66 protein-coding genes (2 of these 66 cut by a window edge) are annotated in these 57,551 nt (G+C 29.8%); 51 read left to right on the top strand and 15 right to left on the bottom strand.

Features of this window, described 5'->3' with window-relative positions; genetic code table 11:
• A protein-coding gene (locus FMM58_RS06480) for a trimeric intracellular cation channel family protein (RefSeq protein WP_150141202.1) crosses the window boundary here: on the top strand, positions 1-165 show its 3' portion. Its footprint begins 447 nt before the window's first position; only the last 165 of its 612 coding nucleotides appear in the window; the start codon falls outside the window, past its left edge; it ends in the stop codon at positions 163-165.
• 12 nt (positions 166-177) lie between these two features.
• Positions 178-414, top strand: a complete 237-nt coding sequence (locus tag FMM58_RS06475) for an EexN family lipoprotein (protein ID WP_150141199.1) — start codon at positions 178-180, stop codon at positions 412-414.
• 29 nt (positions 415-443) lie between these two features.
• Here the strand turns inward: FMM58_RS06475 and FMM58_RS06470 are convergent, their stop codons facing one another.
• A complete protein-coding gene (locus FMM58_RS06470) occupies positions 444-698 on the bottom strand; it encodes a hypothetical protein (protein WP_150141197.1) in 255 nt (84 codons plus the stop codon).
• On the bottom strand, positions 685-867 hold the full coding sequence (locus tag FMM58_RS06465; RefSeq protein ID WP_150141195.1) for a hypothetical protein: 183 nt from the start codon (positions 865-867) through the stop codon (positions 685-687). Before FMM58_RS06465 ends, FMM58_RS06470 begins: the two co-directional genes overlap by 14 nt.
• Before the next feature lie 162 nt (positions 868-1,029).
• Here FMM58_RS06465 and FMM58_RS06460 point away from each other — a divergent pair, with 162 nt between their 5' ends.
• The 14 genes from FMM58_RS06460 to argS all read left to right on the top strand — a co-directional run bounded on the left by FMM58_RS06460 (position 1,030) and on the right by argS (position 12,844).
• Entirely contained in the window at positions 1,030-2,733 is a 1,704-nt protein-coding gene (locus tag FMM58_RS06460; RefSeq protein WP_150141193.1) for an acetolactate synthase large subunit, read from the top strand.
• Complete coding sequence (gene ilvN / locus FMM58_RS06455) at positions 2,730-3,194, top strand: acetolactate synthase small subunit (protein WP_150141191.1); 465 nt, start codon at positions 2,730-2,732, stop codon at positions 3,192-3,194. The genes FMM58_RS06460 and ilvN overlap by 4 nt, the downstream gene beginning before the upstream one ends.
• Complete coding sequence (gene lpxD, locus FMM58_RS06450) at positions 3,191-4,144, top strand: UDP-3-O-(3-hydroxymyristoyl)glucosamine N-acyltransferase (RefSeq protein WP_150141190.1); 954 nt, start codon at positions 3,191-3,193, stop codon at positions 4,142-4,144. The genes ilvN and lpxD overlap by 4 nt, the downstream gene beginning before the upstream one ends.
• A gap of 212 nt (positions 4,145-4,356) precedes the next feature.
• Entirely contained in the window at positions 4,357-4,623 is a 267-nt protein-coding gene (locus FMM58_RS06445; RefSeq protein ID WP_150141188.1) for a hypothetical protein, read from the top strand.
• An 89-nt stretch (positions 4,624-4,712) separates the two neighbouring features.
• Positions 4,713-4,916: a hypothetical protein gene (locus FMM58_RS06440; RefSeq protein WP_150141186.1), complete on the top strand. Its 204-nt coding sequence runs from the start codon at positions 4,713-4,715 to the stop codon at positions 4,914-4,916.
• A 190-nt stretch (positions 4,917-5,106) separates the two neighbouring features.
• Entirely contained in the window at positions 5,107-5,307 is a 201-nt protein-coding gene (locus tag FMM58_RS06435) for a hypothetical protein (RefSeq protein ID WP_150141184.1), read from the top strand.
• A 254-nt stretch (positions 5,308-5,561) separates the two neighbouring features.
• A complete protein-coding gene (rpsB, locus tag FMM58_RS06430) occupies positions 5,562-6,353 on the top strand; it encodes a 30S ribosomal protein S2 (RefSeq protein ID WP_150141182.1) in 792 nt (263 codons plus the stop codon).
• The gene (gene tsf, locus FMM58_RS06425) at positions 6,353-7,429 is read left to right on the top strand and encodes a translation elongation factor Ts (protein WP_150141180.1); all 1,077 of its coding nucleotides are present in this window, start codon (positions 6,353-6,355) and stop codon (positions 7,427-7,429) included. Before rpsB ends, tsf begins: the two co-directional genes overlap by 1 nt.
• A gap of 1 nt (position 7,430) precedes the next feature.
• Entirely contained in the window at positions 7,431-8,066 is a 636-nt protein-coding gene (locus FMM58_RS06420) for an ABC transporter ATP-binding protein (RefSeq protein ID WP_150141178.1), read from the top strand.
• Entirely contained in the window at positions 8,053-8,820 is a 768-nt protein-coding gene (fliR, locus tag FMM58_RS06415) for a flagellar biosynthetic protein FliR (protein ID WP_150141176.1), read from the top strand. The genes FMM58_RS06420 and fliR overlap by 14 nt, the downstream gene beginning before the upstream one ends.
• Positions 8,821-8,873: 53 nt before the next feature.
• On the top strand, positions 8,874-10,400 hold the full coding sequence (locus tag FMM58_RS06410) for a hypothetical protein (RefSeq protein WP_150141174.1): 1,527 nt from the start codon (positions 8,874-8,876) through the stop codon (positions 10,398-10,400).
• On the top strand, positions 10,397-11,014 hold the full coding sequence (gene gmk, locus FMM58_RS06405) for a guanylate kinase (protein ID WP_150141172.1): 618 nt from the start codon (positions 10,397-10,399) through the stop codon (positions 11,012-11,014). The genes FMM58_RS06410 and gmk overlap by 4 nt, the downstream gene beginning before the upstream one ends.
• 15 nt (positions 11,015-11,029) lie before the next feature.
• Positions 11,030-11,245 carry a twin-arginine translocase TatA/TatE family subunit gene (gene tatA, locus FMM58_RS06400; protein WP_411675305.1) on the top strand — a complete coding sequence of 72 codons (216 nt, stop codon included), beginning with the start codon at positions 11,030-11,032 and terminating at the stop codon, positions 11,243-11,245.
• A 3-nt stretch (positions 11,246-11,248) separates the two neighbouring features.
• Positions 11,249-12,844: an arginine--tRNA ligase gene (gene argS / locus FMM58_RS06395; RefSeq protein ID WP_150141168.1), complete on the top strand. Its 1,596-nt coding sequence runs from the start codon at positions 11,249-11,251 to the stop codon at positions 12,842-12,844.
• Here argS and hemW read toward each other — a convergent pair.
• Positions 12,841-13,896 (bottom strand): radical SAM family heme chaperone HemW, encoded by a 1,056-nt coding sequence (hemW, locus tag FMM58_RS06390; protein WP_150151487.1) that lies wholly within the window; start codon positions 13,894-13,896, stop codon positions 12,841-12,843. The two genes, argS and hemW, sit on opposite strands and share 4 nt — an antisense overlap.
• A gap of 91 nt (positions 13,897-13,987) precedes the next feature.
• On the opposite strand from hemW, the gene FMM58_RS06385 reads away from it, so the two are divergent.
• Genes FMM58_RS06385 through cmoA form a run of 10 tightly spaced genes read left to right on the top strand, consistent with a single transcriptional unit; the run spans position 13,988 to position 23,167 of the window.
• The gene (locus tag FMM58_RS06385) at positions 13,988-14,458 is read left to right on the top strand and encodes an RNA pyrophosphohydrolase (protein WP_150141164.1); all 471 of its coding nucleotides are present in this window, start codon (positions 13,988-13,990) and stop codon (positions 14,456-14,458) included.
• Positions 14,458-15,657, top strand: coding sequence for an aspartate kinase (locus FMM58_RS06380; protein ID WP_150141162.1), 1,200 nt, complete (start codon positions 14,458-14,460; stop codon positions 15,655-15,657). The genes FMM58_RS06385 and FMM58_RS06380 overlap by 1 nt, the downstream gene beginning before the upstream one ends.
• Before the next feature lies 1 nt (position 15,658).
• Entirely contained in the window at positions 15,659-16,192 is a 534-nt protein-coding gene (locus FMM58_RS06375; protein WP_150141160.1) for a HobA family DNA replication regulator, read from the top strand.
• A 9-nt stretch (positions 16,193-16,201) separates the two neighbouring features.
• Positions 16,202-16,813: a DNA polymerase III subunit delta' gene (locus FMM58_RS06370; protein WP_150141158.1), complete on the top strand. Its 612-nt coding sequence runs from the start codon at positions 16,202-16,204 to the stop codon at positions 16,811-16,813.
• Positions 16,810-17,964 carry a dihydropteroate synthase gene (gene folP, locus FMM58_RS06365; RefSeq protein ID WP_150141156.1) on the top strand — a complete coding sequence of 385 codons (1,155 nt, stop codon included), beginning with the start codon at positions 16,810-16,812 and terminating at the stop codon, positions 17,962-17,964. Before FMM58_RS06370 ends, folP begins: the two co-directional genes overlap by 4 nt.
• On the top strand, positions 17,961-19,907 hold the full coding sequence (gene ligA / locus FMM58_RS06360; protein WP_150141154.1) for an NAD-dependent DNA ligase LigA: 1,947 nt from the start codon (positions 17,961-17,963) through the stop codon (positions 19,905-19,907). The genes folP and ligA overlap by 4 nt, the downstream gene beginning before the upstream one ends.
• Positions 19,900-20,889 carry a hypothetical protein gene (locus FMM58_RS06355; protein ID WP_150141152.1) on the top strand — a complete coding sequence of 330 codons (990 nt, stop codon included), beginning with the start codon at positions 19,900-19,902 and terminating at the stop codon, positions 20,887-20,889. The genes ligA and FMM58_RS06355 overlap by 8 nt, the downstream gene beginning before the upstream one ends.
• Entirely contained in the window at positions 20,879-21,637 is a 759-nt protein-coding gene (locus FMM58_RS06350; RefSeq protein ID WP_150141150.1) for a TlyA family RNA methyltransferase, read from the top strand. The genes FMM58_RS06355 and FMM58_RS06350 overlap by 11 nt, the downstream gene beginning before the upstream one ends.
• On the top strand, positions 21,606-22,466 hold the full coding sequence (locus tag FMM58_RS06345; protein ID WP_150141148.1) for a bifunctional riboflavin kinase/FAD synthetase: 861 nt from the start codon (positions 21,606-21,608) through the stop codon (positions 22,464-22,466). Before FMM58_RS06350 ends, FMM58_RS06345 begins: the two co-directional genes overlap by 32 nt.
• Entirely contained in the window at positions 22,463-23,167 is a 705-nt protein-coding gene (gene cmoA / locus FMM58_RS06340; protein ID WP_150141146.1) for a carboxy-S-adenosyl-L-methionine synthase CmoA, read from the top strand. The genes FMM58_RS06345 and cmoA overlap by 4 nt, the downstream gene beginning before the upstream one ends.
• A gap of 86 nt (positions 23,168-23,253) precedes the next feature.
• On the opposite strand, the gene tpx is transcribed toward cmoA, so the two are convergent.
• Positions 23,254-23,769 (bottom strand): thiol peroxidase, encoded by a 516-nt coding sequence (gene tpx / locus FMM58_RS06335; RefSeq protein ID WP_150141144.1) that lies wholly within the window; start codon positions 23,767-23,769, stop codon positions 23,254-23,256.
• Between the two features lie 74 nt (positions 23,770-23,843).
• Positions 23,844-25,868 carry an ATP-dependent helicase gene (locus FMM58_RS06330; RefSeq protein ID WP_150141142.1) on the bottom strand — a complete coding sequence of 675 codons (2,025 nt, stop codon included), beginning with the start codon at positions 25,866-25,868 and terminating at the stop codon, positions 23,844-23,846.
• A gap of 106 nt (positions 25,869-25,974) precedes the next feature.
• Here FMM58_RS06330 and FMM58_RS06325 point away from each other — a divergent pair, with 106 nt between their 5' ends.
• The 19 genes from FMM58_RS06325 to FMM58_RS06235 all read left to right on the top strand — a co-directional run bounded on the left by FMM58_RS06325 (position 25,975) and on the right by FMM58_RS06235 (position 45,546).
• Entirely contained in the window at positions 25,975-26,859 is an 885-nt protein-coding gene (locus FMM58_RS06325; RefSeq protein ID WP_150141140.1) for a hypothetical protein, read from the top strand.
• Between the two features lie 21 nt (positions 26,860-26,880).
• Entirely contained in the window at positions 26,881-29,493 is a 2,613-nt protein-coding gene (locus FMM58_RS06320) for a valine--tRNA ligase (RefSeq protein ID WP_150141138.1), read from the top strand.
• On the top strand, positions 29,490-30,503 hold the full coding sequence (locus FMM58_RS06315; protein WP_150141136.1) for a methionine ABC transporter ATP-binding protein: 1,014 nt from the start codon (positions 29,490-29,492) through the stop codon (positions 30,501-30,503). Before FMM58_RS06320 ends, FMM58_RS06315 begins: the two co-directional genes overlap by 4 nt.
• Positions 30,493-31,410, top strand: a complete 918-nt coding sequence (locus FMM58_RS06310; protein WP_150141134.1) for a methionine ABC transporter permease — start codon at positions 30,493-30,495, stop codon at positions 31,408-31,410. Before FMM58_RS06315 ends, FMM58_RS06310 begins: the two co-directional genes overlap by 11 nt.
• A 62-nt stretch (positions 31,411-31,472) precedes the next feature.
• A complete protein-coding gene (locus FMM58_RS06305; RefSeq protein ID WP_150141132.1) occupies positions 31,473-32,243 on the top strand; it encodes a MetQ/NlpA family ABC transporter substrate-binding protein in 771 nt (256 codons plus the stop codon).
• Between the two features lie 6 nt (positions 32,244-32,249).
• The gene (locus FMM58_RS06300) at positions 32,250-33,017 is read left to right on the top strand and encodes a MetQ/NlpA family ABC transporter substrate-binding protein (protein ID WP_411675300.1); all 768 of its coding nucleotides are present in this window, start codon (positions 32,250-32,252) and stop codon (positions 33,015-33,017) included.
• 3 nt (positions 33,018-33,020) lie between these two features.
• Positions 33,021-33,680, top strand: a complete 660-nt coding sequence (gene flgA, locus FMM58_RS06295) for a flagellar basal body P-ring formation chaperone FlgA (protein ID WP_150180513.1) — start codon at positions 33,021-33,023, stop codon at positions 33,678-33,680.
• The gene (locus tag FMM58_RS06290) at positions 33,677-34,240 is read left to right on the top strand and encodes a UbiX family flavin prenyltransferase (protein WP_150180512.1); all 564 of its coding nucleotides are present in this window, start codon (positions 33,677-33,679) and stop codon (positions 34,238-34,240) included. Before flgA ends, FMM58_RS06290 begins: the two co-directional genes overlap by 4 nt.
• Positions 34,241-34,294: 54 nt before the next feature.
• The gene (gene coaD, locus FMM58_RS06285; protein ID WP_150141124.1) at positions 34,295-34,771 is read left to right on the top strand and encodes a pantetheine-phosphate adenylyltransferase; all 477 of its coding nucleotides are present in this window, start codon (positions 34,295-34,297) and stop codon (positions 34,769-34,771) included.
• Positions 34,762-35,337 (top strand): dTMP kinase, encoded by a 576-nt coding sequence (gene tmk / locus FMM58_RS06280; RefSeq protein WP_150141122.1) that lies wholly within the window; start codon positions 34,762-34,764, stop codon positions 35,335-35,337. The genes coaD and tmk overlap by 10 nt, the downstream gene beginning before the upstream one ends.
• The gene (gene hisS, locus FMM58_RS06275; RefSeq protein ID WP_150180511.1) at positions 35,330-36,553 is read left to right on the top strand and encodes a histidine--tRNA ligase; all 1,224 of its coding nucleotides are present in this window, start codon (positions 35,330-35,332) and stop codon (positions 36,551-36,553) included. The genes tmk and hisS overlap by 8 nt, the downstream gene beginning before the upstream one ends.
• Positions 36,550-38,379 (top strand): biosynthetic arginine decarboxylase, encoded by a 1,830-nt coding sequence (gene speA / locus FMM58_RS06270; RefSeq protein WP_150180510.1) that lies wholly within the window; start codon positions 36,550-36,552, stop codon positions 38,377-38,379. The genes hisS and speA overlap by 4 nt, the downstream gene beginning before the upstream one ends.
• Positions 38,376-39,011 (top strand): serine O-acetyltransferase, encoded by a 636-nt coding sequence (gene cysE, locus FMM58_RS06265; protein ID WP_150141115.1) that lies wholly within the window; start codon positions 38,376-38,378, stop codon positions 39,009-39,011. Before speA ends, cysE begins: the two co-directional genes overlap by 4 nt.
• Before the next feature lie 331 nt (positions 39,012-39,342).
• Entirely contained in the window at positions 39,343-41,418 is a 2,076-nt protein-coding gene (locus tag FMM58_RS06260; protein ID WP_150151866.1) for a TonB-dependent receptor plug domain-containing protein, read from the top strand.
• A gap of 33 nt (positions 41,419-41,451) precedes the next feature.
• Positions 41,452-42,396, top strand: a complete 945-nt coding sequence (locus tag FMM58_RS06255) for an ABC transporter substrate-binding protein (RefSeq protein WP_150141111.1) — start codon at positions 41,452-41,454, stop codon at positions 42,394-42,396.
• A complete protein-coding gene (locus FMM58_RS06250) occupies positions 42,393-43,136 on the top strand; it encodes a class I SAM-dependent methyltransferase (RefSeq protein ID WP_150151869.1) in 744 nt (247 codons plus the stop codon). Before FMM58_RS06255 ends, FMM58_RS06250 begins: the two co-directional genes overlap by 4 nt.
• A 4-nt stretch (positions 43,137-43,140) precedes the next feature.
• A complete protein-coding gene (locus tag FMM58_RS06245) occupies positions 43,141-44,133 on the top strand; it encodes a FecCD family ABC transporter permease (RefSeq protein WP_150141107.1) in 993 nt (330 codons plus the stop codon).
• The gene (locus tag FMM58_RS06240; RefSeq protein ID WP_150141105.1) at positions 44,127-44,876 is read left to right on the top strand and encodes an ABC transporter ATP-binding protein; all 750 of its coding nucleotides are present in this window, start codon (positions 44,127-44,129) and stop codon (positions 44,874-44,876) included. The genes FMM58_RS06245 and FMM58_RS06240 overlap by 7 nt, the downstream gene beginning before the upstream one ends.
• Positions 44,869-45,546, top strand: a complete 678-nt coding sequence (locus FMM58_RS06235; RefSeq protein WP_150151873.1) for an energy transducer TonB — start codon at positions 44,869-44,871, stop codon at positions 45,544-45,546. Before FMM58_RS06240 ends, FMM58_RS06235 begins: the two co-directional genes overlap by 8 nt.
• 1 nt (position 45,547) lies before the next feature.
• On the opposite strand, the gene FMM58_RS06230 is transcribed toward FMM58_RS06235, so the two are convergent.
• On the bottom strand, positions 45,548-45,964 hold the full coding sequence (locus FMM58_RS06230; protein WP_150141101.1) for a PepSY-like domain-containing protein: 417 nt from the start codon (positions 45,962-45,964) through the stop codon (positions 45,548-45,550).
• Positions 45,965-46,064: 100 nt separating this feature from the next.
• Here FMM58_RS06230 and FMM58_RS06225 point away from each other — a divergent pair, with 100 nt between their 5' ends.
• A complete protein-coding gene (locus tag FMM58_RS06225) occupies positions 46,065-46,601 on the top strand; it encodes a rhomboid family intramembrane serine protease (RefSeq protein ID WP_150151876.1) in 537 nt (178 codons plus the stop codon).
• On the top strand, positions 46,598-47,092 hold the full coding sequence (locus FMM58_RS06220; protein WP_150151879.1) for a SixA phosphatase family protein: 495 nt from the start codon (positions 46,598-46,600) through the stop codon (positions 47,090-47,092). Before FMM58_RS06225 ends, FMM58_RS06220 begins: the two co-directional genes overlap by 4 nt.
• Here the strand turns inward: FMM58_RS06220 and FMM58_RS06215 are convergent.
• From FMM58_RS06215 to FMM58_RS06195, 5 genes are read right to left on the bottom strand one after another with little or no spacing between them, the layout of a single operon-like run.
• Positions 47,082-48,002: a glycosyltransferase family 9 protein gene (locus tag FMM58_RS06215; RefSeq protein ID WP_150151882.1), complete on the bottom strand. Its 921-nt coding sequence runs from the start codon at positions 48,000-48,002 to the stop codon at positions 47,082-47,084. The two genes, FMM58_RS06220 and FMM58_RS06215, sit on opposite strands and share 11 nt — an antisense overlap.
• A gap of 42 nt (positions 48,003-48,044) precedes the next feature.
• The gene (locus tag FMM58_RS06210; RefSeq protein ID WP_150151885.1) at positions 48,045-48,800 is read right to left on the bottom strand and encodes a flagellin; all 756 of its coding nucleotides are present in this window, start codon (positions 48,798-48,800) and stop codon (positions 48,045-48,047) included.
• Between the two features lie 34 nt (positions 48,801-48,834).
• Positions 48,835-49,305: a DUF4149 domain-containing protein gene (locus tag FMM58_RS06205; protein WP_150141091.1), complete on the bottom strand. Its 471-nt coding sequence runs from the start codon at positions 49,303-49,305 to the stop codon at positions 48,835-48,837.
• Positions 49,306-49,356: 51 nt separating this feature from the next.
• Positions 49,357-50,154, bottom strand: coding sequence for a HemK/PrmC family methyltransferase (locus FMM58_RS06200; RefSeq protein WP_150141089.1), 798 nt, complete (start codon positions 50,152-50,154; stop codon positions 49,357-49,359).
• Positions 50,151-51,338, bottom strand: coding sequence for a M48 family metallopeptidase (locus FMM58_RS06195; protein WP_150141087.1), 1,188 nt, complete (start codon positions 51,336-51,338; stop codon positions 50,151-50,153). Before FMM58_RS06195 ends, FMM58_RS06200 begins: the two co-directional genes overlap by 4 nt.
• Before the next feature lie 75 nt (positions 51,339-51,413).
• On the opposite strand from FMM58_RS06195, the gene FMM58_RS06190 reads away from it, so the two are divergent.
• The 3 genes from FMM58_RS06190 to FMM58_RS06180 all read left to right on the top strand — a co-directional run bounded on the left by FMM58_RS06190 (position 51,414) and on the right by FMM58_RS06180 (position 53,292).
• Positions 51,414-51,596, top strand: a complete 183-nt coding sequence (locus FMM58_RS06190) for a molybdenum cofactor biosynthesis protein (RefSeq protein ID WP_150141085.1) — start codon at positions 51,414-51,416, stop codon at positions 51,594-51,596.
• Positions 51,597-51,664: 68 nt separating this feature from the next.
• On the top strand, positions 51,665-52,636 hold the full coding sequence (locus FMM58_RS06185; RefSeq protein ID WP_150141083.1) for a hypothetical protein: 972 nt from the start codon (positions 51,665-51,667) through the stop codon (positions 52,634-52,636).
• Complete coding sequence (locus FMM58_RS06180) at positions 52,636-53,292, top strand: DNA/RNA non-specific endonuclease (protein WP_150141081.1); 657 nt, start codon at positions 52,636-52,638, stop codon at positions 53,290-53,292. Before FMM58_RS06185 ends, FMM58_RS06180 begins: the two co-directional genes overlap by 1 nt.
• Here FMM58_RS06180 and FMM58_RS06175 read toward each other — a convergent pair.
• From FMM58_RS06175 to FMM58_RS06160, 4 genes are read right to left on the bottom strand one after another with little or no spacing between them, the layout of a single operon-like run.
• Positions 53,281-53,889, bottom strand: a complete 609-nt coding sequence (locus FMM58_RS06175; RefSeq protein WP_150151897.1) for a DedA family protein — start codon at positions 53,887-53,889, stop codon at positions 53,281-53,283. The genes FMM58_RS06180 and FMM58_RS06175 overlap by 12 nt on opposite strands.
• A gap of 15 nt (positions 53,890-53,904) precedes the next feature.
• Positions 53,905-54,414 (bottom strand): peptidylprolyl isomerase, encoded by a 510-nt coding sequence (locus FMM58_RS06170; protein ID WP_150151900.1) that lies wholly within the window; start codon positions 54,412-54,414, stop codon positions 53,905-53,907.
• Positions 54,415-54,424: 10 nt separating this feature from the next.
• Positions 54,425-55,129, bottom strand: a complete 705-nt coding sequence (locus FMM58_RS06165; protein WP_150141075.1) for a YebC/PmpR family DNA-binding transcriptional regulator — start codon at positions 55,127-55,129, stop codon at positions 54,425-54,427.
• Positions 55,130-55,180: 51 nt separating this feature from the next.
• Positions 55,181-55,630: a methylated-DNA--[protein]-cysteine S-methyltransferase gene (locus FMM58_RS06160; RefSeq protein WP_150141073.1), complete on the bottom strand. Its 450-nt coding sequence runs from the start codon at positions 55,628-55,630 to the stop codon at positions 55,181-55,183.
• A 55-nt stretch (positions 55,631-55,685) separates the two neighbouring features.
• On the opposite strand from FMM58_RS06160, the gene FMM58_RS06155 reads away from it, so the two are divergent.
• On the top strand, positions 55,686-57,551 hold the 5' portion of the coding sequence (locus tag FMM58_RS06155; RefSeq protein ID WP_150141070.1) for a bifunctional aconitate hydratase 2/2-methylisocitrate dehydratase. The gene runs 681 nt beyond the window's last position; 1,866 of the gene's 2,547 nt are visible here — the first part of the coding sequence; it begins with the start codon at positions 55,686-55,688; its stop codon lies beyond the right edge, outside the window.

Raw genomic sequence — 57,551 nt, 5'->3', positions numbered from 1 at the left:
GCAGGTGTTGCTATAATCGCAGGTGGAATTTACTATGGTCTTTTAATGTGGGCTAGTTTAAATGCTTTAATTTGCACGCTTATAACCTTATTTTTAGGAGTTTTAATGAGACTTTTAGCTATAAAATATAAGTGGTCCTTGCCTGTATTTAGCTATAATTCTTAAAAAAGGATTAGTATGAAAATTTTATTTTTTATCTTTTTATCTTTGTTTTTGGTATCTTGCCAAGAAACTAAAAGTGTGGAATTTTATAAGGCAAATCCCGAACTTGCTAAGGAAAAAACCTTAAAATGTAAAAAATATAATCTCATTAGTCAAGATTGCATAAATGCCTATAAAATAGCCATTGAAAAAGAAGAATGGAAAAGTAAGTTAGAACAAAATATTAGCAAAGAAACAAATTCAACTTTTTAAAATGCGAAATGTAAATTGCGCATTTATCATTAAAATTCTACTTTAGTGCCTGAACTATTTTGTCCTTTTGTAAATACATATTGTATAAGTTTGTCATTTTTATCAAACCATAAATATATAAAAGTGTTTTCGCTTTCATTGCTTCCTATTAAACCACCAACAACTGGTACATAACTTGCCGGATTTGCCCCACCTTCTATATAGCTATAATTAATAGAATTAAATGCGACTATATTTTTTCCACCAACATCTATTGTTTCACCAGCAGCATTATATACTTTCATCATTTGGCTTTCTAAATTTAGCAATTATTTCTTGTTTTGTAATTTTATTGAGAGGTAATTCTTTTTGAATACTTGATTTATCGTGCATTTCTAAAAATTCACTACCACCTTTATAGCCACAACCACTCAAAACTAAAAGCACCACTAAACTTGCACAAATTTTTTTCATATATTCTCCTTGAAAATTTTTAAAAATGATATTTTTTTAATATTTGGTTAAATTTACTGATTGAAACATTTTTTTATACTAATGCTAAATTTAAAGCTTGTATTTTGTTTTATATGTTACAATTGTTCGCAAAATTTTTTATATGAACTTTAAGGATACAAAATGAGTAAAATAAGTGGTTCAGCGATGATATGTGAAGCCTTAAAAGAAGAAAATGTTGAAGTAGTTTTTGGGTATCCAGGAGGGGCTGCTTTAAACATTTATGAAGAAATTTATAAACAAAATTATTTTAAACACATACTAGTTAGACACGAACAAGCCGCAGTTCACGCAGCCGATGGTTATGCTAGGGTTAGTGGCAAGGTTGGCGTTGCCATTGTTACAAGTGGACCCGGTTTTACCAATGCCATTACAGGACTTGCTACTGCGTATAGTGATTCAATCCCTCTTGTTTTAATATCAGGGCAAGTTTCTACTTCTTTAATAGGTACTGATGCCTTTCAAGAAATTGATGCAGTTGGCATTTCAAGGCCTTGCGTTAAGCATAATTATCTTGTAACTCATATTGATGAATTGCCACGCGTTTTAAAAGAGGCCTTTTATATAGCAAAAAGTGGACGTCCAGGACCTGTTCATGTTGATATACCAAAGGATGTTAGTGCTTATCTTGGGACTTGGGAGTATCCTAGTGAAATTTCAATGAAAACTTATAAGCCAACTTATAAGGGCAATGCAAAGCAGATTAAAAAGTTAGCCGAGTTGTTAAAAGAGGCTAAAAGGCCATTATTTTATCTAGGTGGAGGCTGTATTAGTTCAAATGCAAGTGATAGTATAAGAGAATTAGTTAAACTTACTCAAATTCCAGCTGTTGAAACCTTAATGGCCTTAGGTGTTTTAGCAAATGATGATAGTTTAAATTTAAAAATGGCAGGAATGCATGGAAGTTATGCTGCTAACATGGCACTTAGTGAATGTGATTTGTTAATATCTATTGGGGCTAGATTTGATGATAGGATTACGGGCAAGACAAGCGAATTTGCTAAAGCTGCAAAGATAGTTCATATAGATATTGACCCAAGTTCTATTTCTAAGATAATTGATGTGCATTTTCCTATAGTTGGTGATACTAAATGCGTTGTGGATGAGCTTTTACTTGAACTTAAAAAAGAAAAATTTAATCCAAATGATAAAGAATGGCTTGAAACCTTGAAAAGATATAATAATCTTTATCCTATGTCTTATGATGATAGTGATGAAATTTTAAAACCTCAATGGGTTATACAAGAATGTGCTAAGATAGTCCCAAATGCTAGGATTATAACTGATGTTGGTCAACATCAAATGTGGGTTGCACAATTTTTCCCATTTAATTATCCTAGGCAGTTTTCAACAAGTGGTGGGCTTGGTACTATGGGTTATTCTTTACCTGCAGCCCTTGGTGCAAAATTAGCTCTTAAAGATGAGGAGGTTGTTATAAATTTCGTTGGAGATGGTGGCGTTTTAATGAATATACAAGAATTAATGACAGCTAACGAATATAAGATTAAATTTATAAACATTATTTTAAATAACGCATTCTTAGGCATGGTTAGACAATGGCAAAGTATGTTTTATAACGAACATTTTTCAGAAACTAATCTACAAAATCAACCTGACTTTGTAAAAATCGCAGAAGGTTTTGGTTGCGAGGGCTTTGATATTAAAAGCAAGGATGAATTTATAAACGCTTTTAATAAGGTCTTAAAAAGCGATAAAACAGCAGTTTTAAATGTACAAATTGATCGCTTTGAAGATGTTTTACCTATGGTTCCTGCCGGAACTGCTATTTATAATATGATTTTACCAACAGCAAAGGATAAAAAATGAGAAGAATTTTATCAGTTATAGTTTTAAATGAACATGGGGTTTTATCTCGCATTGTTGGGCTTTTTTCAGGTAGAGGTTATAATATAGATAGCCTTACGGTTGCACCCATTGTTTCAAGCGAATTTTCCCGTGTAAATATAGTAACTTCGGGCAATGAAAAGGTATTTGAACAAATAGTAAAACAACTTCATAAATTAATCCCAACCTATAAGGTTATAGAAAGTGGAGAATTTATAGAAAAAGAAATGGCCCTTGTTAAAATTCCACTAAATGAAAATTTAGGAGGGCTTGACGCAGTATTAAAGGCGTATAATGGAACGATTGCAAATAGTAATGAGAATTTTTTATTTTTAATGGTAGCTGATGATGCAAATAGGATTGATAATTTTATCAAGACTATTAAAAAATACAATCCAAGCGACATAGTTCGCAGTGGTTCAGTTTTAATGGAGATAAAATGAGATTAAGTGAGATTGCTGAATTTTTAAATCTTGACTATAAGGATGAGGATATTGATATTTCGGGTTTAAATTCCTTATCTAAGGCAAATTTTACCGAACTTACCTATTGTGATGGGGATAAAAACGCTAAGGATATCACAAATACAGGTGCTGGCGCGATTTTGGTTTTAAAAGAGCATGAAAATTTGGTGCCAAAGGATACTAAGGCTATTATAAGCTCTAATCCTCATTTAAGCTTTGCCTTTTTAAGTAGAATTTTTGCTAAGCCATTAATAACAAATGTTAAAGAAAAAAAACATGAGATTGCAAAAAGTGCTACTATAATGCCAAATGTGTATATAGGGCATAATGTTAGTATAGGTGAAAATGTTGTTATAATGGCTGGGGCTTACATAGGTGATAATGTTAGCATAGGAGATGATAGTATCATTCATCCAAATGTAGTTATTTATAATGATAGTAAAATTGGTAGAAAATGCCACTTACTTGCAAATTGCGTTATAGGGAGTGATGGCTTTGGATATGCACATAGCAAGGGTGGGGAACATTATAAAATTTATCATAATGGCAATGTTATCTTAGAAGATTATGTAGAAGTCGGGGCTTGTAGTACTATTGATAGGGCTGTTTTTGATAGTACTATTATAAAAGAAGGCACAAAGATAGATAATCTCGTTCAAATAGGACATAATTGCAAACTTGGTCAACATTGTTTAATAGTTTCTCAAGTTGGAATTTCAGGTTCTACAGAACTTGGTAGAAATGTAATAATGGGTGGACAAAGCGGAACGGCTGGACACCTTAAAATAGGTGATTTTACAAGCATTGCTGCAAGAGGTGGAGTTTCTAAGAATTTAAAAGGTGGTAATGCCTATGGAGGCTATCCTTTAATGCTACTTAAAGACTGGTTTAAACTTCAAGCTAAGATTGTAAAGGCTTTTAAGAAGTGATTGTGTTTGAATTAGGCAATTTATCTTTAGCTTAAGAAGTTAGAGTTTTTTGCCTAATTTTGATAAAAAATAATATTTAAACCTAACAAAAATAACTTATAATTGTATTTTTAACTTTTTTAAATTTGCCTTAGTTCTAAAATATCCCATTATAATTTAAAACAAAACCTAAGCAAAAAGAAAGTATAATTTACAAAACTAAAAGGGGCACAATGTCAAATATCTTAAATAAAATATATGCGAGTGATTTTGGAGTATATAAGGGAAAATCTTACCTAGTAATAGACAAATATAGCAAAGAAAGGTTATGTCTTAGAAAAGTCTTTGAAGAATGTTATATTAACGAAAATGAGTTTAACGAACTGCATAATAAAATGGAAACAAACTATAAAAATATGACTTATAGGGAATTAAAACCTTTATACATTAATGCTAAAAAGGCAAGGACTAATAAGCTATTTTTGATAATAGGGGCATAATACAAGACCTTTATAAACAAGGTTTAGGAAACACACAAATACTAGCTAAACTTGCCATTTTAAAACCTGAACTAAAAGAATTAAATGCTATGTTACTTAGTGCTTTAAATAAATACATAGGGTATAATCCACTTTTAAAGGTTAGTGAAAAATACTTAGCCGAAGTGAGTGAGTTATTTAAACAAGGTTATAGCAGATACGCTATTACTAAGGGCTTAATAGAAAAGTATAACGATAAAAATATAGTCTTTCAAACCTTATATAATCGTTTAGAATTACTAGAAAAGAACTAAGCGAACAAGGCATTATAACAAAGTATAAAAGAGCTTCAAAGGCAATAGCTTATAAAGATGAATTAATTAACTTACTTAGCCAAGGCTACACAATAAACTACGCAATAGATACCATAATGGCTAAAAAGGATTACACTGCTACTAAGAACCTTGCAAGATTTAGCAAGAAAGCTACGAAAAGAGCTTAACTATGAACCAACACAAAAAAAGACCTAAGATTGCAATACTATACAAAAAATATAATGTGGAAATATCTCAACTTCTACAACAAGGCAATACAACTAACCAAGTAGCTAGTTATTTAGCTAAAAGAGATAATATAAGCTATACTGCTATTTATTTTAGGGCTTTAAAAATAAATAAGGATTTGAAAAGGGATAATAATTTATAAATGCTTAAATAATCCTATAAATTTCGATAAAAAATAAATTTAAAAAATTTGAAAAAGCTATAAATTAAAAGTAATAAAAACTACATAGGAAAAATTAAAATAATTTGAAAATTTTCAAATTTTAAACTTCAAATAAGTAAAAAATAAACTTAACTTTGCTAAAATACGGCTTTTATTTCACACGCATCAATCCTTTTTAGCTTGGTTATTTTAAGGGATGCGGAGGTAAAAAGCTAAATTTAAAAGGAGAAGTTATGGTTAGCATGAGAGATTTACTCGAATGTGGTGTGCACTTTGGGCATCAAACAAGACGTTGGAATCCTAAGATGAAGAAATTTATCTTTGGCGAAAGAAAAGGCATTTATGTTATTGACTTGCAAAAAACTCTAAGATATTTTAGATATACCTATAATATAGTTAGAGACGTTGCTGCTGAGGGTAAGACTATACTCTTTGTAGGTACTAAAAAACAAGCTGGTGGGGCTATTAAAGAATATGCTGAAAAATGTGGAATGCCTTATGTTAATCATCGTTGGCTCGGTGGTATGATGACAAATTTTGGCACTATTCGTCAATCTATACGTAAACTAGAAGTTATTGAAAAAATGGAAGAAGATGGCAGTATAAAGCTTTTAACAAAAAAAGAAGCCTTAATGCTTAGTAGAAAAAAGGAAAAATTACTTGCTTATCTTGGTGGAATTCGTTACTTAAAAACTCAACCTGATATGATTTTTGTTATTGACACAGTTAAAGAAAAAATAGCTGTTAAAGAGGCAAATCGTTTAAAAATTCCTGTAATTGCACCTCTTGATACAAATTGTGACCCCGATTTGGTTGATTATCCTATACCTGGTAATGATGATGCAATTCGCTCAGTACAACTTTTTTGTCAAGAAATGGCAGAAGCGATTTTAGAAGGTAAAAGTTTAAGAGAACAAGATGCAGAAGAAGGCGAAGAAAAGATTAAAGAAGTTAGTGAGAGTGAAAAACAAGAAGTCATTGAAGAGGCTATGAAAGAAGAAGATTTTGAAAGCGAGGAAGAATAATGGCTGAAATTTCTGCACAAATGGTAAAAGAACTGCGTGAAAGCACTGGCGCAGGTATGATGGATTGTAAGAATGCTTTAAAAGAAACAGATGGAGATTTTGATAAGGCTGTTCAATTGCTAAGAGAAAAAGGGCTTGGCAAGGCTGCTAAAAAAGCAGATAGATTAGCGGCTGAAGGGCTTGTGAGTGTGGTTGTAAGTGATGATTTTAGTAGTGCTACTGTTAGTGAGATAAATTCAGAAACAGATTTTGTAGCTAAAAATGAACAATTTATAGCACTTACAAAGGATACTACAGCACACATTCAAAGTAAGAGTTTACAAAATGTAGAAGAGCTTCATTCAAGCGTTATAAATGGGGTTAAATTTGAAGAATATTTAAAAAGTCAAATCGCTACTATAGGCGAGAATTTAGTTGTTAGAAGATTTGCTACCTTAAAGGCTAATGAAGGTGGCATTGTAAATGGATATATCCATACAAATGGACGCGTAGGCGTAATTATAGCTGCAGCTTGTGAAAATAAAGAAGTAGCTCAAAAATCAAAGAATTTCTTAAAACAACTTTGTATGCATATAGCTGCTATGAAACCTGTTTATTTAAGCTATAAAGAACTTGATTTAGGCTTTATTGAGAGTGAGTATAAGGCTTTGGTGGCTGAGCTTGAAAAGGATAATGAAGAAAGAAGAAGATTAAAAGACCCTAACAAGCCAGAACATAAGATTCCTAAATTTGCAAGTAGAAAGCAATTAAGCGATGATATTTTAAAGAGAGCCGAAGAAGATATTAAGGCTGAGTTAAAGGCACAAAATAAGCCTGAAAAAATTTGGGATAAAATCATACCTGGAAAAATGGAAAGTTTTATAAATGATAATTCTCAACTTGATAGTAAACTTACTTTAATGGGTCAATTTTATGTAATGGATGATAAAAAGACCATTGAACAAGTTATCAAAGAAAAGGAAAAAGAATTTGGTGGTTTCATAAAAATAGCTGAATTTATTCGTTTTGAAGTGGGTGAGGGCTTAGAAAAGAAAAATGAAGATTTTGCTGCTGAAGTAGCTGCACAAATGAGTTAAAATGGAGCTTTTAAGAGCGGAAAATCTTACTCAAAGCTTTGATTATCCGCTTTTTTCAAATTTAAATTTTACTTTAAATTCAAAAGAATCAGTAGTTATTCAAGGTAGTAGTGGTTGTGGTAAATCTACACTTTTACATATTTTAGCTACTCTTTTAAAGCCAAATTCTGGCAAGGTTTTTTACAAAGATAAGGACCTTTACTCATTAAAAGAAAATCAAAGAAATGAAATTCGCCGTTTTAAAATGGGTATAATCTTTCAAACTCATTATCTTTTTAAAGGCTTTTCAGCCTTAGAAAATGTCGAACTTTCAAGTGTTTTATCGGGCAATAGTTTAGATGAAAATATTTTAAAAAAACTAGGTATTGATATGCTTTTAAATCAAAAGGTATCAAAATTAAGTGGAGGACAACAACAAAGGGTTAGTATAGCAAGGGTACTTTGTAAAAAGCCCGAGATTATTTTTGCTGATGAGGCCACTGGAAATTTGGATTTTGAAAACGCAAAGAATGTTATAGAAATCCTAATTGATTATGTTAAAACAAATAACGCAGCTTTATTTTTTGTAACCCATGATAGTAAGCTTGCTTCTTTTTGTGATAGAATTTATACCCTAAAAAATTATGGAATTTGTTAATTATTTAACGGATAAAAATGTCGCTACCTTTATGCTGTTATTTGCTAGAATGAGTGGTTTAATCGTTTTTTTTCCATTTTTTTCTCACAATGCTGTTCCACTTACCATTAAAACTTGCATAGCACTTTTTTTAACTATTTATTTATTTCCACTTGCAAGGCTCGATAATGTTCATTTAGATAGCTTTTTAATCTTGCAAATTTTAGCTGAAATTTTATTTGGTATGGTTGCAGGTCTTATGCTAGACCTCGTTTTTTATATAATAATGATGGCAGGTGAGGAAATAGCCTTTAACATGGGCTTAACTATGGCAAATGTTGTAGATCCTAGTACTGGTTCTAGTGTGCCCTTAACTTCGCAGCTTTTGCACCTTTTAGCTATTCTTGTATTTTTAGCCTTTGACGGGCATCATTTAATACTTTTATTTATGGGCTATAGTCTTGATTATATAGAACTTGGCGTATTTTTTCCGGGTGAAGATTTCTTACATTATATAAATAATGCTATGTTTAAGGTATTTTTAATAGGTTTCACAATGGCCTTTCCAATTACTGGCATTATTTTACTAGCTGATGTTATCTTTGGGCTTTTAATGAAAACTATGCCACAATTTAACTTACTTGTAGTTGGTTTTCCTATAAAAATAGGACTTGCAATAGCAGTTGTGATTGTAATTTTATTTGCAATGATGCAGTATTTTAAGGAACTTATCTTAGAAACTTTTTCAAATATGCAAGTACTTTTTTTTACATAAGCTAAAAATAAATTAATTTATCATAAAATAACGAACAAATTTAAGGATAGACTATGAAAATTTTACTTCTTAATGCAAATCCTGTTGTATCAAGGCTTGTAAATCTTAGCGTACAAAAACTTGCCTATAAAATTGAAGAATTTGAAGAATGCCCAAAGGACCCAAGTGGTTTTGATGTGATTATCTTAGATAGTGATATTCAAGCTGATTTACATTTTTTAAAAACTAAGTGTAAACGCCTTATTTATTTAATACCTCGCAATAAAGAGTGTGAAGAAAAAAATGTAGAATTATTACAAAAACCATTTTTGCCGACTGATTTTATAACACTTTTAAATAATAAGCCTATGAAATTTGATGATAGTGTTATTGTTGAACCTGTCAAAGATGCGATTGAACCAGCTGAAAGTTGTGATATAAATCCTTATGATGATTTGCAAATAAATTTTGATGATTTAAATTTAGAAGATTTGCCAGATGATAATTCTGTTATAAATCCTTTGGAGATTGATGATAAGGATATAAAAGAAGAATTAGAGGACTTAGATAATGATAAAAAGGATGATGAGGGCTTTGAAGAAGAATTAAACATAGATGATTTAAATTTAAGCGATGATGAAGATTTTAAAGACCTTGGCGAAGAAAAAGAACCTGAAGAATGTATAGAAGAAGCCAAGGAAGAAGAAAAGATTGAAGAAGGTATAGAAGAAGTAGATGATTTTAAAGATGATTTGGCGAATTTTGAAGAAGAGATAAGGGATGAAAATTCCAAAGAAATTAGTGAAGAAGTTAGCAAGGATGAGAATTTAGAAAGCGAGAAATTAGATTTTAGTGAAGATTTAGAAGATGATGAAAATTTAGATGAAGAGAAATTAGAAAAAGAAAATTTCGAAGATGTTGTAGCAAGCATACCAGAAGAAGAAGATTATAAGCATGTAGAAAAGATTAAAGATGTTAGCTTAAAAGAGGTGGATACTAAGATTAAAGATGAGACTCCAAGCGATGTACCAAGCGTTGATGAAAAGGAAAAAGAACTTGATTTTGATGACTTGCCAGAAGATGCTAAATTCCTAGGTCAAAAAAGCGAAGTTGATGAATTTAAGGATGATTTAGCACCTATTATAGAAGAAGATGATATTAAAAATATAGATGATACTAAAGAATTAAGCGTACAAGAACAAATCAAAGAAGAATTGGCCCAAATTGATGAACTGGATATGGAAATCTCACAGGATAATAGCACTAAGGTTTTAGAAAATTTTAAAGAAGAACCTATATTAAATACTGATGAGTTAGGCGTTGAAAATGAAGACTTAGTCGTACCCGTCTTGCCTGAAAATGATTTTGATGAGTTAAAAGAAAGTGATATACAAGAAGCCTTAGGCGAAGAAGTTAGCGAACATGCCATTAATATAAGCACTGGTATTAGTGGTAAAAATGATGAAATCGAACGAGAATTAAGCCAAAGCATAGCTAAAACAATTGCCTCAAGCATAAATGATGATACACTAAAAGCTGCTTTAAAGGGTATGAATATGAATATAAATATTAAAGTAAGCTTTGAAGAAAGTAAGAAGTGAAACCTTATATCTTGCTTGTATCAGGGCCAAGTGGTGCCGGTAAATCCACGCTTTTAACGAGATTATTTGCTGAATTTGAAAAGGATTTGTATTTTTCTATTTCTTCAACTACTAGAGAACCAAGAATGAGTGAAATTCATGGGAAAGATTATTTTTTCGTTACTCAAAAGGAATTTGAAAGAGATATAAAAGAAGGAAATTTTTTAGAATATGCTAAGGTACATGGTAATTATTATGGTACTTCTTTAAAGCATACCTTAAAGGCGTTAGATAGTGGCAAAATAGTAGTTTTTGATATAGATGTACAAGGCTTTTTTATAGCTAAGGAAAAAATTGGTGAAAAGATAGTTTCAATTTTTATAACCACTAAAAACGAGGCTAAATTAAAGCAAAGGCTTTTTAAACGAAATGCTGATAAAATGTCTGATTTGCAAAAAAGACTTGATAACGCAAAGGACGAAATGAAGGCTTTAAAAGATTATGATTATTTGATTATTAATGATGATTTAGAAAAAAGTTATAAGCTTTTAAGGGCGATTTTTTTAGCACAAAGGGCTAAAATTACAAATCAAAATTTAAACGAACTTCAAAAGTTATGGGAAAAAGGAGATTAAATGGGTATTAGTTCAATAGGTGTATGGCAATGGGTCGTTATTTTATTGATAATTGTTTTACTTTTTGGGGCTAAGAAAATACCAGAACTTGCTAAGGGTTTGGGTAAGGGCATAAAGACCTTTAAAAGTGAAATGAATAGCGATGAAGATATTAAAAAAACTGAAAAATTAGAAGAAAAAGCTGACTTAAATCAAAATGATGCTAGCATTAACGAAAATAAAAAAGCTTAAATTTTGAAAAATATAGTTTATAAAGAAATTTATCAAATTTTAAATCGTGATTTTATCCTTGAGAATCCTAAGGATAAAAATTTAGCTCATTTTGCTACGCCACTGGCTTTTTCTTTGGCTAAGGAATTTAAAAAATCCCCTAATGTAATAGCACAAGATTTAGTTTGTAAATTCAAGGAAAATGATTTATTTGAGAGAGTTGAAGCGGTAAATGGCTATTTAAATTTTAAACTTTCAAAAGGCTTTTTAAATACACTTGCTACAAAGTCCTTAACAAATTCAAAGGATTTTGCAAGGGGTAAAAAAAAGGATAAAAGTTTCTTACTTGAATATATTAGTGCAAATCCTACAGGACCTCTTCACATAGGACATGCAAGAGGGGCTATCTTTGGCGATAGTTTAACTCGTATTGCAAGGCATTTAGGGTATAAATTTGACACAGAATATTATATAAATGATGCTGGAAATCAAATAGCCTTGCTTGGAAAATCCGTATTTTTAAGGGTAAAAATAGACTTATTGAAAGAAAATGTAAGCTTTGATGATGATTGTTATAAGGGCGATTATATACTTGATTTAGCAAAAAAGGCTTTAGCCAAATTTAACGAAGTTTTTTTTAAAGATGGTAGTAATATTAAAGAACTAGCTGATTGGGCAAAGGATGAAATGCTTATTTTAATAAAGCAAGATTTAGAAAATGTTAGAATAAAAATTGATTCTTATGTTAGTGAAAAATCCCTTTACAATGCTTTAAATTCCACGCTTTTAGCCCTAAAAGAAAGTGGTGGTACCTATGAAATGGATAATAAAATTTGGCTAGCATCTACAAGGTACAAAGATGAAAAGGACCGCGTTATCATAAAGGATGATGGGAGTGGAACTTACCTTGCAGCTGATATTGTTTATCATAAGGATAAAATGAGTAGGGGTTATGATAAGTGTATTAATATCTGGGGGGCTGACCACCACGGCTACATAGCTAGAATGAAGGCTGCCATGGCATTTTTAGGCTTTAACCCTGATAATTTAGAAGTTATATTAGCCCAAATGGTTTCTTTATTAAAGGATGGCAAGCCTTATAAAATGAGTAAAAGGGCAGGGTCCTTTGTATTAATGAGCGAGGTTATTGATGAAATAGGGGTTGATTGTTTGCGTTTTATGTTTTTAAGCAAAAAATGCGACACTCACTTAGAATTTGAATTAAATGCCCTTAAAAAACAAGATAGCTCAAATCCAGTTTTTTATATAAACTATGCACACGCACGAATTCACCAGCTTTTCATAAAGGCAGAACTTGACATAAAGGATATTATAAACGAGGATTTACAAGGTTTAAACGAAGATGGTATAAATTTACTTTTTGAGAGTTTAAATTTATCTTCTGTTTTAAATGATGCCTTTGAAAGTAGGTCCTTGCAAAAGCTTTGTGATTATTTAAAAAATTTAGCCTCTTTGTTTCATAAATTTTATAATGAAAATCGTGTAGTTGGTAGTAAGTATGAAAAAATGCTTTTAAAGCTTTTTGCAGTGGTATCTTTAAGCATTAAAACAGCTTTTGATTTAATGGGTATAAAAGCCCTTGATAGAATGGAACATTAATCGCTTAAAAAAAGAACTAATTCATCGCTTAAAAGGTAGTTTGTATTATAAAATTTATTATTTTTAAATTCTAGCTTTTTTTTCTTTGTTAAAAAAAGTGCTTTTTCAAGCTGGGTTTGATTAAGCCTTTTTTTATCTATGCCAACTATAGAGCGAAGTCCTAAAAATAAATGTTCTAAATTTAAATCCTTTTTATTTAATACTTCAATATCCCTAAAACTTGGATTTTTAATATAATCTTTTAAATTAGACTTTGTATAAAATCTAGCATTATTCATAAAACTAACCCCACTAAGCCCACAAGCTAGATAATTTTTACCCTGCCAGTAAGAAAGATTGTGTTTGCAAATTTTACCAAAATTGCTTACTTCATATTGTTTAAAACCTAAATTTTCAATACTACTTATAAAAAAACGCATTAAATTTGAGGTATTTTTTTTAAAATAATCCTTTTTGTAAAAACGAGTATTTTTTTCTATACTAAGATGATAAGCACTAATATGTGTTAAAATGTGCTTAAAATTTTCTAAATTTTTTAACTCGTATTCAAGCATTTTTTTATTATCTAATTTTGTATCATATATTAAATCCAAATTTATATTTTTAAAACCTATTTTATAAGCATTTTCAAGGGCTTTTATAATCTCATTTTTTAAGTGATTACGGCCTAAAAATTTAAGTTTTTCCCTGTTAAAGCTTTGGGCTCCAAAAGAAATTCTATTTATATTAAAATTTTTCATTTGATAAAGCCAGTTATAGCTAGCAGAATTTACATTTGCTTCTATTGAAATTTCAGCTTTACTTAATAGGAAATTTTCTAAAAATTTAAAAAGTTTTTCATAATAAACAGAAGGTACTACACTTGGTGTTCCACCTCCAATAAAAAGGGTCTTAATAGAGTTTTTTTTAATATTAAAATAAGTAAATTGAAATTTTAAATCATCAAGCAATGCGTTAAAATAAGGCTTTTCTAGTCCATTTTTCTTTAAAGAGGTAAAAGAACAATAAAAACATTTTTGTTCGCAAAATGGAATATGTATATATAAATGCAAATTAAACCTTAATTTATCTTTTTATATAGCATTTTAATCAAATTTTGATTTTATTTAAGTTAAAATCACGCATTAAATTTTAGGAAAGGGTATGCAAAAAGAAAAAAATTATAGACCAAATGTCGCTGCTGTTGTTCTTTCAAATGCATATCCTTTCGAGTGTAAGCTTTTTATTGCTAAAAGAAGCGATATGGAAAATATCTGGCAATTTCCACAAGGTGGCATTGATAAGGGAGAAGATATTAAAAGTGCTTTGTTTAGGGAGTTAAAAGAAGAAATTGGCACTGATGAGATTGAGATTATTGCTGAGTACCCTGAGTGGTTAAGTTATGATTTTCCTGCTAAGGTTGTTCATAAAATGTATCCTTATGATGGGCAAATTCAAAGATATTTTTTAGTACGTTTAAAACAAGATGCTAAGATTAATATACATACTAAAAATCCAGAATTTGAAGATTATCGTTTTGTTGATATGAAAGAAGTTTTCGCACTTACTAATCATTTTAAAAAAAAGATTTATTGTAAGGTTTTAAAATATTTTGAGGAGAAAGGTTATATTTAATGCTTATAGTTCAAAAATACGGAGGCACTAGTGTTGGCGACTTAGAACGTATCGAAGCAGTGGCTAAACGTGTTATTAAAAATATAAATGAAGGTCATCAACTTGTAGTTGTCGTTTCTGCAATGAGTGGGGTTACTAATCAACTTATAGATTATGCAAATTATTTTAGTTCTTTACCAAATGGAAAAGATATGGATATGCTTTTAAGTAGTGGTGAAAGAATTACTTCAGCCTTACTTTCAATAGCCTTAAATGAAAAAGGCTATAAGGCGGTTGCTTTTTCGGGTAGAAATGCAGGAATTATGACAGATAGTATATTTACAAAGGCTAGAATTCAGCACATTGATACTAGTATGATTAAAAATGAACTTTCACAAGGTAAGGTTGTGGTAATTGCTGGTTTTCAAGGAGTTGATTCAGATGGTAATGTTACGACTTTGGGTCGTGGTGGAAGTGATTTGAGTGCTGTGGCTGTTGCAGGGGCTTTAAATGCTGATTTGTGTGAAATTTATACAGATGTTGATGGGGTTTATACAACAGACCCACGCATTGAACCTAAGGCTAAAAAGCTTGATAGAATTTCTTATGAGGAAATGCTTGAACTTGCAAGCCTTGGGGCTAAAGTGTTGCAAAATCGCTCTGTCGAACTTGCCAAAAAATTAAATGTAAATTTAGTTACAAGAAGTAGTTTTAATGATAATGAGGGAACAATGATTACAAAAGAAGGAATGGAACAGGTCTTAGTTAGTGGTATAGCTTTGGATAAAAATCAAGCAAGGATTACTTTAAGAAAGATTAAGGATAAGCCAGGTATAGCAGCTGAAATTTTTACCTCTCTTGCTAAGGCAAATATAAATGTGGATATGATTATTCAAAATGTCGGGGTAGATGGGGCCACAAATTTAGGCTTTACTGTGCCTGAAAATGAGCTAAACTTGGCAACTAAAAATATGCGTGAAATTTTAGGAGAAGACGCTGTTATTGAAAGTGATATAGCTGTTGTAAAAGTTTCAGTGGTTGGCGTTGGTATGAAATCTCATTCTGGCGTGGCTTCAATGGCATTTAAAGCTTTGGCTGATGAAGGAATTAATATAGGCATGATTAGTACAAGTGAGATTAAAATTTCTATGATAATTAATGAAAAGTATGGAGAATTAGCCGTTCGCACCCTGCATTCTGTGTATGGTTTGGATAAATAAAATGGGAGATTTGCATAGTTTTAGCCTTGATTATATTAGAAACAATGGGGTTTTTTATTCTTGGATGGAAACTCGCCGTTTAGAATGGGCTCCCTTAATGCAAGCAAGATTAAAATTACTTTTAGAAGGACGTACTTTTATTTTAATATGCGATGATTCTCGTTTATGGTATGAAAATTATTTTTTACAATCCATTAACGCAAATCCAGCTAGACCTATGCTACCCTTTGTTTCTTTAAGGGCATTTTATGATAAGAAATTTCAAAACAAAGAAGATATAGCCCTTTTAAATGATATGCTAGAAATCGCCTTTCCAAATGGTTTTGTATATTTTTATATAGGCTCAATACACGATAAAAAATCTCAAATAGCAAGGTCAAGAGATGATAGCTTGTTGTGGATTTTTGATGAACAATTGCAAGATAGTTTTTATCTAAATTCAAAGGATAAGGATTTAGATATGAAATTAATCGTTCTTTTTAAACTTCTTGATAAAAGCTTAGATGCGATTTTATTTTCTAAGATTAGTATTTAAGGATCTTTTTTGTTTATTAGTAAAATTTTAATTAGCGAAGATTTTGACAATATAAAAGCAGATATGATTAAAAAATATGGACTTAATAATCTTCGTTTTATCCCAAATTTAGTAGCACCAAATTTTTTAATAGAACACGCAAGGGCTGTTGAAAAGGAAAGCTATATAGCCGAAAAAGATGAAAAAATCATAGTTTTAATGGCACAACACTACGAAGTAGAAGCACAAAATTCCTTATTAAAATTATTTGAAGAACCTCCTAAAAATATTAAATTCTTACTAGTTGTTCCATCTAAGAATTTATTACTTCCTACTATAAAATCTCGTTTGATTTGCGAAAAAGTACGAGTACAAAAAGAAGAAAGAAATTTAAATTTAGACCTTAAAAAGCTTGATTTAAAAGCAATTTATGATTTTTTAGAGAAAAATGAAAGATTAGAAAAGAATGTTTTTTTAGAAAAAATTGTTCTTTTATGCAAGGAATGCTTGAAAATCACAGATTTTAACGAAGAAGAGCTTGAATTTTTTTATGAAAGCTATGAGTTAGCAAAGCTAAATTCTAAAAGTGGGGTGATTTTTGCTACACTTTTGCTTAATTTTTATTTAAAAGACAGGAAATGATTTTTTATAAACTAAACGAAGAAAGCGACTTTAATCTTTTATGCGAATTTATCAAACCTCACAAAATGGGGCAAGAGATTATGTCAAAAAAGACAAAGACGCATTTTATATTTATTAAGGATATAAGTTGTAGTGCTGCTAATATCTTAAAACAAGATTCTTTAAGGGTTGGTGCTGAATTAGTTACAAATAAAGATATAATAAGTTGTTGCAAGGAAAATACAAATGCCCTTTTACTTGCAAATGAAGAACAAATTTTAAAATTAATCCAAAAAGAAAAAAAGCAAGATTTTAAGCTAAAAAATTTAGCCCTTTTTTTGCAAAGTCATTTTTCAAATTCAAATACAAATTTGAAAAGCCCTAGATTAATGGCTATAATAAATATAAATGAAGATAGTTTTAATGCTGATTCTAGGGTGAGTGAAAAGGCATTTGAAAAAAGATTAATCTCTTTTTTAGAATTAAAGCCTGAATTTATTGATATTGGAGCAGTTTCATCTCGCCCTGGGAGTTTGTATTGTGGGGAAAAAGAAGAATTTAAAAGACTTAAAAATTGCCTTGATTTAATCTATAAAAAAAATTATTATAAAGAGTCAAATTTTAGCCTTGATAGCTTTAATGAGTATTGCCTTGAATATGCCTTAAATAAGGGCTTTAATTTGATTAATGATATAACTGGTTTAAAAAATGAAAATTTAGCTAAACTAGCACAAAATTATAAGGCAAGTTATTGCTTAATGCATATGCAAAATGACCCCCTTACAATGCAGGAAAATCCTTATTATAATGACTTGATAAGCGAGATTAATGATTTTTTTGGAGAAAAGCTTGAAATTTTAGCTAAGTATAAAATCAAAGAAGTAATTTTAGATGTTGGCATTGGTTTTGGAAAAAGCCCAGTTCATAACATGCTTTTAATCAAGCATTTAGGACATTTTTTGCACTTTAATAAGCCCTTATTAATCGGGGCAAGTAGGAAAAGCGTTATAAATGCTTATTTTAAAAGCGAAGTAAAAGAACGACTAGCAGGGACTTTGTATCTACATTTACAAGCCTTTAAAAATGGGGCTAATATAATTAGGGTGCATGATTTATACGAACATAAGCAAATGTTTGCTTTAAACTTGGCTATGGGGGAGCTTATTTTATGAACTATGATGAGTATTTACAAAAAATAAATTTAGCAAATGAATGGATGAGGACGTACTATGAAAAGGATATGCCCTTAGCAAGTGATGCAGAATACGATGCTTTAATTAGAGAACTAAAAGAATTTGAAAGCAATAACAAAAATTTAATAAATGCAAATTCCCCAACTCAAAAGGTAGCCCCCTTAATACAAAGTGAGTTTCATAAAATCAAGCATTTAGCGAGAATGTGGTCAATGGAAGATGTTTTTAACAAAGATGAATTAAGGGCTTGGATGAAAAGGATAAAATGTGAGAATGATTTTTTCATTGAGCCAAAATTTGATGGGGCTAGTTTAAATTTACTTTATGAAAATGGACATTTGATAAGTGGGGCTACAAGGGGTGATGGCGAGATTGGAGAAGATATTAGCTTAAATGTTTTTGAGATTGAAAATATCCCTAAAGAACTTTCTTATAAAGAAAAGATTGAGATAAGAGGCGAGGTTGTTATATTAAAAAAGGATTTTGAAAGCTTAAATCAAAAAAGAATGAGTGAAAACAAAGGTCTTTTTGCAAATCCTAGAAACGCAGCAAGTGGCAGTTTAAGGCAACTTGATACGAGTATTACTAAACAAAGGAATTTAAAATTTTATCCTTGGGGCGTGGGTTTTAACACTTTAAAATTTACAAAACATAGCCAGGTAATGGAGTTTATAAGAGAACTTGGCTTTTTAAAGGATGATTTTGTAGGACTTTGTAAGGATTTTGATGAAGTTGTAAAAGCCTATGAAAGCTTACTTAAAAAAAGAGATGAAAAGCCTATGATGATGGATGGAATGGTAGTTAGGGTTGATGATTTAGCACTTTGTGAAAGTTTAGGTTATACCATTAAATTTCCAAAGTTTATGGCAGCTTTTAAATTTCCACCTCTTGAAAAAAGCACAAAATTAATTGATATAAATTTGCAAGTTGGAAGAAGTGGAGTTGTAACGCCTGTGGCTGTTTTAGAACCTGTAAATTTAGATGGGGTTATAGTTAAAAATGCTAGTTTGCATAATTTTGATGAGATAAAAAGGCTTGATTTAAAAATTAATGATTATGTAAATGTTATTAGAAGTGGGGATGTAATCCCAAAAATTACAAATGTTTTTAAAGATAGGAGAACTGGGATAGAAAATGATATTAAACAACCTAAATTGTGTCCAGTTTGTAATAGCATTTTGCTTGATGAAGGGGCTTTGATAAAGTGTCAAAATTTAGACTGCAAGGCAAGATTGGTAAATTCTATAATTTATTTTGTTAGCAAAAAATGCCTTAATATAGATGGGCTTGGAGAAAGCATAGTACAACTCTTATTTGAAAAAGGCAAAATTTCAAGCGTTGAAAGCATTTTTTATTTAAAATACGATGATTTTAAGGATTTAGAAGGCTTTAAAGATAAAAAGATAAATAATTTATTAAACGCCATTGAAAACGCTAAAAATTGTGAGTTGACCCGTTTTATAAATGCCTTAGGTATTGAACATATAGGAGAAGTAGCGGCTAAAAAACTAGCTACAAGCTTTGGTTTAGAGTGGTTTAAGCAAGATGAAAACGCACTTTTAAAGCTTGATGGTTTTGGTATAGAAATGGTTAAAAGCATTTTGGACTTTGTTAGGGTTAATGAAGAAAGAATTTTACATTTTTACGCACTTTTAAAATTAAGTGTTGAAAAAAATGATATAAATGAAGAAAGCATATTTTTTAATAAAAGTTTTGTAATAACAGGCACTTTAAGCAAGCCAAGGGATGAATTTAAGACCTTGATTGAAAAAATGGGAGGTAGGGTTAGTTCTAGTGTTTCAAAAAAAACTGATTATGTGCTTTTTGGTGAAGAGGCTGGTTCCAAGCTTGATAAGGCAAAGGCCTTAGGCGTTAATTTGCTTGATGAAAATGCCTTTAATGCCCTTTTAAATAATGTTTAAAATTCTAGCTCTGCTTAGTCCTTTTTGCTTTTTGATAAGTTGGCAGCATTTTGTTTTTGCCCCATTTTTTTTATTTTTTAGCTTTTATGGAATTTTTGTTGAATTTAAAAGCTTTTTACAAGCTAAAAAACAAATTTTAAAAACTGCAACCATACTTGAAGAAAGCCTATTTTATAAGCTTACAAATGGAAATTTTTTTATATATTTTATGACATTTTTTTTAAGTTTATTTTGCATTTTAAGCTTATTTGTAAATTTGCTTAATCTTGAAAGTATAGATTATGTTTTTTTATTTGTTTTTTTGCCATTATTTTTACTAATTTTTAAAAAAAGCCTTTTTTCTCAGTTTAAAAAAAATGCTTATAATGATTTTAGAATTATCATTTTTACTAGTTTTTTAATCGCCTTAATTTACGCACTTTTTAAGCTTTTTTTTATAGAAAATCAGCCTCAAAATTTAAGCATATTAAGCGATAATATTAAATTTTATAAGGGCTCTAAGCTTTTATTATTAGATAAACTTTCTTATATTTTAAATATGCTTATGAGTTTAAAGCTTTTTTTGCTTTATTATTTGGGTAATTTTTATTTTAAACTTTTTTCTTTTATTTTTGATTTTATGAATTTTTTTATATTAAGTTCTGTTATAGCATATTTATATAATTATTGTTTTAAACTTAAATTTAAATTTTTAATCCTTAGTCTAAGCCTTATTTTATGCACCCTTAGCCTTTATACCATACCTTATAAAAACGCTGCTAGTCTTGATTATAATAAAGAATTAATCTTTTTAATAGATAATTTACAAAATTTAAAAGAACAAAATTTAAGCAAAATGCAAGAAAATACAAAAAATTTAAACAAGCAATTAAAAGAGATTGAAAAAGTGCTTAATAAAAACACTTACGAGCTTTTTAAGTGGTGGTTTTCTGATGAAAAAAAAGAGTTACAAAAAATGCTAAGGGATTTAAATGAGATTTGACACCTTTATAGCTTTGCGTTTAAATATAAGTAAAAATAAAGCAAAAGAATTAATATTAGTAGGTCAAATTTCTTTAAATAATGAAAATTTTAAACCATCTTTTAATGTTAAAAATTATTTATCAAGCTTAGATAAAAAAGCCATTTTAAACGATGAAGAGATACTTTTTTCAAATCTTTTAAATCTTAGTTTAAAGGATGAGTTTTATGTAAGTAGGGCAGCCTTAAAATTAGAAGCCTTTTTAAAAAATCATTTTGTAGATATTAAGGATAAAAACTGCTTAGATATAGGAACGAGTACTGGAGGTTTTGTACAAATTTTACTTAAAAACGGGGCTAAATTAATTACAGCAATTGATGTTGGAACAAATCAACTTCATAAAAGTCTAAAAAATAATCCAAGGATTAAAAGCCTTGAAAATATGGATTTAAGGGATTTTAAAAGCGATGAGAGTTTTGAGTTAATTACTTGCGATTTAAGTTTTATCTCGCTTTTAAAGGTCCTTATTTATATTGATAATTTAGCCTTAAAAGATATAATTTTACTTTTTAAACCTCAATTTGAAGTTGGAATAAAGGCTAAGAAAAGCACTAAGGGCGTTGTGCTTGATAAGGATGAAATTACAAGGGCTAGAAAGAATTTTGAAAAAGCTTGTGAAAATTTGGGCTGGGTTTTAAAAAAATGCGAAGAATCGTTAGTTAAAGGAAAAAATGGAAATGTTGAATATTTCTACCACTATGAAAAATAGGGTCAAAAGCCTAGCAATAGGCTGTTTTGATGGCCTTCATTTAGGACATAAAGAACTTATAAAGCATTTAGATGAAAATGGAATTTTATTAATCATTGATAAATTTAAGGGCTTAGTACTTTGCGATAAAGAAGATAAACAAAAATTAAGCAAAAAAGAACTTGTAGAATTAAATTTTAATGAGATTAAAAACTTAAGTCCTTTAAAATTTTTAATAATACTTAAAAAAGAATTGCCAAAACTTGAAAAAATAGTCGTTGGATATGATTTTACCTTTGGTAAAAATAGGCTTTGTGGGGCAGGTGATATTGAAAAATTAAGTGGCATAAAAACTATAATAGTGCCCGAAATTAAGCTAAATGGCATAAGCATTCATTCAAGTTTAATAAAGGAATTTTTACAAAATGGCGACATTGATAAGGCAAATGCTTTTTTAGGTAGATTTTATAAGATAAAGGGCTTTGTAATAAGTGGTCAAGGTCTTGGAAAAAGGGCTTTATATCCTACCTTAAATTTAAAAAATGATTCTTATTTTGTGCCAAAAATGGGGGTTTATGTAAATTTTACCCGTATTAAAAATACTATTTTTAAAAGCGTTTCTTTTGTAGGAATTAGAATGAGTGATGAAAATTTTAGCATTGAAACGCATATAATAGAAAATTTTAAGCTTGATATAAAAGAAAATGAAAAAATTGAGCTTTTTTTTGTTAAATTTCTAAGAGAAAATGCTAAATTTAGTGATTTAGATGCCTTAAAATTTCAAATTTCAAAGGATATTAAACTAAGTTTAAAATTCCTTGAAAACATAGATAAAAAGGAGCTTTTATGAGAGATAAACTTTTTCAAAAAACACCACAAAAACAATTTGAATTTGATAAAAATGTAGCTAGTGTTTTTGATGATATGTTAAAACGTTCTATACCTTTTTATAGTGAAAATTTAAATCTTTGTGCTAATATCATAGCAAAAATGGCAAAAAAGAACGCTAAGATTTGTGATTTAGGCTCATCAACAGCAAATTTATTAATAAAACTTTTTGAATTAAGAAAGGATTTTTTACTTTGTGGAGTTGATGAGGCAAGTGCTATGCTTGACCTTGCAAGGACTAAGGCTAAGGCTTATGGGACAAATATTGAGTTTATACAAGCAAATTTAAACGATTTTAATTTTTTTAAAAATGATATATTTATTGCAAGTTATACCCTGCAATTTATAAGACCCATGCAAAGACAGGCCTTGGTTGATAAAATTTATAAATTTTTAAATAAGGGAGGTTTTTTTATTTTAAGTGAAAAAATACTTTATGAGAACGCAAAAATCGCAAAAATAATGATAGAACTTTATTTTGAGTTTAAACAAAGGCAAGGATATAGCGAATTTGAGATTGCATCAAAAAGGGAGGCCTTAGAAAATGTACTAATTCCTTACACTCAAAAAGAAAATATTAAAATGCTTGAAAACGCAGGTTTTTCACGCATAGAAAGCATTTTTAAATGGGCAAATTTTGAAAGTTTCATAGCTTTTAAGTAAGGCTTATTTGAGTCTGTGAAAAATTTAAAGATAAAAAATTAAAATTTAAGTATAAAAACAATTTTGGGCTAAGATAGCCCAAAAACTTAGTGACAACCACAACCTGAATTTTTTGCAAAAAATTCATCAAGTGCTGTTATATTTGGCATATTTGTAATTTCGCTAACTATTTCCTTATAAGCGATTTTGCCATCTTTTATAACAAAAACAGCCCTTGCTAAAAGTCCTTCAAGTGGGCTATCTTCTAGTAAAACTCCATATTTTTTGCCAAATTCTTTATTTAAAAAATCACTTGCAACGACTAAATTTTCTATGTTTTCAGTAGAACAAAATCTACCCATTGCAAAAGGTAAATCCATACTTACAACAACAACTTCTGCACTCTTGTAACTTGCTATTTTTTGATTAAATTCTCTAGCCTCAGTAGCACACACAGCCGTATCAAGGCTTGGTAAAGACAAAATAATTTGAGTTTTTCCATTTGGGGCTATTTCAACTAGGCTTAAATCCTTTGCCTTTAAATTTAGTTTTGGAGCACTATCTCCTACATTTACTGCATTTTCATTTAATTTTACAGCGTTACCTTTGAAAGTTACCGACATTTTTTCTCCTAATTTTAAAATTGTGCGAAAATTATAACCAAAAAATATTAAGCAAAAATGACTTATGTTAATTTTTATATAAATTCGCCCTTGCTAAGTCCTGCTTCTACTAAAAAACAAGATGGTGCAAAGCTTGTTTTTTTATTATTATCATAACGGGCATAACTTAGATAAAGCCTATCCTTTGCCCTAGTAACTGCTACATAAAAAAGCCTTCTTTCTTCTTCTAAGCTTCCACCCATTGAGATAAGTTTTTGATTAGGAAAGCGACCCTGTGCTAAGTCTATAACAAAAACAAGGCTAAATTCCAAGCCCTTACTAGCATGAACGCTTAATAAATTTACCCCACTTCCACTACTTATCTCACTAGCCCCAAGGGTTAAAAAATTATAATACTTATCTGCCTTTGTGTAATCTTTTGAAAGATTTTTTAAGATTAAAAGCTTAGCTTTAATCTTTTCTAAATTTTCACTCTTTTTTAATATATCAACTTGTCCAGCTTTATTTGTAGCCCTTTTAGTAGCTAAAATTTCGCAAATATGCTTAAAAAAAAGATTATTATAAATTAATTCAATCAAAAATAAGGGATTGTTTTGATTAATGCCATTTTTTATATATAAAAAGAGTTGTTCTAAATTTTTAGCACAATTTTCATTTATCTTTGAAAGCTTTAAAATAGGGTGTTTGTTAAATTCACTTTGCAAAGAAAATCTTGTTTCATTTTCAAAAATATCAAGTCCTGCAAAAAGCCCTAAGTCATAATTGCTTTGCAAGGTACCTTGTAAATTTACATCTTTGTCAGGTTTTAAAAAGCCCTTTATTAAATTTCCATGACCTAGTTTTAAAAGCCCGTCAAAAATTTCTTTTGCTAAAACTGAGCCCACACCAGCAGTATATTGCATTAAGTGCATAAAGGCCATTATATCTTTATTATTAATTAAAAGGCAAAACATAGCACAAAATGCCTTTATTTCAAGGCTATCAAAAAAACTTCTACTATCCTTTCTAAGACTAGGTATTCCAAGATTTCTCAAAGCTATTTCAATATCATCAGCACTAGAATTATTACGAAAAATCACAGCTATTTTATTATGTGAAACCCCACTTGTTTGTATCATTTTAGCAATTTCTTTACATTGTAAAATATTATCGCTAAAGCTAAGCAAAACAGGGGCCTTAAATTCACCTTCTCTGGTAACTATAAGTTCTTTTGGATAAAGCCTTTCATTGTTTATAATAACTTTATTTGCAAGGGCTAAAATGCTTTTAGTTGAGCGGTAATTTTTATTAAGAGAAAAAATTTTAGCATCCTTAAAACGTTTATCAAAGTTACCTATAATGCTAATATCAGCACCATTAAAGGCATAAATACTTTGGTCATAATCACCCACGCAAAATAAACTTTTACTTTCAAAGGCCTCTATTAATGAACTTTGTAAGGAATTTGTATCTTGATATTCATCTACTAAAATTTCTTCAAAATCATATTTATTTTCTTTTAAGTGATTTTTAAGATTAATTAATAAATCGTTAAAATCAAGATAATTAAAACGTTTTTTTTCACCCTTGTACTCTAAAAAAATATCTTCATAAATTTGAGCAAAAACGCTTTGTTCTTCGTAATTTTTACAAAACCATTCTTTAAAATCCTTATCAAAAGCAGTATTGCAAAACAAAGAATAGATATCATATAAATAACTTGCTTGATAAGGTTTTAATTCGCTTAAATGAGAAAATGAACGTTTTTCACAAAGGCTTTTTAATAAAAGTTTTAAATCAACTGCAGTTTTTAAGCTAATATTTTTATCTATCTTTTTAAGCAAGGTATAAGCAATGCTATGAAAGGTACCTGCCATGATTTTACTTGTAATTTCCTTGCTAAAATAATTATTTAATCTTGCTATCATCTCGCCACTTGCCTTATTCGTAAAGGTTAAAAGCATGATTTTATCAGCAGGTATTTTTTTGTTTAATAAAAAGGCTATTCTAGCTACTATGGTTGAAGTTTTGCCAGTACCTGCACTAGCTATTATTAGATTATGTCCTAGTGGGGTAGTTGCAGCTCTTAGTTGCTCATCATTTAATTTTGAAAGTGGCATTTGTGTCCTTAAAAAGCTGAAATTATAAAAAAAAATTGCTTAAAAAATATAAATTTTAATTATCTTGTTATATAATTTATTTTTGATAACTTTTAAGGATTGAATAATGAATTTAAAGATTTTTTCTATTATAGTAGGCTTTTTTATAATTATCTTAGTAGTACTTGGTGGGACTTATTATTATTTATTTGAAATGCCAGAAGAAGAAACGATAAAGGTTGCTACTCCAAGCTTCAATAGTATAAATAATCAATTTTTAAACACTGATACAATTAACGAACAAGCTTTAAACAATAAAGAATCAAATTCAAATTTAGCCTTAAATGAAAATTTAAGCACATTAAACACAAATGAAACAAAGGAAAGTCCAAAGGTTAAAGAATTAAAAAAAGAACTAAAAAAGGAAGTTAAAAAAGAAATTTTAAACGAAGATAATATACACTCAGTTACAAATACAAAAACGTCTCAAAAATTAAGCTTTAAAAAGACAAGTGAAAAAACGCCAAATTTAAATACTATTAAAGAATATCAACAAAGGGGTAAGGATTCAAGATTAGAACCATTTTTAAGCACTGAAAATGTAAAGGTTTATATAATGGAGGGAAAGTCCTTGACAAATTATAGAAAGGGGCTTTTAAAGGATATGCTTTCTCCTATTCAAAATCGCTCAAAAGATTATAATTTAAGCGTTTTTATACAAATGCTACCTAAAAATAAAATGGATATTAGCATTTACAATAAAGATATAATTTTTTCAGAAAAGAAAAAGGCTTATAAATACATTACTTTAAATGATATAAGTGATTATAAAAACGACTTAAAACACCTAAATGAAAGGGTTAAAAGAGAAGAGATTATAAAAAAAGTGAATTTTAAGCACAATGTAAATTTAAAGGGAAGTGATTTTGCTAAGCATATTAAAAACTTAAAACAAGGCATTAGCGAGGCACAATATTATTTTCCATTTTGTGAGATTATACAAATTAATTAAGCTATAAATCAAGGTTTTAACATGTATGATAAAAATATAGAAGAAAAATATTATTCAATTTGCGAAAATAGGGGATATTTTGAAATAGATGGAAATAAGGCTATTCAAAAGAAAAATAAAACTTTTTGTATAATGATGCCCCCACCCAATGTAACAGGAATTTTACATATAGGACATGCTCTAACCTTTACCTTGCAAGACATAATGGTTCGTTATAAAAGAATGGATGGCTATAAAACGCTTTATCAACCTGGGCTTGACCATGCAGGTATTGCTACTCAAAATGTGGTTGAAAAACAGCTTTTAAGTCAGGGTATCAAAAAAGAAAATTTAAGTAGAAGTGAATTTATAGACAAAGTTTGGCAGTGGAAAGAAAAAAGCGGGGGTCAGATTTTAAATCAAATGAGAAGTTTAGGTATAACTCCTGCTTGGTCTAGGCTTCGTTTTACTATGGATAGTGGCCTTGTAAATGCAGTTAAAAAGGCCTTTGTAAATTTGTATAATAAGGGCTTGATAGAACGTGGCAATTACATGATTAATTGGTGCACTCATGATGGGGCACTTAGTGATATAGAGGTAGAATACAAAGAAAATTATGGAAAACTTTATCATATAAGGTATTTTTTTAAAGATAGTAAGGATTATTTAGTAGTAGCTACTACAAGACCTGAAACCTTTTTTGGTGATACAGCAGTAATGGTAAATCCAAACGATGAAAGATATAAAAAATTTATAGGAAAAGAGCTTGTTTTGCCACTATCTAATAAGATTATTAAAATAATTGGTGATAATCATGTGGATATGGAATTTGGAACAGGCGTGGTAAAGGTTACACCAGCACATGATATGAACGATTATGAGGTAGGTTTAAGGCATAATTTAGAATTTTTAAGCATATTTGATGAAAAGGGAATTTTAAATGAACATTGCTTGGAATTTCAAGGCTTAGAAAGATTACAAGCAAGGGATAAAATAGTAGCAAGTTTACAAGAAAAGAACTTTATAGAAGATATACAAGAACATAAAAATCAAATGGGATATTGTTATCGTTGTAAAAATATCGTTGAACCATATATTTCAAAGCAGTGGTTTGTAAAAAAAGATATAGCAAAAGAAAGTATTGAAAAAGTAGCCTTAAAAGAAAGTAAATTTTACCCAGCACATTGGATAAATAGCTTTAATGCTTGGATGAAAGAACTTCGCCCTTGGTGTATTTCAAGACAGCTTTGGTGGGGTCATCAAATCCCTGTTTATTATTGTGCGTGTGGGAATGAATTTGCTAGTGAAGATAGCCTTAGTATTTGCCCAAAATGTGGCAGTAAAGATTTTAAACAAGATGAAGATGTGCTTGATACTTGGTTTTCTTCTGGTCTTTGGGCTATGAGTACCTTAGGCTGGGGCAATGGTGATTGGGGTAAAGATAAGCTTTGGAATGAGAATGATTTAAAGGAATTTTATCCAAATTCTTTATTAATTACGGGCTTTGATATTTTGTTTTTTTGGGTAGCTAGAATGATGTTTCAAAGCACAAATTTACTTCATAAGCTTCCCTTTAAACATATTTATTTACATGCACTTGTTAAGGATGAACAGGGTAGAAAGATGAGCAAAAGCCTTGGGAATGTGATTGACCCAAATGAAAGCATAAAAGAATATAGCGCTGATATTTTGCGTTTTACACTTGCTTTAATTGCCATTCAAGGCAGAGACATAAAGCTTAGTAATGATAAACTTTTGCAGGTTAGAAATTTTACAAATAAGCTTTATAACGCAGCGAATTACTTGCTTCTAAATGAAAATAAATTTGAAGATTTAGAAAATATAGAACTTAAAAGCAGTTTAGCTAAATTTATAAATGCTAAATTTCAAGATTGTGTTAAGGAAGTAAGGGAAAATTTAGATAATTATCGCTTTAATGATGCGGCAAATTGTTTATATAAATTTTTCTGGGATGATTTTTGCGATTGGGGCATTGAACTAAGCAAGGCTGAAAAATCAAGTGTAAAAGAACTTGGCAGTATTTTTAAAAGTGCCTTAAAGCTTTTGCATCCATTTATGCCTTTTTTAAGTGAGTTTTTATATCATAGATTAAGTGCTACTAGCCTTGAAAATTCTGATTCTATAATGATTTCTAGCTATCCAGTTGTAAATAAACAAGATGAAAAAATTAAAAATTTATTTGAACTTTTGATAGAAAGTATAGTTAGCATTAGAAGAACAAAGACCTTACTTGAATTAAAAAGCATTGAAAAAGCTTATATAAAATTAAATAATATGGGATTAAAAGAAGAGTTAAAAAATTTAGAAATTTTCATAAAAACCCTTGCAAAATGTCAAAATATAGAATTTACAGATAAGATTATAGAAAATGCAGTAAGGGATGTAAGTGAGAATTTAGAACTTTTCATAAGTTTAGAAAATGTGGATTTGAGTGCCATTATTGCAAGATTTAATAATCAAAAAGCAAAGCTTGAAAAAGAAATTAATAAATTAAACAACATGCTTGGCAATGAAAAATTTATAGCAAACGCTCCTAAAGAAGTGGTAGCTACTAATAAGGAGGCATTAAAATCTTTAAATGAACAACTTGCTAAGATTGAAGAGGAATTAGATAAATTTAAGGTTAAAAATTGATTGATATTAAGAATTTAAAAAAATATTATGACAAAGAACTTGTAATAAATGATGTTTGTTTGCACATAAATAAGGGTGAAATTTATGCTATTGTTGGGCATAGTGGGGCTGGAAAATCCACGCTTTTAAGGTGTATAAATGGCTTAGAAGATTATCAAAGCGGTTCTTTAATGGTTTTGGGTAAAGAAGTTTCTAAGCTTAAAAATAGACAAAAAGAACTAAGAATTCTAAGAAAAGACATAGGCATGATTTTTCAAAATTTTGCCTTAATGAATTTAAAAAGTGTCTTTGAAAATGTAGCCATGCCTTTAAGGTCACATTATACGCAAAGTAAAAGCCTTGCTAGTCTTTTTAAAAAAGAATTTATGAGTGAAAAAGATGTCAAAAAACGCGTTTTAGAACTCTTAGACATAGTTGGGTTAAACAATAAAATAAGGGCATTTCCAAGGGAGTTAAGTGGAGGACAAAAGCAAAGAGTAGCCATTGCTAGGGCACTTGCTTTAAATCCCAAGATTTTATTAAGTGATGAGGCTACTTCTGCACTGGACCCAAACACTACTAAAAATATCTTAGAGCTTATCTCAAAGATAAATAAAGAATTTAATATAACCGTAGTTGTGGTAACGCATGAAATGGAGGTTGTAAAGGATATTGCTAAAAGGGCTATTTTATTAGAACATGGACAAATTATAGGGCAGGGCAGTATAGATGAATTATTTTTAAGGCCAAATGAAAAAATGAGAGAATTCTTAGGAGAGAGTGAGTATTTGCCAAATTCTGGTTTAAATATAAGGCTTTATTTTCCAAAAGAAGTAGCTCAAAATCACATAATTACACATATGGCAAGGAGTTTAAATATTGATTTTAACATAGTTTGGGGTAAGATTGAAAAGCTTGGCGATGAGGCCTTAGGAAATTTGGTTATAAATGTTGATGAAAAAGATAAGGAAAAAATATTAGTTTATCTCAGTCAAAGTGGCGTTTTATGGGAGCTTGCAAATGGAAAATAATTTTAGTGAAATTTGGGTTAATTTTAAAGAAAGAATTGCAAATTTTATAGATGAATTTTCCTTTGAAGGCATTAAAGAAGTAAGCATTAACTCCATCAAAACCTTTCCACAAAATTACGAAAATATCCTTAAACTAGCCCTTGAAGAAACTATTTATATGAGTTTAGTTTCTGTTATAGTTGGTTTTATTTTAGCTATTATTCCTGGAATTTTACTTGCTATTTGGGGAAAAGATGGTATTAGTGAAAATAAAATCGCTTATAATATCTTAGATTTTATCACAAATATTTTAAGGGCCTTTCCTTTTTTGATATTAATAGTAGTTCTTTTACCACTTTCAAAGATAATAGTAGGTACTAGCATAGGCACAAACGCAGCCATAGTACCTCTTTCAATAGGGGTTGCCCCTTTTTTAGCAAAAATGCTAGAAAGTGCCTTTAAAGAAGTAGATAAAGGCGTTATAGAAGCAGCTAAGTCTTATGGGGCTAGTAATTTTCAAATAATCTTTCGTGTAATTTTTATTGAGTCAATGCCAAGCATTATAAGTGGGGTTACCTTAGTTTTTATCTTTACTATAGGCTTTTCTGCATTAGCTGGCACGGTTGGAGGAGGTGGCTTAGGAGACGTGGCCATTCGTTATGGTTATGAAAGATTTAATCAAGAAGTAATGATACAAACTGTTGTTATTTTACTTATCTTAGTACAAATCGTTCAAATTTTAGGAAATTTATTTTATATGTGGGCAAAAAATAGCAAAACTATGTTAAGTCTTATAGTGCTTTCTTTGCTAGTATTGTTTAAATTTATCTTAGAACTTTCAAATGATGAAAGTCCTATTTTAATGAGTGTTTTACTCTTTTTTCTAGTACTTAGTCTCTTGTTTAGATTAAGGAAATTTAAGGCTTAGCTAAGTTTGTTTAAAGTAGAATTTTAAGTTTTTTAAGCCAAATTTATTGTAAAGGAAAAATTATGAATATCAAAGCTTTTTTGTTTTCTGCTTTTTTAGCACTTAGCTTAAATGCAGCAGAAAAAATCGTAGTTGCAGCTACTCCTGTTCCTCATGCTGAAATTTTAGAAGAGGTAAAAGCTGATTTAAAAGCACAAGGTTATGAACTTGTCATTAAAGAATTTAATGATTATATACAACCAAATATCGCAACTGATAATAAAGAAGTAGATGCAAATTTCTTTCAACATATACCTTATATGCAAGAATTTAATAATATTAGAAAAACTAAACTTGTGATTGTTGGTGGGATTCATATTGAGCCTATGGCTGTTTATTCTAAGAAATTTAAAAGTCTTGAAGACGTAAAAAATGGTGCTTTAATTGCCGTTCCAAACGACCCTACAAATGAAAGTAGAGCCCTTGATTTAATAGCCAAAACCGGTCTCATTAGCTTTAAAAATGATAATGCCTTAAAAACTCCACTTGATATAAAGGATAATCCTAAGAATCTTAAATTTAGCGAACTAAAAGCTGCCCAAGTACCAAGGGTGTTAAGTGATGCAGATTTTGCTATTATTAATTCAAATTATGCTCTGTCTGCAAAGCTAAATCCTGTAAAAGATTCTGTTTTAATAGAAAGTAGTGAAAGCCCTTATGTAAATGTCTTAGTTACAAGGCAAGGAAGAGAAAACGAGGCTAAAATTCAAGCACTTTTAAAGGCCTTGCAAAGTCAAAAGGTAAAAGATTTCATACTTAAAAAGTATGAAGGTTCTGTAGTTCCTGCTTTTTAAGGTAGTATGATGAAAAAGATATTTTTATTTTTAAGTTTATTAAGCTTTATTTTTGCAAGTGATAAAACCATAGTAATTGGGGCTACACCTACTCCTCATGCTGAAATTTTAAAATTTAGTAAGCCCTTATTTGAGGCAAGAGGCTATAAGTTAGAGGTTAAGGAATTTAATGATTATCTTATACCAAATTTTGCCCTAAATGATAAGGATTTAGATGCAAATTTTTATCAACATAAGCCTTTTTTAGATGATTTTAATAAAAATAAAAATACGAATTTAGTTCCTATCGAACATATTTTACTTGTTCCTATGGCTGTTTATTCTAATAAATTTAAAGATATTGCAAATATAAAAAATGGGGCAAGTATAGCTATTCCAAACGACCCTACAAATGAAAGTAGAGCCCTTGATTTGCTTGAAAAGGCTAATCTTATAAAGCTTGAAAACAAGGAAAATAAAACTCCCCTTGATATAAAGGAAAATCCTAAAAAACTTAAATTTATAGAATTAAAAGCAGCCCAATTACCAAGGGCACTAGGAGATGCAGATTTGGCTGTAATTCCTACTAATTACGCCTTGGGGGTTGGATTAAATCCTTTAAAAGATGGACTTATTATAGAAAGTAAGGATAGCCCTTATGCGATAGTAATTGCCGTTAGAAAGGGCGATGAAGATAAAGAAAAAAGCAAAATTTTAAAAGAGGTTTTGCATTCAAAAGAGATTAAAGAATACATAGAAAAAACATATCAAGGTTCGGTTATACCTACCTTTTAAGTTATGAGAAAATTTTTTATTCTTCTTTTATTTTTAAATTTTTTACAAGCTTCTAATTTTGAGCTTGTAAAATCTGCTTTGATACAAGAATTTAAACATAATTTTCCTCAAATCATTATTACAAAGGTTGATTTAAAGATTACTTCGTTGCCAAAGGACTTTGAAGAATACGAATTTATAAAGTTAGCACCTGGCAAATTTAATAGAGCACAAGGCTTTGTAAGGGCCGAGTTTAAAACCCATAAAAATATAGCTAAAAATGTTTTTTTTCGCTATTTTATCAAAGGAAATTTGCAGGTATTAAGAGCTAGTAGGGCCATTAAAAAGAATGATAAACTAAGCGTTTTAGATTATAAAATAGTAATGCTTGATTTTGACAAGGTCCCTGCAAATGCTTTAAATTTAGAAGATAGTAATAATTTAATTTCCAAAACAAATATCTCAAAAAATGCCATTTTAAAAGAAAATATGTTTAAATCATCAGCCTTAATCAAAAAACACAGCAAAATTACAGGAATTTTGCAAGATGAAAATATAGATGTTTTAGTAGAATTAATAGCCCTTGAAAATGCCAATTTAAACGAAAAAATTCGTGCTAAAAACAAAGATGGCAAGGTAATGCAAGGCGTTGTAATTAGCAAAGATAGGATTTTAATAGAATGAAAATTTTATTAGGAATATCAGGTTCAAGTAGTGTAAAATTAGGCTTTAAACTGCTTTTAAATTTACAAAATTCTCAAAATGAAATTTTTTGCATTGTAACTAAGGGCGCAAGGTTGAGTTTTAAGGCTGAAAACAGTGCTAATATAGATGAGTTTTATAAGGATAGTTTTAAAAAAGTAGCGTTTTTAAATGATGATGATTTAAGCAGTGGGGTTTCGAGTGGTTCTTTTGGCATTGATAAAACTATAATTGCACCTTGTTCTATTTCTAGTCTGGCTAAAATTAGTAATGGTCTTTGTGATAGCTTATTAACAAGGGCTTGTGGGGTTGCTTTAAAGGAAAGAAAAACTTTAATCTTAGGCGTTAGGGAAATGCCATTTTCAACCCTAAATTTAAAGCAAATGACTAAGCTTAGCAAAATGGGTGTTATCATAGCACCTCCTGTTATAGCATCTTATTCTGGGGCTTTAAATTTAGACGAGCTTGAAAATTTTATCATTGGTAAATGGCTTGATTTACTCGGTATTAAACATAATTTATATAAAAAATGGCAAAGATAATAGCTTTTAAGTTTTGTTTTGTTATATTTATGCTTATTTTTTTGGAGAAAATTAATGACTTGTTTGTATCCTGGTACCTTTGATCCCATTACAAATGGGCATTTAGATGTGGTAAAAAGGGCCTTAAAAATTTTTGATAAGGTAGTTTTAGCAATAGCTACAAGTGAGCTTAAAAAGCCTTATTATAGTCTTGAAAAAAGAGAAAAATTAGCAAAACTTGCCACTAGTGATTTAGATAATGTTGAGATAATTTGTTTTGATAGTTTATTAGTAGATTTAGCTAAAAAATTAAACATAAAAACCATTATTAGAGGGCTTAGGGCTGTTAGTGACTTTGAGTATGAATTACAAATTGGCTATGCAAATAATGCTTTGTGGAGTGAGATTGAAAGCGTTTATTTAATGCCAAATTTACAAAATGCCTTTATTTCAAGTTCTATAGTGCGTTCCATTCTTGCTTATAATGGAGATGTGAGCTCACTTGTGCCAAAGGGAATTTTGCCATTTTTAAAGGATAAGTCTTGTATGTAGCATTTGAAGGCATTGATTGTATGGGGAAAAGTACCCAAATAGAACTTTTAAAAAATGATTTTAAGGATGCTATTTTTACAATGGAACCAGGTGGCACAGAATTTGGAAAGCATTTAAGAGAACTTTTATTAAATAAACCCTTTACAATCTCAAAAAGGGCCGAGTTATTTTTATTTTTAGCTGATAGAACCCAGCATTTTGAAGAAATTTTAAATGAAAATAAAAATAAGCTTATAATTAGCGATAGAAGTTTTATATCAGGAATTGCCTATGCTAAGGACTTTGACAAGGATTTTTTACTTAAATTAAATATTTTTGCCTTAAATGAATATATGCCACAAAAGATAGTTTTTTTAAAGGGTGATGAAAATTTAATAAATCAAAGATTTAAGCAAAAAAGCCTTGATAGCATTGAAAAAAGAGGGGTTTCTTATTTTTTAGATGTTCAAAAAAATATAGAAGAAGTGCTTTTTTTACTAAAAGATAAAACAAAAATTTTAACTTTAAATGCGAGTGATAGCATAGAAATTTTACATAAAAAAATAAAGGAATTTATCAATGATTAGTGCTTTAAAGGGTATGAAAGACATTAAGGATAAAGATGCTTTTTATTATGAAAAGATTGTTAAAATTTGCGAAGAAGTAGCTAAAAATTATGGCTTTTCTTATATCAATACCCCTCATTTAGAATTTTCTAAGCTTTTTAAAAGAAGTGTTGGAGAAAGTTCTGATATAGTCGGCAAGGAAATGTATGAATTTATCGATAAGGGACAAAATGAAGTAAGCCTTAGACCAGAAGGCACAGCAGGAGTAGTTAGGGCTTACATAGAGGCTAAATTTGATAAAAGTTCAAGCCTTAAACGTTGGTTTTATCATGGTTCTATGTTTAGATATGAAAGGCCTCAAAAGGGGCGACTTAGGGAATTTCACCAATTTGGCGTTGAGTGTTTTGGCGAAAAAAGTGTTTATGAGGACGCTACTTTAATATTAATGTTAGTTGAAATTTTTAATCGCTTGGATATTAATTTTAATATTTTATTAAATTCCTTAGGTTGCGTGGAATGCTTACCACAATATAGACAAAAGCTTATTGATTTTTTAGATAAGGATGGTTTTTGCGATGATTGTATAAGACGTAAAAAATTAAATCCTATACGAGTTTTAGATTGTAAAAATGATAATTGCCAAAGCTTACTTGTTAATATGCCTATCATAAGGGATAATTTATGTCAAAATTGCAAAAAAGAATTTGAACTTTTGCAAGATATTTTAAGACAAGATAATATAAATTTTAAGCTTGATGATAAATTAGTTCGTGGGCTTGATTATTATTCTAAGAGTGCCTTTGAGTTTGTAAGCGATGAAATAGGGGCAAAGGCCTCAATTGCAGGTGGGGGCAGGTATGATAGATTGATTGAATATCTGGGTGGAAAAAGTGGCTATGGAGTAGGCTTTGCGATAGGCATTGAAAGGATAATTGCTATCTTAGAACAAAAAGAATTTGAAGAAAAAAGGAACGGGATTTATCTTTGTGCCTTGGATGAAAAGTATATTACTAAGCTTTTAAATATAGCTAGAATTTTAAGAAAAAAACATAAAGTGCTTTTAAATTATGGGCCTAAAAAACTTGCAAAACACCTTGCAAATGCTGATAATTTAAATACTGAAATATTTTTATGTATGGGTGAAAATGAGGCCTTACAAGAATCTTTGTTTTATAAAAATTTAAATACTAAAGAAGAAAAAATGCTTAAAATTTATAATTTGGAGAATAGCCTATGAATAATTATGGAATCGAACTTTGGGGGGATGATAATTTTGTTATAAAAAATGGCAAGGTTTGCATAAATTATGAAAAAAAACCAGCCATTATTGACATAGTAAAAGAACTTAGAGATGATGGTTATAGGGGGCCATTATTACTCCGTTTTCCTCATTTAATACAAAAGCAAATAGAAAATATTTACAAAAATTTTAATAAGGCTAGAAAAGAATTTGAATACAAGGGCAAATTTAACGCCGTTTATCCCTTAAAAGTTAATCAATATCCAGGTTTTGTTAAAAATTTAGTAAAGCTTGGGAAAAATTATAATTATGGTCTTGAGGCTGGTTCAAAGGCTGAACTTCTCTTAGCTATGGCTTATAACAATGAAAACGCTCCTATAACGGTCAATGGCTTTAAGGATAGAGAACTCATAAATATAGGCTTTATCGCTGCTGAAATGGGATATAATATAACCTTAACAATAGAGGGCTTAAATGAGTTAGAATCAATAATTGACATTGCAAAAGAACGTTTCAAACCAAAGCCAAATATAGGACTTCGCATAAGATTACATTCAACCGGTAGTGGAATTTGGGCAAAAAGTGGAGGCATAAATTCTAAATTTGGTCTTACTTCTACTGAGTTAATACAAGCTGTTAACATGCTAAAAGACAATAAACTTTTAGACCAATTTACCATGATTCATTTTCACATAGGTTCGCAAATTAGCGAAATTCACCCTCTAAAAAAGGCATTAAACGAGGCAGGTAATATCTATACTGAACTTCGCAAAATGGGAGCAAAAAATCTACATGCTATAAATTTAGGTGGTGGCCTTGCAGTTGAGTACTCGCAGTTTAAAAATGAAAATACTAGAAATTATACTTTAAGAGAATATGCAAATGATGTTGTTTTTATCTTAAAAAACATATCCGAACAAAAAAGCGACACGGAACCTGATATTTTTATAGAAAGTGGTCGTTTTGTAGCAGCCTCTCATGCAATTTTAGTGGCCCCCGTGCTTGAACTTTTTTCTCAAGAATACACAGAAAGTAAGCTAGTTTTAAAAAAAGATAATCCTAAGTTAATAGATGAACTTTTTGACCTTTATAAAAGCATAAAGCCATCAAATGCCCTTGAGTATTTGCATGATAGCGTAGAGCATTTAGAAAGTATATTAACTTTATTTGACCTTGGTTATGTGGATTTAAGTGATAGGTCCAATGCTGAAATTTTAACCCAACTCATAGCAAAAAAGGCTATCGTACTTCATAAAGAAAACTCAAGTGATTTATTAGCAATTCAGGCTCAAATGCAAGAAAGATATCTAGTAAATTTTTCACTTTTTCAATCAATGCCTGATTTTTGGGGTTTAAGTCAAAATTTCCCTATAATGCCTCTTGACAAACTTGAAGAAGAACCTAGCAGAAGTGCTAGTATTTGGGATATTACTTGTGATAGTGATGGAGAAATTTCTTATCTAAAAAATAAGCCCTTGTTTTTACATGATGTAGACATTGAAAAGGAAAATTATTTTTTAGGCTTTTTTTTAGTGGGGGCTTATCAAGAAGTACTTGGAATGCGCCATAATCTTTTTACTCACCCAACAGAGGCAAGCGTTAGTATAAATGAAAAGGGTTATGAGATTGATAGCATAATCGAGGCCCAATCCATACTTGATACCCTTGAAGACCTTGATTATGACGTGCACTTAATAATGGATAATCTAAATGAGAAAATTTCAAATTCAAATTTAGTTAATGAAAAGCAAAAAAAGCAAATTTTAGGGGAGTTATATTTGTTTTTAAATGATAATGGATATTTGAAAAGTAAGGAGTTATAATGTTTTTTTCTATCATAAAAGAAGATTTTTTACAACCAAAAAAGCAAGACCCTGCCTTTAATTCTTTTATAGAACTTTTTTTTAATTATCCGGGGGTTTGGGCTGTTATAAATTATCGTTTTGCACATTTTTTTTATAAGAGAAATTTTAAAAGGATAGCCAGAATTATTAGTGGAATTTCATATTGTTTAACGGGGGTTGATTTGCATCCGGGAGCAGTTTTAGGTAGAAGGGTATTTATAGACCATGCAAGTGGGGTTGTCATAGGGCAAACTGCTATAATAGAAGATGATGTTTTAATTTATCATGGGGTTACGCTTGGTGGTACTAGCCTTGAAAAAGGTGTCAAAAGACACCCTACTATAAAAAGTGGCGTAGTAATTGGTACGGGGGCTAAAATTTTAGGGAATATTACCATAGGAGAAAATGCTAAAATAGGCTCAAACGCTGTAGTAGTTAAAGACGTTGCCCCAAATTTAACCGCTACTGGGATTCCTGCACATATTGTTAAATTTAAGCAAAAGGAAAAAAGTAGGGCTATTGATGAGTGTTGTGAGGATGAATTAATAAAACTTAAACAAAAGATACTTGAACTAGAAGATATAATTAAAAACAAACAAACAAATAAATAAATAATCTTTTAAATAAAATTTAATAAAGCTAAGAATAAAGCCATTAAAAATAAATTTTTTGTTACTTTTTGTAACATTTATAAAATTTGCTTAAAAATTTTTACATTTTATTTAATTAAACAATTATTAAACAGAGAATAAATTTATCTTATTTTAAGATTTCCTATTTTTACTTAATAAAATCGTTTTTTTTTTTTTTTTTTTTTTTTTTTTTTTGTATTTTGTAAATGAGTGCGATAAGGTATAAAATAAAATATGACTTTAAAAAATAATATACCTTTAAATAGTGCTAAAATAAGGTTGTATAAATTATTTTTAAAAAGGATAAAACATGAAAAGCGTTAGATTAAGTTTTGTTACTAGTATGTTTTTAGTAGGCTGTGTTTTTGCAAATGAGACTAATGAAAAGGCAAACCAGGGCGTTAATACCCTAGGTCAAGTTGAAATCGTAGCCCAAAAAACACCCGATGAAAATGAGATGGTCCATACCATTACAAAAGAAGATATAGAAAACTCAAATTCAAAGGATCTTGCATCTGCTTTAAGGTTTAGTCCTGGTATTTATTATCAAAGGGCTTATTCTCAAAGGGGCGAACCTAGTATTTATATAAGAGGGGAAAGTACTCCTGGTATCTTCTTAGATGGAATTCCAGTACACTCTATATATGATAAACAAACTGACTGGTCTCAATTTACTACCTTTGGACTTTCTCAAATTCTAATTTCAAAGGGCTATACTTCTCCTGTATATGGTTTAAATACAAAAAATGGGGCTGTTAATATAGTATCTCAAAAGCCTATTAAAAGCTTTGAGGCCATGCTTAAATATGGCTATGAAAGTCCAAATGAACACCAAATGGCTGCTCAAATTGGAGGTAGGTTGCTAGAAGATGAGAATTTATACTATCAATTTGACGTTTCTTATGTGGATAGGGATTATTATAAACTTTCACATAAATTTGAACCTGGTGGTAGTATTCCAGAATTACAACCTGATAGAAACAGAAGAAATAGTTATTATACAAATACAACCCTTAAAGGTAAGATAGGATATGAGTTAGAAAACGGCGATGAATATTCTTTAAATGTTATATATCAAGAAGGTGAAAAGGGTGGACTTTATTCAACAGATGGAGGAAACTGGTGGGATTGGCCAAATTATGATAAAACCACTGTTTATTTCTTAGGTAACACTCATTTTACCGATAATATAAGTTTAGATTCTAGGGTATATTATGATAGTTTTTATAATAAATTAAGAATGAATGGAAGGTATAGTCTTGATACTAGTGGTAATTTAACATTGGGAGGAAATGCAATAGGAAACTCCATTTATGATGATTATACTATAGGTGGTATTTTTGTTTTAAATTTTGATATAAGTGATGATAAGGTCTTTAAAATAGGTACAAATTTAAGAAGTGATAATCACGAGGAAGAAAGTCAAGATTTAAACGGGGTTCAAAATGCTCCACTTGAAAAAATTTCAGATTTTACTAGTTCTTTGTTTGCAGAATATGGACAACAAATCAATGATACCTTTCGTTTTGTAGTTAGTGGAAGTTATGAAAGAAATGATGTTACAGACCTTGAAAATGTTAATTATAGCAGTTCTTCTAGTGCTGTTAATAATGGTATTGTTACTGATAAGACGCATATTTGGGGTTATAATCTACAAGCTATTCTTTATGCCTATGTAAATGATATTACTACCTTGCATGTAAATGTAGGTAAAAAAAGCAATCTACCTACTCAAAAACAAAGATATTCTCAACGTTGGGGTAGGGCTGTGCCAAATGCAAATCTTGACCCAGAAAGCGTTATAAATAGTGAAGTTGGAGCCCAATTTGAATTTGGAAGTAGTTTAATATCAGTTAATGCCTTTTATGATTATCTAACTGATATGTGGGTTGATAAGAGCGTTGATAATTCTTTATGTGCAGAAGGTTCTAGTTGTTATATGACTGATAATGTTAAAGAGGGTTATTCTTATGGTGGTGAGTTAGAATATAGACAGGCTATGTTTGATAATAGAATTTTCTTTACAGGGTCATATTCTTATGTGCAAAAAAAGACAAGCCAAGAATACCTAGATGCTGGTGGAAGTGGGTCAAGGCATAAAATTTTAGGCGTTCCAAATAGTATTATAAACGCAAATCTTACCCTAAAGCCTATAAAAGAAGTGGATGTTATCTTTAATGTATCTTATCAAAGTGAGTTTTGGGAAAGTGATACCGCTGAAATTCCAAGCGTAACCTTAGCTGATGTTAGGGCAAATTATCGCTTTATAGATAATTTTCAAATTTATGTAGGGATAAATAATATGCTTGATACGAATTATTATTATAGTGAAAATAATTATATGCCCGGACGTAGTTTTGTAGCAGGCTTTGAATATAATTATTGAAATTTAGTATAATATGATTTTTAAAGGAAAAGTATGAAAAAAATATTTTTGATCTTAATTTTAGCATTACTGCCACTAATGGCAGATACTAAAAAGGTCTTTGGTGTAAGTCCAAATTTAACGCTTTTGCTTGAAATTTTATATCCTCAAGGTTTAATAGGGCTAAATTATAAGCCCTATGAAGAAGATATTGAGTTTATGCCCTTAAATGTAGCAAACTTACCAGTACTTGGTATGCCTTATAATGCTTCTTTTGAAAAGATAGTTTCTTACAAGCCTGATTTTATCTTTGCTGGGAAAAATTACCCAGAAGAATTAAAGAAAAAATATGAAAGCTTTAAGGTAGAAGTCGTTTTACTAGATGATAGTAATAAGGACGAACTTATAAGGACAATTTCTTCAAAGCTTGATATTAAAGAAAGGGGTGAAAGATTAATTAAAATTTTGCATAAAAATGAAGATTTATTAAAATCATTGCAAAGTAAAATCACAAAAAGACCTAAAATTTATCTAGCACAAGGATATAACGGGTTTGAAACCCAATGTGCTAAGGATAATGATAATTTAGAATTAGTTTTTTTAATGGGTGGTGAGAATTCTATAAAGTGTTCTTATTTTACGCAAAATGCAAGGAGGTTGCAAGTAAATTTTGAACTTTTAAGCAAGTATGAACCTGACATGATTTTTGTAAGAGAGATTAGTTTTTATAAGGAATTAATGAATAATCCTAGCAAACAATGGGCAAATTTCAAAGCGGTTAAGCAAAAACAAATTTATTATGCACCATCAAGTCCTAGTAACTGGCTAACAAGGCCTCCTACTATAATGCAAAGTGTTGGGTTATTATGGGCTATGTCAAAGACTCAGCCAACACTTTTTAGTGATGAAGAAGCTAAAAAAATAGCACAAGAATTTTATAAGGAATTCTTACAAGAATTAAACTATGATGCGTATATAAGATTGCAAGGACTTAAATGAAATTTACAAAAGAACTTTGGGATGCAAAGGCAAAAAACTTTCCAAGATTTAAAAAGGACAACGAAGAAGTTATCGAGGTATTGTCCTTTTTTGAGAATAATGGGGTAGATTTTAAGGATAAAAATGTACTTGATTTAGGCTGTGGTACGGGTCGTTATGCCTTAGAATTAGCAAATAGGGCTAAAATGGTTTATGCAGCTGATATTTCAGATGAAATGCTTAGAATTTTAAATAAGGACGCAAAAAATTTTAATATAAATAATGTTAAAAGCATACTGTGCACTTGGGATGAATTAGATACAAGCCCTTTAAATTTAGATATTATCTTTGCATCCTTAACCCCAGCACTTTATAGTAAAGAAAGCTTTTTAAAGGCGTTAAATTTAAATATTAAAAGCTTCTGTTATATAGGCTGGGGTAGGTTTAAGAAAAGTGATTTTTTAGAAGAACTTTTAAACTTACATAACCTAGCTTTAAAAACTCCCCTTGGGCTTTCTAAGGTACTAACCTGGCTTGAAGAAGAAAATATAAAAGAACCTAAAATTGAATATGTTACAAAAACACATACCAAAAAAAAGGACTTTGATGAAATGTTTAAGAGCATGTCTTGGCATGTAGAGGCTAATGGTGGGGTACCTAATGAAAAAATCATACATGATTTTTTAAAAAAATACGAAAAAAATGGTGAAATTTCTTACAGTGAACATAGGGAATTTGGCTATGCGTTAATTACTAAGTAATTACATGAATAAGCTTTATTTTATAGTTATTTTATGTATTTTACTTGTGATTTTAAGCATAATCGCCCTTGGGGTTGGAAGTTATAATATAAGTTCTTTAAATGCCTTAAAATTAATTTTTTCAAATGAAAACACTAACGAGACCTTAATCATCTTTCAAACAAGACTTCCTCGTATTATCTCAGCCATTGTGGTAGGGGCTAGTTTAGCAATGAGTGGGGCGCTTTATCAAGGTGTAATTGCTAATCCTTTAGTTTCTCCTGGAATTTTAGGCGTTTTAAGTGGGGCTAGTTTTGGGGCTGCACTTGCCATGGTACTTGGCTTTTCTACGATTGGCATAGAAATTTTATGCTTTATTTGTGGAATTTTAGCAATGTGTGTTTCTTTATTTTTATCTATGATTTTTGATAAAAATAAAAGTATCTTAATGCTAATCTTAGGAGGTATTATAAGCTCATCTTTTTTTGGGGCTGGGGTTAGCGTAATTAAAATTCTAGCAGACCCTTATAATACCTTGCCAAATATCGTTTTTTGGTTAATGGGCTCACTAGCCTTTATAAAAGAATTACCCTTAATCATTTTAAGCTTATTTTTAATCTTTGCCTTGATATTTTGTATTTTAAGTGCTAGGGTTGTTGATATTTTAAATTTAGATTATGAAAGTGCAATGAGTCTTGGTATAAATGTAAAAAGAACAAGGCTTATTTTTATACTAATAGCTACCTTTTTAGCTAGTGCTAGTGTGGCACTTGGAGGACTTATCGGTTGGGTAGGGCTTGTAATGCCTCATATCGCCCGTTTTATAATAGGGGCTAATCATCGTTTAATGTTGCCATTTTGTGCCCTTTTTGGAGCCTGTTTTTTACTGATTTGTGATACACTTGCAAGAAGTATGACCCAAACTGAACTACCCATAGGTATACTTACAAGCGTTTTTGGAATTCCTATTTTTGCAAGTATACTTTTTATAAACAAAAAAAAGGCCTTGCAATGCTAGAACTTTTAAATTTAAGCGTTAGTATAGACAAAAAAAGCATTTTAAAAAATATAAATTTTAGCCTTGATAGTGGCGAGATTATGTGTATTTTAGGACAAAATGGTAGTGGAAAAAGTACGCTTTTAAAGGCTATTTTAGGGGTTATTGATTATCAAGGACAAGCTCTTTTTAAAGGCGTAAATTTAGCTACCTTAAAGCCTATAAAAAGGGCTAGAATTTTAAGCTTTGTACCTCAAATTCAAAATATTACCTTTCCTTTTACCTTGCTTGAAGTAGTACTAATGGGTCGGTATGCAAGAAGTGAAGGTTTTTCTTATAGTAAAATTGAAATTGCAAAGGCACTTGAAGTACTTTGTATGCTTGAAATACAACATTTAAAAAATCAAAATTTTTACACCCTTTCAGGAGGGCAAAAACAACTCGGCTTAATCGCAAGGGCTATATTGCAAGATGGGGAAATTTTAATGCTTGATGAGCCCATGAGTGCACTTGATTTATCTTATGTTTTTAAGCTTGAAATTCTTTTAAAAAAGCTTAAAAAAAGTATAATTTTTTCATCTCATCAGCTTGATACTTGCTATATATCTAATAAAATTTTAATGCTTAAAAGTGGAGAGGTCATGTGCTGTGGGTTAAGAGATGAAATTTTAAATGAAAAAAATGTAAATGCCCTTTATGATGTCAATGTTAAAAGTATAGTTTTACCAAATTATCATAAGCATTTTTTTAGACCAAATGCATAAAATTCAAGCCTTTATCATTACTTGCATAGTTTTTTTACCCTTATATGTAAGTTATTTTTATGTAGATATTTTTAAGGTGCAAAATTCTTTTAAGCAAAGCATTATAACTCTTTCTTTTAAGAATTTTGCAAGTAATGAAAATAGTGAAAATTTAGAACAAAAAAGTTTAGAAAATCAAAATTTAGAAGAAAATTTAGTAGAAGAAAAAGAAAAGGTTATAGAAAAAAAAAGAAGAAAAAAGCCAGAAAAAATAGTAAAAAATGATCCAAAAAAGATAAAGCAAAAAATAAATCAAGCCTTAATCTCGCCAAATTCTCAAAATACAAGTATAAATAATAATTATGGGGCCTTAGCAAGTGTGGGACAAGGTGGTGGTGAAGGCGATAGCGGTGAGTATGATAATTTTTTAAGTCAGGTTAAAAGCATAATCAATAAAACTGCTAAAAAGCATTATCCAAAAGAAGCCATTAATGCTAAGATTACAGGTCTTGTAAGGGTGCAATTTAGTTTAGTAAATAATGAGTTAAAGGATTTAAAAATAATAAGTAGTTCAAATTATAAAATTTTAGACAATAACAGCCTTCAAGTGATAAAAAAGGCGTCAAAATACTTTCCAAAATATCATAAAAATGTAGTACTTAGTATAGAATTAGCTTATAAATTAAAATAATTTAATCATATTTTGCATTTAATATAGTCCCATTAAAGTCCATTATAACTTCTAAATGGTTAGTAAGTTCTATTTTATAGTAGTTCGCCTTGCGTTTGATTTCTATTATGGCTGTGTTTGGAAAATTATTTTGCATAATACTTGCAAGATTTGGAGGCAGTATATTAAAGCTTATTACATTAAATTTAGCCTCAATTTCTTTCCAATTGCCATCAATGTAAAATTCTAATTCAGTCCCATCGGTTAAATATACCTCGTAGGTATTTTTATCCATTTGAACCATGCCAATTTGAGCGTTTGAAAAATGTTTCGCTATAAATTCTTTTGCAAGTTGAGGCAGAGCATCAGGGGATAGTATAAAACCTCCACTAAGGCATTTGCTAATTAAAATACTAATAATTAAAAATTTAAATTTCAAAAATTTATCCCTATATTTTTTTGGTTTTTATTCTAGCAAATTTTATGTGAATTTAAAGTGAAATTTATAACAATTAAGGGATTTCTTTAAAAGGGTATTTTTGCTTACAAATTTTATAATTTTAATTAATGTTTTAATATATATTTTTATGCTTTTTTATGATGATGAATTTTATGTTTTACTAGGGCTTAATATCTTATTTTTTAAGGCAAATTTTTTCTGGCAGGTGTTAAGTACTATGTTTGTGCATGGAAATTTTATGCATTTATTTGTAAATATGGTGGTTTTATTTCAATTTGGTAGAATTTTAGAAAAATTTTTAGGTAGCTTAAAATTTTGTTTTCTATACTTTGTCGGTGGTTTGCTTTGTTCTTTTTTAAGTGCTTTTTATGTACTTTTTGATTATAATTTTTCCTTGCAAAGTACAAATTTAATCGGGGCAAGTGGGGCAATTTGCGTTTTGATAGGGGCCTTTGCTGCTATTGATAAAGAAAGCTTAAAGGGCTTAATTATAGCCGTTTTATTAATGAGTTTTGCACCCTTATTAATGGGTATAAATGTGGCTTGGTATGGTCATATTTTTGGCTTTGTTTGTGGTTATTTGTTGGCTAAATTTTATATCAAAGGAAAAAGATGAAAAAAATTTATTTATTAAGACATGCAAAGGCTGAAAAAAACGCCATTTGCGATGATTTTGATAGAAAAATTACACAAGAGGGCAAGGAAGACTTAAAACGACTTGCTTTTAGATTAAAAAATTATGACATAAGGCTTGATAGCATAATTTCAAGCTCGTCAAAACGAACAAAAATGACAGCAAAACGTTTTGCTAAGGCTGTGGGCTTTGATAGTGAAAATATAATTTATAAGGATGAGTTATATTTAGCTAGTACGAATGAAATTTTTACCATTTTACAAGCATTAAGCGATGATATAACAGAGGTTGCTGTAGTTGGGCATAATCCTGGAATCTGTGAACTTATCGAGTTTTTAAGTCCTTTATGTGTTGAAAATTTTGCAACTTCTGCTTTTTTATGCCTTGAATTTGATATAGTTAGCTTTAATGAACTTAGCAAGGATAGTGGTAGAGTGGTATTTTTCGAAAATGTAAGAGAGCTTAAAGCTTAAAATATTTATTAACCACATTTAAGGCAATATCAGGGGTTAAATCCTGCATACATTTATGGTGTTTTAAAGGACAGGTCCTTTTCATACAAGGCATACAAGGTAAATTTAAATGAATTATTTTAGCGTTTTCATTATTAAAAGGCGAAGTTTGTTTGAAATTTGTAGGACCAAAAAGTACTAGGGTTTTTATTCTATAAACTGTTGCAATATGCATAGGACCACTATCATTTGTTATAAAAAAACCAAGGCTTGAAATGTGTTCACAAAGTTCTTTTATGCTAGTTTTGCCACAAAGATTAAGCACATTTTTATTTTCTTTTTTAAGTAAATTTTCAATATCGTTGCATAGTTCTAATTCACTTTTAATGCCAAAAATTAAAATTTTATAGTCCTTAAAATGCGTAGCAAGAGTGGCAAAATACTCACTATTCCAACGTTTTGCACTGCCATATTTTGCACCAGGGTTTATGCCAAGGATTTTTTCATTTGTTTTAATTGGCTTTATAGGTAGCCATAAATTAAGATTTTTTACCTTTAAATTTAATTTTTTTTCTACGAAATAAATATATTTTAAAACTTGATGCATGTCTTTATTTTCATTTTTATCAAAATAAAATCTTTTTTTAGCCTTGATTAAATTTAATATAATCTTACTTGAAAAAGCAGAACGAAAAGAAAGGGCTAGGTCGAATGTTTCAAGTTTGTTTCTAAGTTTTAAAATTTGAGTATAACGTTTTTTTTCAGACACGATTATATCGCAGTTTGGCAAGCTTTTAAATAGTTCACAACTTGCAAAAGAACCATAAAGTACGAACTTAGCATCAACAAATTCATCAAAAATAGCCTTTAACGCAACGCTACTCATAACGCAATCGCCAAGCCAAGTAGGAAGATTAATAAAAATTTTCAAGTTAAAGCTTTTAATATATGGGGTAAGAGTCCCTTAGGACTCTTAATCGCCGATTAAGGCAGATAATTTAGTTTCTAAATTTAAATTAGATTGAGCCATCATAAAGGCGGCTGAATTTTCTTTAAGATAAGCAGTGTTAAGTTCAGTAGTATTAACGCCTAAATCATCATTTAATAAATTTGCCTCGCTACTTTTTGCACTTAGGCTATTTTGCACACTTGCGTTAATATTTGAAGTAATAGCATTAATACCTGCTCCTATTTCTGAACGCAATGAACTAAGTTGCTTTACAAAACTTTCAATGCTTTCTTGATTGCTAATATCTAAACCACTACTATCAATGCTATTTAAGCTAGTACTTTCTACTCCACTTCCTACGACAAAATTCATAGTTTGAAATACATTTTTACCATTATAAGTAGCGTTATTAAAAGAATCTTCAATGGATTGTTGCAAACGATTAGCCTCAGTTTGTAACATAGATTTTTGAGAATCATTTAAGACTGCATTATTCATTTGTACAGAAAGTTCGCTTAATCTATCAGTAGTTTCAGCAATGCCTGTTAAACTGGCATCAGCAATCTGTAAAACTCCAATTGCATCATAAGCATTTGCTATGCCTTGGTCTATAGTACTAGCTTGAGTTCTCAAAGAATCGGCAATGGCTAAATTTGCACCATCAACACCACTAATAGCCCTAATCGCAGCAATATTACCTAAAGCCTTGTCATAACTCTGTTGAGCATTATTAAGATAATAATTTTGTTGCAAAGCAGTTGCATCATTGTTAATCTTCATAATCTACTCCTTTTCGTGGTTTTATTAGATTATATCACTTTTTTGCCATTTTGTAGCTTAAAAAGTATAAAAACATTTGTGCGACAACGATTATTTTCATCACCACCTCACTAGCTGAGTGAATTTTTTGAAAATTTTCATCATTAATCATACTTTCACCAGCATTTTGTGTGCCAACTATGTAAGCAGTAAAATAAAAAACAAAACTAAGGCTTAAAACTAAGATAATGCTACTTAACATGAGACTTGAAAATTTAAGCTTGAAAGTTATTTTATTTGTAAAAAAATTAAATAATTCATAAATAAAATTTATAATACTTACCACTAGTAAAACATAGCCAAATTTAACGAAAATTTCTGTCATCATTAAACCACTTTGAAAATGTGTTAAAACATTGTCTCCTATTAAATTTTGTGGATAAAAAATAACAGGGGCTACCACTATGCCTAAGATTAATTCAATGCCAACTAAACTTGCTAATAAAAAAAGATTTATAGCTTTCATAAAAATATCCTTTTAAAAATTAATAATATTTATCATAATATATAAAGGTTTCTACTTGGTATTAATGGCGTAAAAAACCCTATCAAAATTATTTTCATCCTTGAAAAATTCTGCTTTAAAATGCTTTTTTTTAAGGATTTTTTTTAAAATTTCTTTTTGATCATGCCCAAATTCACAGGCTAAAAACTTAACCCTTTTTTTATAAGAAAAATCAATAATATCTTGCAAAATTTCATATCCCCTAACCCCTCCATACAAAGCCTTTTTAGGTTCGCTAAGTACCCATTTATCAAGCTTATAAGTATTTTTTATATAGGGTGGATTTGAAAAGATAAAATCAAAATTTCCCTTAATCTTTTTAAAATCCATTAAAACAAAATTTATTAAATGTGAAACTTGGTGTATTTTAGCATTTTTTTTAGCCATTTTTAAAGCTCTTTTGCTAATATCACAAGCAGTTATTTTACAATTAAATTTTTTAGCTAAAATTATACTTAAAATTCCACTTCCAAAGCCTATTTCTAGGATTTTTTTAGGTTTATATTTTTTATAAATTTCACATATTTTAAGCAATAAAATTTCACTATCATAGCGAGGTATTAAAATGCCTTTTTTAATCTTAAAATCAAGCCCATAAAAGTTAGCTTTTTTAAATAAATACTCAAAGGGCACCCCTTTTTTAAATCTTTTTATTAACTTAAAATAGGGCTTTTCATTAAATTCTTTATTTTCATTTAAAAAAAGCCAAGTTCTGTCTTTTTGCAAATACTCACAAAGTATAAATACAGCTTCTTCTTTGTGAGTATTTAGACTTGATTTTGCAAGAGTCAGGGCGTTTTTTATTGTCAATTTAAGGCCCTTAATCTATCGCTTATACTCGGGTGAGTTAAATGAAAAAAGGTATAAATTTTACTTGTTTTAACAAAGGCCTTATTTTCTTTTGCAAGGGCTATTAAGGCATTTTTCATATCTTCTTTTGAAGTCATTAAAGCCCCGTGTTCATCGGCCTTAAATTCATTTTTTCTACTTAAAAAATTTATTAAAGGTGATATAAAAAATACAAAAACTGGTCCAAATATAATTAAAAGCACGAAAACACCAGCGTTAACTTCGTTTAAATTACTTTCTTCATAAACAAAATTTGGCAAATGAGCAAAGATAAAAAAAAGCACAAAAAGCATTAAGGCACTGCTTGTTAATAATTTGATTAAATCTTTATGCACGAAATGCCCTAATTCATGTCCTAAAACTGCTATTAATTCTCTTTGATTTAAGGCGTTTAAAAGCGTATCAAATAAAACCACTCTTTTACTCTTAAAAAGCCCTCCAAAATAAGCATTTAAACGTTTATCTCTCTTACTTGCATCTATTACAAAAACGCCATTTGAGTTAAAGCCACAACGTTTCATTAAAGAAGAAATTTCATTAAGTAAATTTTCATCGTCAAGTTTTTGCATTTTATTAAACATAGGCACTATTATTAAAGGATAAATTATTTGTACGCATAAGATTATACAAAAGGCAAAAATAAAGGCAGCTAACCACCAAAAAGAAGCAAAAAAATCATAGCAAAAAAGCAAACCATAGATAATTAAAAAGCCAAAAATTATGAGTAAGATTAAAGATTTTATATTATCCACTATAAAAAGCTTTGTGCCTATATTTGAAAAGCCTTGTTTTTTGTTTTTTACAAATTGTTCGTAAATGCTTAAAGGAAGAGTTAAAAGGCTTAGTATTATAAGATAGATAAGCAAAAATAGGGTATTTTCAAGACGTGAGTTTTCTTGTATTAAAAACTCTTTTAAGTACAAAAAGCCAAAACTTAGCCATAATATATTTAAAAATAGGGTGTAAAGATTAGAAAATATATTGAATTTAGTGTTTTCAATGCTAATATTTGCAGCATTTATATAATCATTTTGACTTAAAATTTCAGCCTTTTTATCTCTTTCTTTTTTTAAAAAATTAAGTTGAATAAAATCAATACTTAAATAAACTAAGGTATATACACATAAAATAGTGATTAAAATCATTTTTTTCCTTTTTTTAAAATTTTTTGTGGAAATTTTAGCTAAAATTAATAAATCAAGATTTTATAAAGGTTGAAAATGTTTTTTAAAAAAGATAAAAAAAATGAAATGCAAAAACCAAAATTTAAGGCAAGTGATTTAATAATGGATGATAGACTTTATGAATTTACTCAAAAGATTAAAACACTTAGCAAGGACGAGGCAAGTGCTACCTTGTTAGCAAAGCAGTTAAGTAGATTAATCGAAGCTGATAAGATTTAATCAAGTTATTTTAGTGGCAAATTACTTACGTGCTCTATGTGAGATTTAGTTTAAAAATAAGGAATGTTATGAAAAAATTGTTATTAATTTGTGTTTTTGTACTTTGTGCGTTTGGTTTAGAAAGGGTAAGTTATAAAGAAATTTTAGACTTTGAAAATGCAAGGTTAAAAGAGGCTAAGGATAATAAAATAAATGATGCAAAATTATCTTTTATTCAAGCTACAAATAAAGAAGAAAGCTGTAAGATAGCTTATAGGGCTGATGAAATATATGCTAAGGGTTTTAATTTTTTTTGGGATGGGGTCTGCAAGGATGGCTTTGCTGATGGGCTTGGAGGACTATTTATAAAGGATAAAAGAGGAAGCTTTGTATTGCAACAAATCGTACAAAATTATACAAATGGTAAAGTAGAAGAATATTTTATTTGCGATTTTGAACACAATCTTTTTAAATTTATAGCAAATTCAAGGGCTAGTGAAAGTTATAAGCTTTTAAAAAATGATATTGTGGTAGAAAAAACTTTGATTGATGATTTAGCAATTTATAAAAGAATGGAGACCTTATTGTATGGCAAGATTACGCATTCAAAGGATTATTCAAATTTTTCTTATTTAGTGCTTGATTTAACACAAACCCTAAATTCTACAAATACGACAAAATACATTTTCACGCCTGTAAATTATGATTTTAGAAAGGATGGCTATGTGGTCTTGTTTCAAAAAAATGGCAAGCAAAATATAAGTTTTTATAAAGATGATGAAAAGCTAAAAGATATAGAAGTGGTTAAAGAATATGTTGATTATGCAAATGACATAAAAAATGAAATACAAACAAAGTTAAAAGGCATTGAAAGCCCTTTAAAAGTAGCTAAGCAAAGAGTGGAAGATTATAAAAAAAGAATTTGTAAAAATGATATAAAAGTTGATTTTGCAAGCGATGCAGAATATAAAGAAATTTGCGAACTTAACAACAACCTTAACAAAAGCAAAAAAGAATTAAGTGACAGAAGAAAAGAGATTAAAGAGGTCTTAAAAGAATAATGCGTAAATGCCTTTTTATCCTTTGTTTAGCCTTAAATTTAGCCTTTTGTAAATATGAAATGAGTGATGAATTTAAGCCTTTTTTTAGTAAAAAAAATTGTTCTTTAATCATGGATAAATATTTTTATGTAAATTGCTATGATTACGCATTTAAGGGCACAAAGGCTATAGCTTATGAAATTCTAGCTTTAAATTTATATAAAGAACAACTCAAAAAAAGACCAAAATTTGAAGATGATACAAACATCGCTAAAAAGTATCGCTCGTCCTGGTCTGATTATAAAAATAGTGGCTATGAAAGAGGTCATATAGCCCCAAATGCTTCTTTTTCTTATAGCGTTTATTCTCAAAGAAGCACCTTTTTAATGAGTAATATAACCCCACAAAATTCAAATTTAAACTCAGGCGTATGGGCTAAGATAGAAAAAAGGGCTAGGCAATTAGCTAAAAAATATAAAAGGGTGGAGGTGTTAAATTTAATTATTTATGATAAAAAACCAAAATTTATTAAAAATAAAATAGCCATTCCAAAGGCCTATGTTAAGGTGATTAAAACGCCAAAATTTAAAGAATGCTATCAAGTCAGTAACAAAGAACTTAAAAATCAAAATATTAATAAATATAAAAAATCTTGCAACGCCCTTTTAAATTTTTGATTTTTTAAAAGGCTTTTTAATCTTAATATAAATAATACTAGCAAAAAATACAAAAATTACAAGTGCTATTAAAATTTGCTTTAAATAAAGGGCTATTAATTCTTGATTTTCCCCTATAAAATATCCTAAAAAGGCTAATATACTTACCCAAATTCCACTTCCAGCAGCGGTAAAAATGATAAAATTTAAAAGCTTCATTTTTACAAGCCCAGCAGGCATTGAGATATATTGGCGAATTCCAGGTAATAAACGACAGGTAAAGGTTGAAAATTCGCCATTATCATTAAAAAATTTTTCAAATTTGGAAAATTTCTTTTCGTTAATGCCAAAATATTTACCAAATTTTAACACAAAATCTTTTCCCCAAAAAAAGCAAATATAATAATTTATTAATGCCCCAAATACCGAACCAAGCATTCCACATATTATACAAAGGCTTAAATTTAAATCCCCTTTGTGTGCTAAATAACCAGCAGGAATCATTACAACTTCGCTAGGAAATGGCACAAAGCAACTTTCAAGAGTCATTAAAAAGATAATGCCTACATAACCCCAATCGCTACAAAGTTGTACTAAAAAATCAACTATTTGTGACAAAAACTACCACCAAATTTAGCTATCTTCTTTTTTAGTTTCGCTTTTTTCTTCACTAAGTATGATAATATCTAAAATTTTATCCCCAGCCTTTATAGAATCAAGCGTTTTAAAACTTTCTTCATCTTTTCTATCAATTTGTCCAAAAACGGTGTGAACTCCATCAAGGTGAGATTGAGGACTATGAGTAATGAAAAACTGACTCCCACCCGTATCGCGTCCTGCATGTGCCATTGAAAGCGTACCTCTTAAATGCTTGTGTTTTTGTCCATCGCACTCACAAGCTATTTCATAACCAGGACCTCCAGTACCAGTTCCATAAGGACAACCTCCTTGGATAACAAAATTTGGTATCACTCTGTGAAAGGTTAAATTCTTGTAAAAGCCATCATTTGCTAAATTTGCAAAATTGCACACTGTTTGTGGGGCTTCCTCGCCAAAAAGTTTAAGCTTAATATCACCTTTTTCGGTCTTTATGATAGCAAATTTATACTCTTGTACCTTGCTAACATCAATTTCTTTAAGCATTTTTTCTCCTTTATTCTATATTTGTATAAACAGCACAAACATCATCATCATCATCTAATTTATCGATTAATTTTTCTATATCTATGAGTTGATTTTCATCAAAGTTAACAGGATTATTTGGTATAAATTCAAGCCCGGCTTTTTTAATTGTTAAATTCTTAGCACAAATTGCGTTACTAAGTTCTCCAAAGGCAGTGTAATCGCCTATTATTAATAATTCTTCATCTTGTTCAAGTTCTTCAAGTCCAGCATCTATTAAGTCAAGTTCTAATTCTTCTAAATCCCCGTTAAATTTTTCTAAATGAAAAACTGCCTTTCTTGAAAACATAAAACCTAAAGAACCATTTTGAAGTATCTCTCCTCCGTTTTTGCTAAAAATTGCCTTTACATTAGCAACTGTGCGAGTTGGATTATCACTCATGCACTCAACTATAATTAAAGCCCCGTGTGGTGCCTTTCCTTCATAATGAATTTGTTTAATATCAGCACTATCCTTACCACTTGCCCTTTTTATAGCAGCGTCTATATTATCTTTTGGCATATTATTTGATTTAGCAGTGGCTATCGCACTTCTTAATTTTGGATTCATTTCAGGGTCTATCCCACCTTCTTTAGCAGCTACTTGTATGGCCTTTGCAAGCTTTGGAAAAAGCTTACTCATCTTATCCCATCTAGCCTCTTTTGAAGCCCTTCTATATTCAAATGCTCGTCCCATTATTTTTCCTTAAATTTAAAAAATAAAAGTATATACTAAAAAAACAAATAATTAAATATTTTTTCTTTCAAGCTCTAATAAAAATTTCTTAAATTCAATACCTAAATTATAACCTCCAAGCCCGTTACTTGCAAGTACTCTATGACAAGGTATAAAAAGGGGCAAGGGATTATTTTTATTTGCATTGCCAACTGCTCTAAATGCTTTTGGATTTTGTATTTTTATAGCTATATCCTTATAAGTAGCAGTATGCCCATAAGGAATTTTTAGTAATTGTTTATAAACCTTTGTTTGAAAGTTAGTTGCATTTAAAAATAGGGTAGTTTTAAATTCTTTTAATTTTCCTTTAAAGTATAAATCAAGTTCATTCTTAGCAAAATTTAGTAAATCACAACTTGAATCTGAAAGCATTTTTTCACATTTTTCAATGCTTATTAGCTTATTTTCGTTGCTTTGTAGCAATAAGTAACAAAAAGGCGATTTATAATATAATTTAAACATTTTTTATCCTTTAAGTAGCTAAAATTATAACAAATTTTTTTGACAAGGAGTATAAATGTCTTTTATGCAAGAATATAGCAAGTTAGTAGAAGAAAGGGCGACCCAAAACATACCACCACTTCCATTAAATGCAGAACAAACAAAGGAACTTTGTGAATTGCTTAAAACAAATAAAGATGAAGAATTAGTAAGTCTTTTACAAAATAGAGTAAATCCGGGCGTTGATGATGCAGCCTTGGTTAAATGTGAATTTTTAGATTCTATTTTAAAGGGTAAAGTAAATGCACCAGCAATTGATAAAGATAAAGCCCTATCCATGCTTGAAACCATGCTTGGTGGTTATAATGTAAAGGTTTTAATCGATGCTTTAAAACAAGATGATACAGCAAAAAAAGCTGCAAATGTTCTTAAAAATATAATTTTTGTACATGATAATTTTCATACTATTGCTGAACTTAGTAAAACTAATGCTTATGCAAAGGAAGTTATTGAAAGTTGGGCAAATGCTGAGTGGTTTACTCAAAAAGAAAAATTACCTGAAAGCATTAAATGCGTAGTATTTAAGGTACCTGGCGAAACAAATACTGATGATTTAAGCCCGGCAAGTGATGCCTTTACTAGAAGTGATATTCCATTACATGCTAATGCTATGTTAAAGGTTAGACAAAGTGGTTCTTTAGAAAAGATAAAAGAGCTTAAAAAGTTAGGTCGAGAAATCGTTTATGTTGGCGATGTCGTAGGAACTGGTTCAAGTAGAAAATCAGCTATAAACTCAATTCAATGGCATTTAGGAAAAGAAATTAACGGCGTTCCAAATAAACATAGTGGCGGTATAGTTATGGGTTCAACAATAGCCCCTATATTTTTTAACACAGCACAAGATAGTGGGGCTTTGCCTATAATTTGTGATGTTAGCAAGCTTGAAATGGGTGATGAATTTGAGTTAAAAGTTTATGAGGGTAAAATTTTAAAAAATAATGAAGTAGTAAGCGAATTTAAACTTACACCAAATACTATCTTAGATGAAGTTAGGGCAGGAGGTAGAATTCCTTTGATTATAGGCCGTGGACTTTGTGCTAAGGCTAGAGAATTTCTAGGGTTAGAGAGTGAAAAAATTTTTGTTAAACCTGAACAACCAAAAGCTAGTAGTGGAGGATATACCTTAGCTCAAAAAATGCTTGGTCGTGCCTGTGGAGTTGAAGGAGTTAGGGCTGGAATGTATATAGAACCACTTACCTTAACAGTTGGTTCGCAAGATACTACAGGACCTATGACAAGGGATGAGATTAAAGAACTAGCTAGCCTTGGTTTTAATGCTGATTTTGTTATGCAAAGTTTTTGCCATACAGCTGCTTATCCAAAGGTAAGTGATTCAAATTTACATAAAACCTTACCTAGCTTTATGACAAGTAGAGGTGGGGTAAGCTTAAAGCCGGGTGATGGAGTAATTCACTCTTGGTTAAATCGTTTTGTATTGCCTGATACTGTTGGAACAGGTGGGGATTCTCATACAAGATTTCCTATAGGTATATCCTTTCCTGCAGGGAGTGGCCTTGTAGCCTTTGCAGCGGTGACTGGTTCTATGCCTTTAAATGTACCAGAAAGCGTTTTAGTACGTTTTAAAGGAGAATTACAACCTGGTATAACATTAAGGGATTTGGTAAACGCTATTCCTTATTATGCTATAAAAGAAGGGCAATTAACAGTTGAAAAGAAAAATAAGAAAAATATCTTTGCTGGAAAAATTTTAGAGATTGAGGGTCTGCCAAATTTAAAGGTAGAACAAGCCTTTGAATTAAGCGATGCCTCTGCTGAAAGAAGTGCGGCAGCTTGTAGCGTTGATTTAAGCGTAGAAAGCGTTAGCGAGTATATTAAATCAAATATAGTATTAATTGAGGCTATGATTGTTGCAGGCTATGAA

Origin of the sequence: Campylobacter sp. LR291e (genome assembly GCF_008633915.1) — a bacterium.
GTDB lineage: Bacteria > Campylobacterota > Campylobacteria > Campylobacterales > Campylobacteraceae > Campylobacter_D.
The sequence above is the reverse complement of the archived record's forward strand: the minus strand, read 5'-3'. Positions and strand labels throughout refer to the sequence as shown.

Coding starts and splice junctions, on each gene's coding strand:
- FMM58_RS06475 (WP_150141199.1), top strand. CDS start 178: ATGAAAATTTTATTTTTTATCTTTTTATCTTTGTTTTTGGTATCTTGC.
- FMM58_RS06470 (WP_150141197.1), bottom strand. CDS start 698: ATGAAAGTATATAATGCTGCTGGTGAAACAATAGATGTTGGTGGAAAA.
- FMM58_RS06465 (WP_150141195.1), bottom strand. CDS start 867: ATGAAAAAAATTTGTGCAAGTTTAGTGGTGCTTTTAGTTTTGAGTGGT.
- FMM58_RS06460 (WP_150141193.1), top strand. CDS start 1,030: ATGAGTAAAATAAGTGGTTCAGCGATGATATGTGAAGCCTTAAAAGAA.
- ilvN (WP_150141191.1), top strand. CDS start 2,730: ATGAGAAGAATTTTATCAGTTATAGTTTTAAATGAACATGGGGTTTTA.
- lpxD (WP_150141190.1), top strand. CDS start 3,191: ATGAGATTAAGTGAGATTGCTGAATTTTTAAATCTTGACTATAAGGAT.
- FMM58_RS06445 (WP_150141188.1), top strand. CDS start 4,357: ATGTCAAATATCTTAAATAAAATATATGCGAGTGATTTTGGAGTATAT.
- FMM58_RS06440 (WP_150141186.1), top strand. CDS start 4,713: ATGTTACTTAGTGCTTTAAATAAATACATAGGGTATAATCCACTTTTA.
- FMM58_RS06435 (WP_150141184.1), top strand. CDS start 5,107: ATGAACCAACACAAAAAAAGACCTAAGATTGCAATACTATACAAAAAA.
- rpsB (WP_150141182.1), top strand. CDS start 5,562: ATGGTTAGCATGAGAGATTTACTCGAATGTGGTGTGCACTTTGGGCAT.
- tsf (WP_150141180.1), top strand. CDS start 6,353: ATGGCTGAAATTTCTGCACAAATGGTAAAAGAACTGCGTGAAAGCACT.
- FMM58_RS06420 (WP_150141178.1), top strand. CDS start 7,431: ATGGAGCTTTTAAGAGCGGAAAATCTTACTCAAAGCTTTGATTATCCG.
- fliR (WP_150141176.1), top strand. CDS start 8,053: ATGGAATTTGTTAATTATTTAACGGATAAAAATGTCGCTACCTTTATG.
- FMM58_RS06410 (WP_150141174.1), top strand. CDS start 8,874: ATGAAAATTTTACTTCTTAATGCAAATCCTGTTGTATCAAGGCTTGTA.
- FMM58_RS06385 (WP_150141164.1), top strand. CDS start 13,988: ATGCAAAAAGAAAAAAATTATAGACCAAATGTCGCTGCTGTTGTTCTT.
- FMM58_RS06380 (WP_150141162.1), top strand. CDS start 14,458: ATGCTTATAGTTCAAAAATACGGAGGCACTAGTGTTGGCGACTTAGAA.
- FMM58_RS06375 (WP_150141160.1), top strand. CDS start 15,659: ATGGGAGATTTGCATAGTTTTAGCCTTGATTATATTAGAAACAATGGG.
- folP (WP_150141156.1), top strand. CDS start 16,810: ATGATTTTTTATAAACTAAACGAAGAAAGCGACTTTAATCTTTTATGC.
- ligA (WP_150141154.1), top strand. CDS start 17,961: ATGAACTATGATGAGTATTTACAAAAAATAAATTTAGCAAATGAATGG.
- FMM58_RS06355 (WP_150141152.1), top strand. CDS start 19,900: ATGTTTAAAATTCTAGCTCTGCTTAGTCCTTTTTGCTTTTTGATAAGT.
- FMM58_RS06350 (WP_150141150.1), top strand. CDS start 20,879: ATGAGATTTGACACCTTTATAGCTTTGCGTTTAAATATAAGTAAAAAT.
- FMM58_RS06345 (WP_150141148.1), top strand. CDS start 21,606: ATGTTGAATATTTCTACCACTATGAAAAATAGGGTCAAAAGCCTAGCA.
- cmoA (WP_150141146.1), top strand. CDS start 22,463: ATGAGAGATAAACTTTTTCAAAAAACACCACAAAAACAATTTGAATTT.
- tpx (WP_150141144.1), bottom strand. CDS start 23,769: ATGTCGGTAACTTTCAAAGGTAACGCTGTAAAATTAAATGAAAATGCA.
- FMM58_RS06330 (WP_150141142.1), bottom strand. CDS start 25,868: ATGCCACTTTCAAAATTAAATGATGAGCAACTAAGAGCTGCAACTACC.
- FMM58_RS06325 (WP_150141140.1), top strand. CDS start 25,975: ATGAATTTAAAGATTTTTTCTATTATAGTAGGCTTTTTTATAATTATC.
- FMM58_RS06320 (WP_150141138.1), top strand. CDS start 26,881: ATGTATGATAAAAATATAGAAGAAAAATATTATTCAATTTGCGAAAAT.
- FMM58_RS06310 (WP_150141134.1), top strand. CDS start 30,493: ATGGAAAATAATTTTAGTGAAATTTGGGTTAATTTTAAAGAAAGAATT.
- FMM58_RS06305 (WP_150141132.1), top strand. CDS start 31,473: ATGAATATCAAAGCTTTTTTGTTTTCTGCTTTTTTAGCACTTAGCTTA.
- FMM58_RS06300 (WP_411675300.1), top strand. CDS start 32,250: ATGATGAAAAAGATATTTTTATTTTTAAGTTTATTAAGCTTTATTTTT.
- flgA (WP_150180513.1), top strand. CDS start 33,021: ATGAGAAAATTTTTTATTCTTCTTTTATTTTTAAATTTTTTACAAGCT.
- FMM58_RS06290 (WP_150180512.1), top strand. CDS start 33,677: ATGAAAATTTTATTAGGAATATCAGGTTCAAGTAGTGTAAAATTAGGC.
- coaD (WP_150141124.1), top strand. CDS start 34,295: ATGACTTGTTTGTATCCTGGTACCTTTGATCCCATTACAAATGGGCAT.
- hisS (WP_150180511.1), top strand. CDS start 35,330: ATGATTAGTGCTTTAAAGGGTATGAAAGACATTAAGGATAAAGATGCT.
- speA (WP_150180510.1), top strand. CDS start 36,550: ATGAATAATTATGGAATCGAACTTTGGGGGGATGATAATTTTGTTATA.
- FMM58_RS06260 (WP_150151866.1), top strand. CDS start 39,343: ATGAAAAGCGTTAGATTAAGTTTTGTTACTAGTATGTTTTTAGTAGGC.
- FMM58_RS06255 (WP_150141111.1), top strand. CDS start 41,452: ATGAAAAAAATATTTTTGATCTTAATTTTAGCATTACTGCCACTAATG.
- FMM58_RS06250 (WP_150151869.1), top strand. CDS start 42,393: ATGAAATTTACAAAAGAACTTTGGGATGCAAAGGCAAAAAACTTTCCA.
- FMM58_RS06245 (WP_150141107.1), top strand. CDS start 43,141: ATGAATAAGCTTTATTTTATAGTTATTTTATGTATTTTACTTGTGATT.
- FMM58_RS06240 (WP_150141105.1), top strand. CDS start 44,127: ATGCTAGAACTTTTAAATTTAAGCGTTAGTATAGACAAAAAAAGCATT.
- FMM58_RS06235 (WP_150151873.1), top strand. CDS start 44,869: ATGCATAAAATTCAAGCCTTTATCATTACTTGCATAGTTTTTTTACCC.
- FMM58_RS06220 (WP_150151879.1), top strand. CDS start 46,598: ATGAAAAAAATTTATTTATTAAGACATGCAAAGGCTGAAAAAAACGCC.
- FMM58_RS06210 (WP_150151885.1), bottom strand. CDS start 48,800: ATGAAGATTAACAATGATGCAACTGCTTTGCAACAAAATTATTATCTT.
- FMM58_RS06205 (WP_150141091.1), bottom strand. CDS start 49,305: ATGAAAGCTATAAATCTTTTTTTATTAGCAAGTTTAGTTGGCATTGAA.
- FMM58_RS06195 (WP_150141087.1), bottom strand. CDS start 51,338: ATGATTTTAATCACTATTTTATGTGTATATACCTTAGTTTATTTAAGT.
- FMM58_RS06190 (WP_150141085.1), top strand. CDS start 51,414: ATGTTTTTTAAAAAAGATAAAAAAAATGAAATGCAAAAACCAAAATTT.
- FMM58_RS06185 (WP_150141083.1), top strand. CDS start 51,665: ATGAAAAAATTGTTATTAATTTGTGTTTTTGTACTTTGTGCGTTTGGT.
- FMM58_RS06180 (WP_150141081.1), top strand. CDS start 52,636: ATGCGTAAATGCCTTTTTATCCTTTGTTTAGCCTTAAATTTAGCCTTT.
- FMM58_RS06170 (WP_150151900.1), bottom strand. CDS start 54,414: ATGCTTAAAGAAATTGATGTTAGCAAGGTACAAGAGTATAAATTTGCT.
- FMM58_RS06165 (WP_150141075.1), bottom strand. CDS start 55,129: ATGGGACGAGCATTTGAATATAGAAGGGCTTCAAAAGAGGCTAGATGG.
- FMM58_RS06160 (WP_150141073.1), bottom strand. CDS start 55,630: ATGTTTAAATTATATTATAAATCGCCTTTTTGTTACTTATTGCTACAA.